Origin of the sequence: endosymbiont DhMRE of Dentiscutata heterogama (genome assembly GCF_002888635.2) — a bacterium.
In the GTDB taxonomy this organism is placed as follows: domain Bacteria; phylum Bacillota_I; class Bacilli_A; order Mycoplasmatales; family CGIF01; genus CGIF01.
Genome location: NZ_LN828718.1, coordinates 57,672 through 115,342 on the forward strand (window position 1 = coordinate 57,672; position 57,671 = coordinate 115,342).

Here is a 57,671-nt window from a genome sequence, read left to right on the forward strand (position 1 = left end):
TTTTCTTTATAATTTGCCGAATGATAAAACGAACAAAAAAATATAAGAGAGTGAAAAACCAGAGAGAAACCACAACAGAAAAACGTCCCAAATTAATTCCTAAAAATTTTCCTAATGAAGTTTCGGCTAATCAGATATCAATAAGAAGCGAAGACAAAAAAATAACCAATAAAAAGAGAACGATAAAAAAAGCCTCAATCTTTCCTTTGGTCTTTCTAGACATATTACTTAATGTTTTACAAATTCTTTTCTAAATAATTACAAAAAAGACCCGTAAAAGTATATTTTGAATGTTTTTTTCTTTTTTTTCACCGCAAACTATCAGGAATATAATCACCCAAAAAAGGAAATTCGCCATGATCTGCATATCTGCACAAATAGAGGTTAATTTTGTTTTTATTTAATTTATTTTTACTCAATTGATAATGAAGTCTAAAAGAGGCTTGTCAGCCGATTACCGCATCCTGTAAGCCGTGTAATAGTAATAATTTGATGGGTAAATTTTGGGGCAAAACTAAGTAGGGATTAATTCTCTCCAACTTCTCCTGTGAAGAATGAAGAGTTTCTTTGACTAATTTTTTCAGAAAAAAATGTTTTCAATAGTAATTTATTCCGCTTCCCAATGCCCTTTCTAATTGAGTAGAAAACTGGTCAAAAGGAGCCTCACAAATGGCAAAAGCCACTTCTGAATTGGCCGCTCCCGCAAAATAACTGGTTCAAAAAATTAAGGTAGCCGCCCCCATTGAAAAACCATAGAGACCAATTTTTTCTGGCCGATATTTTTCTTTTACCCAAGTAATAATATCTTGTAAATCGCAGGCCTCAATTTGGCCCAAAGTAGTAGCAGATTTACCCGAAAGTCCGTGATTACGGACGTCATAAGAGACTACTTGATAACCACGTTGAAGGGCCAAGTGCATCGTATAAAAGAGCGACCAACGATTATTGGTTAAGCCATGACAAAAAATAATTACTTTGTTATTATTTTTATTTATCAACAGGGGACGAATGAGAGTAACGTCCAGCATTAACTCATCATAAGCAGTAATAACCCAAAAATCTTCTCGCAAACCCAATTTTTCCAAAAAATTGAAATATTTTTGGTAAGCAACCACATTAATTTTATTCTTATTAGTCCCTTTAATTAACTTTATTTTGTCATTAATTATTTCGATAGAAGTTTGCACGTCGGTTACATTCGGAGTGGCTGCCGAAGGAGAAAAAACCCTCCTTATATTCTTATAAACTTTTTTCAGCCAAAATCAAAATTTACGTAACATCAGTGACCGATATTAATATTTTTTTTCATATCGTTGTCTACACGAAAATATTTCTATCTATTTTTGGCCTATGACAAAACATCAGGTCTATTTTTAATTCTCCGATAAAGTATTGTGTCTACTTTTCTTTTTTTGTTTTTAGTGTTCGGTCGCTGTCTTTGTTGTGGTCTGATTTTTTACTGATTATTACCCTTGCTGGTCGAAGTACTTGGTCAGCCAACAGATAACCTTTGGCTGCTACTTTGACAACTGTTCCTGCCGGCAAATTATCGTTTTCTACCTCTTCCACTAATTCATAAAGACGACTGCTTCATTTATCCTGACCGACCGCAATTTTTATTTCGGTAATTCCTTCGTTTTCTAAATTCCTTCACAAGATATTCCGCAACATTTCAATTCCAAGTAAATGGTTTTTAACTGGTCCTTGGGGGTCAGCCCGCATAGCGGACAGAGCCTTTTCCTCTAAATCAACCAGAAAATTTAATACTCAACTAAGTAATTTTTTGTTACTGTATTTGTATATTTGCTCCATTTGGCGTTGTCAACTTTGACGCTCATTTTTCAATTCGGCCGCCAATAGTAATTTTTCGTTTTCTAAATTGGCAATTTCAGCGGTCAATTTTTTTAATTCTTGGTTTTTATCTTCTCCGGAAGCAGTTTTTTTTGGCTCTGGGGACGGGGAGGATTCCACACCCTTTTCTTTTTTGTCGGTTGGGGATTTAGTTTTACTTTGTTTTGCTGAATCTTTTGAACCTTTTTCATTCATATAAATTAATTTTACTGCTACTAAATTGGGAAAAGGAGTAGTTTTTTGAGCATTTTTATATTAAAAGTGTCCGGTTGACAGCAATTAGATTAAAAAAAAGTAATTAATGACTGCGGCAGATGGCGTAATTCACGTTCCAGTAATGTTGAAAGAGGTTTTAGACCATCTCAACTTAAAAAAAGGAGGGATTTATGTTGATGGAACTTTCGGTCAGGGCGGTCATTCACAAGCAATATTGAAAAACCTGGAAAAAGGAAGGCTAATTGCTTTCGAATGAGATAAGGAGTTTAGCGATCTGACCCAAAAAGATAAAATTTTCTTCGCTCCTTGCTTTTGTCTCATTAATGACAATTTTGCTAATCTTGAAGAACATTTAAAAAAGATGGGTATCCAAGAAGTAGATGGTTTTTTATTTGATTTAGGGCTTTCTTCAGACCAGTTAACAGTTACAGAAAGAGGATTTAGTTATCGGTCAGATTCGCCGTTGGATATGCGGATAAGCCAGACAACCAAACTATCAGCCACCGATATCATCAATAACTACCCAGAAGCCAAATTAGCCGATATTTTTTATCATTATGGAGAAGAAAAAAAAGCCCGTCCGATTGCCCGCAAAATTTGTTACTGACGAAAAAAAGAAAAAATTGTTAACTCTCAGCAATTGGTGGGAATAGTCGCTTCCTGTTTTTCCCACAAAAGTAATAAACATCCCGCTCGCAAAGTATTTCAAGCCCTACGAATATTCGTCAATAGTGAGTTAGAAAACCTAAGCCAAGCCCTAGAAGTTGCCCTTAAGTATCTAGCCATTGACGGCCGGATTATTGTCATCAGTTATCATTCTCTAGAAGACCGAATTGTCAAGCAAATATTTCGAAAACATTCTGGACTCAACTTCCAAATTATTACTAAAAAACCTTTAACTCCTGCACCTCAAGAAGTCCAGGAAAATCACCGGTCTCGGAGTGCCAAAATGCGGGTTATTAGGCGAAAAGAATAATAAATTTCTTAATAAGCCAAGTAGTAAAATACGCTAACCAACAAAGACAAAATTCTTTTAAAATTAGAGTATATGAATTCTAAATGACTTTTTGCAATAATCCCAGTAGCGATAATAGTTGGCATAGCAATTGGATCGTTTCTAATGTCTTGATATTTTACTAACCAGATAAGAAAGGCATTAGGTTTCAAAAGCATGAAAGCGTTTCTCGTTCACACCAAAAAAGCCCAGACCCTACAAAAAAAAATGGAAAAAGAAGGAATTATGGGGGTAATGAATGACCCTCAATTGCGAAAACAGATGGAAGAATTGCAGAAAAGATTTGGGGGACAGTCTAAATAAATATTTTTGAATTGAAAATTAACAGAGTAAAAAAAGAATAATGAGTTAATATAATGCCAAAAACAAGAAATTTTTCCTCTCGCGTTTATAATTGTTGTTCTCAAATACCTAAGGGTCAAATTTCAACTTACAAATATATCGCGGATTTTCTTCGGATTTCTCCTCGCGAAGTAGGTCAGGTGCTGAAAGTTAATCCCTTTTCTCCGGACGAAGTTCCTTGTCACCGAGTAATTGCGACTAATTTTTTTATTGGAGGATATTGCGGTGAATGAGGAGAAGGAGAAAAAGTAGCAACCAAACGCAAATTGTTGTCGGTCGAAGGCGTATTCTTCGATAAACAAGGTTATTTGCTGAGAAAATTAAGACCCAAAGTTATTTTTAACAATTTTCAGAAGTAGAGCGAAAAGTTTAAGTTCTGATGTTTCAATTAACTAACTTTGTACTTAAAGACATAAGAAGACTTCAAAATCTCGAGAGAGGAGAACAACAATTTCTATCAAAAATTATAAGGTAATTTTCAAAAAATTTAAGTATGGAAAAAATTCTGCTTCCGCACCTCAACACTCAAACTAATTCTAATCTCTCTTTCTCGTTTTTGACTATTCCCCAACTGGTTGATTGAGCCAGTAATAATAAACTAAATTATTTAGCGATTGCTGATTATTATCCTTACGAGATTACGGAATTTTTTAACTTATGCAAAGCGAAAAAAATCAAACCTATTTGGGGAGTGAAAATATTTCTCCAAGAAAAACCGGCCGGCAAAAAATTTTCTGCCACGCTTTACCCCCAAAATAATAAGGGCTACAAGGAAGTTATCCAAAAATTATTTGCTCCGGATTCCCCACCTGACCGAAGTTTTTCTCCCGTTTACATCCTTTCCACTTTTAGCAAAAATTGTCTGATTGTTTTAGAGGCCCAAAAAATAGAGGAAATAAAGTACCTAGCCGCTCAATGAATTCTCACCCGCTCGCCCCAAAAAGAGGTCAACTACGAAAATATTTTTCTCGGGTTTAATTTTTTTCTCCTGTCCCCCTCCCAATCTATTCCGTCCCAGATTATTTCCCGTCTACTTCCTTTCTTTGCCGTGAAATGCCTATCTCCTGAAGAAGTTAAATTGTTAGGATTATGAAAAAAGACTAATTTCCAGCGCTATTTTTTTCTGAATGACACCAGCGGCGAATTTACTCCTTACTTAAATACGGCCGACTATTTTTCTCGTTGCACGGACGACTCAACTTTTTATCAATTACTGCTTATTCAATGACAAACTTTTCTCACCAAAATTAAACTCAATCCCTCTTTCCGGAGCGAAAAATTGAGCGAAGCCAAGAAAGAAAGTGCGCTTCTCCTCCTCAAAAGTAAATGTTGGCAAAAATTAATTGCTCTCAAAAAAGAAAAAGAGACTCAATATCAACAAACTCTGACAGAAGAATTGAAGGTTATCGCTCAACTCAATTATGCTGATTACTTTTTAATTTTCAGTGATGTCGCCCAGCATTTAAGGGCTGAAAATATTATTGTGGGACCTGGACGCGGCAGTGCCGTGGCTTCTTTGGTTGCCTATTTATTAGGGATAACTCAAATTGACCCCTTGGAACATAAATTATTTTTTGCTCGCTTTCTCAATGAAAAAAGAAAATCCTTGCCGGATATCGATTTAGATGTAGAAAATCAAGACGAAGTTTTTAATTACTTACAAAAAAAATATTCAAAAAAACAGGTAGCCCGCATTATTACTCGCAAAAAAACCGGTTGGAAAGTCGCTTTGCGGGAAATAGCCAAGTTATACCGAATAGACGAGATTAAATTAAAGGAAATTACTTCTTTGACTGGTGAAAACCCCGATTTCAGTAAATTGAAATTACAAAAATGACAGACCGCTTATCCTGCTCTTTTCAAATTGGCTGAAAAAATCCAAAACCTATATTATGATACTGGTATCCACCCAGCCGGAGTTGTCATTAGCACCGGTTCGTTGGTAGGATTAGTCCCTTTGAAAGCCGAAAAAGATTATTTGCTGACTCTCTTTGAAGAAAACAAATTAGCCGAATTGGGACTCAAAAAATATGACTTTTTAAGTTTACGAGAGACGCTTGGTTTTATTCGAGAGGCTAGGTCAATTTTGTCAACCTCTTTGCCAGACTACCAAAAAATAAGTTTGACAGATCAAAAAACTTGGGACAATCTGAAAAATTTTCTCTTAACTGGGATTTTTCAACTAGACACCCCCTCTGCCCGGACTCTTTTTAATAGATTTCGTCCGCAAAGTTTTGCCGATCTTGTAATCTTTCTTTCTCTCAACCGACCCGGCACCAGAAAAAAGGCTGAAGAATTATCCCAAAACAAAAACAATAACGCTAAAATTGGTTTCACTTCCCCAGCAATTAGGGAAATATTAACTGAGACTTACGGTCATATCATCTTTGAAGAACAAATTAGCCAAATTTTGGTTCTGGTTTATGACTGCTCGTTCGCCGAAGCCGAAGTAAAAAGGCGAGAATTACCAGAAAAAGGACTGCCGAAAGACTTTCTCACCCAAGCCCAAAGGAAAATGACTTTGACTGAAAGCAAATTAATTTATCAACAAATCAATTCCTCATTGGGCTACACTTTCAATAAGGCTCACGCTGTCGCTTACAGTTATTTAACTTATTATATTGCTTATTTAAAAGCCAATTTTCTCCCCAAGTTAATTACCTATTTCCTTAATAAAAGAAAAGAAAAAGAATTATTCTACTTACAAGAGGCGTTCTTTTGCGGATTTCAAATTAAAGGACCTGACATTAACCACTCAGAATTAGAATGAATTAAAAAGGACAGTGAATTATTAATGGGATTTAGTAATTTAAAAGGATATCAACCTGAGTTTTTCCAAGCCCTAATTACGGAGAGAAAAAAAGGAGGAATTTACAAGAATTGGGAAGATTTAATTGCCCGGACCCTAAATTATTGAGAAAAAGTTGAAGCTGGAGTTTTTGAAATATGAGTAAAAAGTGGCTTATTTAACAGTTTAGGATTGGAGATTGATAATTTATTAAGTAATCAAGCCGCAATTTTTCGTTATCTTTCGATCCGAAAGAGACTGGTTGTGGTTAATAATAGTTTGCCTTTTTTACATTTGGCAACCGAAAAATCGATCGTCAATAAAGCCTTAATTAATCAAAGAGAGTTTGAAAGTTTGGGATTGTATGTTAGTTATTTCTCTCGTTGAAATGAAGTTTCTAAAGGACCAAACGGAGTAGTTGTCGGAGACCCAAACGAAAGTTGTCGTAGGCCAAAAGAACTAGCCACCCAAGATTATAAAATTTACTCTCTGTCTGCGGTTTTACAGAAAATTGAAGAATACGATAACAAAGAGACCTCCCTCAATATATATGCGATTATTTGCGGTCTGGAAAAAAAAAGTGAGAGTAATTATATCCTTTCATTACAAGATATCAGAAATGCTTTTCAATTAAATATAAGTTCCAATTTTTATCAAAAAAATAAAGAAAATCTGGTAATTCATAGTGAGTTATTATTTACTTTGAAAATAGGAGTAAAAAGAGGAAAAATTAATTCTTTGGTTTGTGAAAGTATAAGAACATTTTAAACTCTATCTGTATCAATAAAAAAAAACCACCCTGTCAAAGTTAGTTAACAAACAAAAAAAGAAAAGCAACTATATCAAATAAAATAAATTCCTAAAATGAAACATATATAGAAGATACAATTCCTATAAATAAGGAATTAGGATTTTATATATATAGAGTAAAGTAAGTTAATTAACTCAAAAGAGTTTGATTACACCTAAAAAGTAGAATTAAATTCAAAAGTTTATAAATTGAAAAATCCGTTGATAATAAATTCTATAAAAATAAACAGTTTTAATACGAATACAACATATAAGAAAATTAAATAGAAATATGACTAAAACTCTACAATCATACATAGAAGGTTTATTTAAGAATAAAAAGGTAACTCACATCAATGTTGGCTCTACTACGGCTGAAGGAGCAGCTGACCTTAAGGAATATACTGAATTAGGTAGATTGACTTTGAATGGAGCACATTTAGACAATGAGCGTTATTTAAAAACTATCCAAAGTATACACAAAAAAGATAATATAACTTACCTTATATTTGACCACAATAATATAACTGATCTCAATTGCGATTATTTGGGGGATAATTTTCCTAATTTAATGTGGTTAAAACTTATAGACAACCCCATCAATCCTAATATGTCGGTTAAAGGATTAAGCAAATGCAAGAAATTGACCCACTTATGATTAGGCGAAGAGAAAAAAAGAACTTCTTATAAAGATATGGGATATTTGCCGGATTCTCTGAGATATTATAATCAACTTCCTTTTGAGAGGAACAATTTGGATCCATATCACTATGTTCCGACACCAGAAGTAAAACCAGAACCGGCAAAAGTAGTTCCAAATCCAGCGGAAACAGTAAAACCGGAGCAATCGGTAAACACAATCAAACCAGAACCAACAGTGGTAGAAACAAAGCCAGCAAAGCCTAGTTCAGAGGAAAAACCAAATCAAGACCAACAACCGCAACAAAGTTCAGGTCAAGTTCAACAACTACCCAAACCAGAATCGAAAGAAAGAGAAGTTGATGAAATTCGGCTTCCGCTCAAAGATATACCTAGTTGATATTGAAATTATATAAAGGTAGATAAAGACTGAAAGAAATATAAAATAAAAGAATTGCCTGCCGGAGTATTCGCCAAGGATGACTATGGCCAAACTACTAGCCAAAAAGCCTTTGAATCTTTGCAATCTACAATTGAATCACTAGAAAGCATGGATGCGGTTGTTAAATGAAAGGATTTGAAACAGTGGCTAGAAAAACGAAAGGAATTGGAAGATCAAAACCAGCAATTATCCCAGAGACCGACCTCCGAACAGTTTGAACAATTACAAGAAGAAATTAAAGGACTAAACGAGGAAAATGGTAATCTAAAAAGAGATAAAAGCGATTTTGAAGCACGAGTAAAATCCCAACAGGATACTATTTCCCAACGAGATAAAATTATCAGTAATCAAGAAAAAAAAATGGGAGATAAAGACAAATTTATCACCGGATTAAATGCTGCTATTAAAAATCTAAAAGAAAAAAATAAGCAATTAGAAGAGGCATATAAAAAATATCAAGAGGAGCATCCTCAATTACAGGCTATCCAAGAAGTGGGAAAATAGATCAGAAAGTTTTTGGTGAAACTGATAAACTAAAAATAAAACCCTAAAATGCAATATATATAGAATTAAAATTCCTATAACAAGGAATTAAGGTTATATATATAAATATATAAAGTAAGAGTAATAAATTATTAAGTAATTAGAATAATAATGATTACAATAAGCGAACATCAAATATACACAAATTAATATAATATTAAAAGACATAAAAATAATTAAAATATGGCAACAAAAGCAGAATTGAAAAAAGTAAGGCAAGAGTTAGCCGATAAAACACCCATACTTTATCAAGCATCCTTTTTTAATAATTTTCAATGAGTAAAAGATTACGAACAATTTTTAATAAAACCTAATAATTTATCCGATTTCAAAATCTCTTTAATTAAAGAAGCAATAAATATTTGAGAAAACAAAACTTATAACCTAGAAAACTTAAAAAAAGTAGTTAACAATATAGGAGGGTGGGAAGCCATACTTAAATCATTGGTAGAAATAAGTAAGGAAAAAACAAAAAAATATCCGAGTGATGTGATTAAATATTTTATTGAGGACAAAAACACAGCCCAACCTTATATTTACGACGATTATAACGAAGCATTGACCGAGTTAAAGCAAGAAAAAGCAACAGCCGAAACCGACCTAGACACAGCAAAAATCGATTTAACCAATGCCAATAATAAGATAAAAAACTTGGAGACTGATAAAACCAACCTTAACAGCCAATTAGAAACCACTAATAACACAATAATTTCTTTAAATGATACCATAACTACTTTAACTACTCAATTGGGAGAAAGAAACGACACCATTGCTAATCGTGATAGTACTATTCTTGATTTAACTAACGAGAATACGCAATTAGAAACCGAAAAAGCCAGTTTAGAAACTCAACTCCAAGAATTACAGAAAAATAAAGGATTAGATGAGGAAGTAAAAAAATTAAAAACCCAAGTTTCCCAATTGGAGACTTACAAGCAGGAACTTTTGGAAATAAAACGAGTACAAATCAACCAAGAATTGACCCTGTTTTTCCAAGCAATGGAAATCTCCAGCAGTCTCATTGGTAAAAGATTTAAAAGTGATGAAGTTTGGAAAAAAACATATGGAACCAATTTTGACTATGAAGATATTGTTGATGAAAAATTAACCTTAGAAAATAGAGAAAGTATGAAAATGGCCTTTAAAGTGGTGGCCTGTATTTGTGCTACCGAAAAAGCTGAAGAATTAAAAGCACAATTAAAAAAAATTGACGCTAAATTAAAAAAGAGGATTGACAACATTAATGAGAATTGAAAAGTAGTAGAAAACTACACTCAAATAGATGCTAAAGATAATCCTTTCTATCTAAATGTTATTAACGAACGACAAAAATATAAAACCAAAGCAGAAAACTTAATGAATGAAGCCCTACAAGTCCAACCTGATAAATAATAAATAACGGGATAATCAAAATGATGAAAATTTTTAGCAATTAGAACCTAGACTATAAGACTATAAAAATAATATGAAAAGAACATTAACAGTTTCCATAAAATTTCAGGATTTAGCCAGCGAAAGAACCCTTTTTCAAGTTTTAAGCAAAGAAGGAGGCGGGACTAAAATAAAGATAGAAAAATACTTAGATTGGTTAAAAGAGGAATACCCCAACGCTATAAACGATATAGAAGCGAAATAATTTACGCACCAAAAAAAAGTCTCGGACAAAATTTCCTGTTTGACAAAAATCATCTTCATAAAATAGTTGCCTGTTGTCCTGTCGACGATAAAATAATAATAATCGAAATTGGCAGTGGTTATGGCAATTTAACTAATCTGTTAGCCAAAACTGACTGCCAAAAAGTAATAGGTATTGAAAAAGATTCTCAATTATTTCAGTGGTTAATAGAAAATAACAAAAACGAGAAAATTATCTATCACCATCAGGATGCCTTAAAGATTAATTGACCCGAGTTTTGTTCTCAATTTAAAAATAATTCCTTAATAGTGGTTGGCAATTTGCCGTATTACATTACTAATTCTCTAATAATTAATTTGTTACTCGATTATCAGTTATTTAAATCTTTAATCTTTTTAGTCCAAAAAGAGGTAGGACAAAAATGAGTATCCGGTTCAAACAAATATCCCTCCGAGTATTCGGCTTTGTCGGTTTTTATTAATTATCTGACAGAAACGAAAATCGTTGCAAAAATTCCGGCTGCTGTTTTCACTCCTGCCCCGTCCGTTGATGGGGTGTTGGTATCGATTGAACCTCATCAAAACGTCAACACTTCAAAAGAGCAATTAATTTCTTTTTTGCGTTTTTTGAAAAATTGCTTTCGCTTCCGCCGCAAAACCCTCCTAAATAACCTTTTAAGTTGAGCGAGAAATTACGAAAAAGAATGAAAAAAATACTTACAAGAGAAAGGTTATGAAGAGAAAATTCGCCCCCAAAACCTAAACCCTTCTGAATATTGGCAATTATTTGTTTTTTGACGAGGGCTTGCGTAATTTTTTTATTTTTTTGATTACTACCAGACTAACCACACTTACCACCCCAATCACTCCAACAATAGCAAAGATTTGAATAGGACTAATAGAATAAGGCTCATTTGCTGTTGTTGGTTCATTATTATTATTTTGTTTCTGTTCCAAACTAGATAATTCATTAATAGCCTGTTCTATCCTTTCTTTTAAGAGTTGATAAGTTTCTGTGTTTTGTTCTTTTTCTTTAAGTAGTTTAGATAAAGTTTCAGAGTTAAATTGTTTATCCTTAATTAAGAATTCTGCTTCAATGACTAATTTTAATAATGCTTCGGATTGTTCTTTTTGTTCTGGGGTGGTTGAATTAGGATTATTTTCAATGGTGGATTTGTCTTTGTCGTTATTGTAGTTTTCTTGGATAGTTTCAGGAGAAGGGAGGCGGTTATTGGTTGGTTGTTCCTGGGGTTCTTGATTAGGAGATTGATTGGGTTGGTCTGGGGTGTTGTTGTCAGTGGGAGTGGAGTTGGGGTTTTGATTTTGACTTTCTTGTTCGGCTTGTTTTTTAGTTTTTTTGGATTCTTGGTTTTCTGTTTCTTGTGATGTTTCTACTTTGGGATTGGTTGGGGGTGGGGAGTGGGGAGAACTAGGTTTGGTTTTTTTTCTATTTTCCCAGCCCTGTTTTATGAAAATCCTATCTCTATCATAATCGTCCCAAATCAACACTCCTATCTCGTTTCTCTTACCATTGTGCCACCCCCGGTAGCCAAGTTCTCCAATTAAATATTTACTAACTTCTCCAAATCAACTAGTCGATAATTCTAGGCCCGTTTTTTTGTTTTTAAAATATTTTGGAAAAGGTTCGTCAGTTTCAGAAAAAATTAATTCTCAATCCTCTTTTTCCCTTTCAGTGATTTTTTTTGCCATTTCTCATAATATATCCTTGTAATCCGTAACCTGGTATTTACCAATTCAAAAATAATCTTCTCCGTAAGTATCAGAATCAGTATTAACAAAATCACCCTTAGAATCCGGTCAATAGTTATCCAAATTATCAAGGATATATTGTTGATTTCTTTCTTTTTGTTCTGGGGTTAGATTTGGTTTTTCTTGGTTCATGATTATTGATTCTGGTTTTTATAGTATTTGTAAAGAGCATAAATGGCGGCTCGCCCCAGTCTTAAATATGTTGCGTGTTCAAAAACATCAGGATTGGTATAACCTGTTGGAGAGAAACTTTCCGTCAAAAAATATTGTCGCTGAGGAATTCATTGCTGTCCTGGTAAATCTTGGTCTCTTTCTCCCTGCGTTCTTATAGTTAATCCATATTTAATAGTTCAAGAAGCAAAAGGTTTTTGAAAGTATTCCTGCACCACCGAGGTAATGGCTACTTCTTGGGCTAGTGGACTTCTAAACCATTTATTTCACCAACCTAATTCTCTGTCTAAATCCTCCTTAAGTTTAACTTTTTCCTGTTCAAGTTCCTCATTTTTTCTTGTTAAATCATTTTTTTCAGTAGTTAATTGCTCAATTTGCTCGTTTTGTTGTTCTAATTCTCGCTGTTTGGTATTTTTTTCCTCGTTTAAACCACTAATGATTAGTAATTTACTTTCTAAATCATTTCGGAGTTCTGAGATTAGTTGTAAATAACTCTGACTTATTTGTTCTTTCAATTCCAGTTCCTCAATGGAATTATCTCATTTGGTTTGATAATCATCTCGTTCATTGGTTAAATTACTGTTTCTTCCTTTTTCTTTTAATCATTTGTCCTTTCAAACCCTTTTCATTTTTTCCACCTCGGTTAATCTTTCCTCTAATTCCGCTATTTCTCCTTGGAGATTGATAATAGTTTGTTGGTTTAAATTATCCTCTTGTTGTAATTGGTTAATTTGGTTTAATATTTGTTGACTGGTTAAATCAGTTTGGGTTTCTTGGTCTTTACTAAAAGGCTTATCAATAATTATTTCTTTCTTGTTCTCAATAGTTAGACCACCACAAATGGGTTGTCTTTCTAATATTTGGGGGGAAATATAAACCGAATGGGGAATGTTCTCTTCCAGGGGTAAATCAAGTTCTTTCATTAAAGTGTGGGGGATATCTAATTGAATCCATTCTTCCTCATAAGTAAAAACAAATCTTTCACAAATCGGCTCTTTTCAGCCTTGGGTGGAGCACATATAATTGCGTTCATTACTGGCTAATTTAAGAAAATTGTCTGGAATAGGAGTTTTAGTTTTTAAAATATCCTTACTTTTTAAATCAGTTTGGATTAGTTTTTGTTCTGCGTAGACTGGGATGTTGTTTTTGTTGATGTGGGTGTGTGTCATAGTTTTGTTGTTCTTTATATATTATTGATTACGTATAAGTAGATATAGAGTTTACTCTATATTATAATTTTATAAGTTTGTTTTTGAAAAAACGCAATTTTTTTTTCTTTTTCTAATTCTCGTTCCGCTTTTTTTGTAAGTTTAAAGTTGGGGTTATCGCAATTTTATTATCAATATGAAATTTATTTTTACTGTGGAGGCGGAATGTCAGCAATAATTTTTTCTAGCAACAAGTCAACATTTTTTCCCGTTTTGGCCGAAATTAGACAAATATCATTCTCTTGACAGTTCAGAAGTTCAATAAGTTGATTTTTAGTAGTTTCTAATTGAGCGTGGGGCAAATCAATTTTATTAATTGTTGGCAGAATTTTTAAATTAAGTTTTTTCGCAATTTCATAATAAGCCAGTGTCTGGGCTTGAATGCCTTTGGTAGCGTCTACTAATAAAATCACTCCCTCGCAAGCCGCCAACGAGCGAGATACTTCATACATAAAATCCACATGTCCCGGCGTGTCAATCAAGTTAAAAACATAAGGTTCGGGGCTTTCTGGTGGATAATATAGTTGGACTGCATTTAATTTAATAGTAATCCCTTTTTCCTGCTCCAATGAAAGGCTGTCGAGTACTCTTTCCAAAGACTTATTGCTACCTTTTAAATTAGTCTTTTCGAGCAAACGGTCAGCCAAAGTAGATTTGCCATGGTCGATATGAGCGATAATTGAAAAATTACGGATTTTTTTCTTCTTAATCAGCATATATAATGGTTTTTGGTTCAGTGAACTACCCACCACTTATAGAAGTGGGGGCTTCTAAAAAGAATTATCAGATTTTACCCTGATTGACGAAGTTGGTTCCCAACTCCGTTATTTGGGCTTGGTATAAGATATTTTTAGCAGCATTGATATCTCTATCCTCTTGACGCTGACACCAAGCACAAACAAAAACCCTATCACTTAATTCTAACTTTCGACTGGCTAATTGTTGACAATTACTACATCTCTGGCTAGTATAAGCCGGATTGACTTTTACTAATCTCCCGCCAGTTTCTTCCACTCTGTGGGAGAGGGCTAACAAAAAGAAACTCAAACTAGCATCATGGAGACTTTTGGCTGAATACCAAGGATTTTGCTCTTGGTTTCTTTCCATGATTTTTCTGGTTCTTAATTTCTCTACGGCTAGCAAATCATAATTATCTCTTAATTTCTTAACTGCTTTGAAAACAAAATCTTTTCTCTGATTGCTAACTTTCTCATGTTTCTTACTTAATTCCAATTTTGCTTTTTCTCTCCGCTGACTTCCTTTTTCTTTATTACTGACTTTTCTTTGTAATTCTCCTAATTCTTTTTCAGCCGTTCGATAGAATTGAGGATTGGTTTGTTTTTCTCTATTAGAAAGAGCAAAAAAGTTATCTTTACCTATTCCAACATCAATTCCTATTTGTCTTTCTTTTGGTATTGAACTAACTTCTATTTTTGGTTGGGCTTCAATTTCACAAGAGAAAACAGCGTAATATTTTTGGTTTTTAACCAACAAGGAGCAAGTTTTTATTTCTCCTATTGGTTCTCGGTGCTTTCTGATATTCATTCAGCCTAGTTTGGATAATCATAATTGACTGCGTTTTAACTGAAAGGCTGGGTTTTGAGTATAAGAAAAACTTTCATATTTCTCTAATCATTTTCTCCTAGGTAAACCAACCTTCTCTTTTCTGACTTCAACATAGAACTTTTTTCAACTATAATCTAGTCTCCTCACGACATCTTGGAGAGTTTGGGAGTGAACCAGTTTTAGGTCGGGGTAAGTTTCTTTTAATTGAGGTAAAATATTCTGTTGTTGAGAATAAGTGATAATGGTCTTATTCTCTTTTCAAGCCTTAATTCTCTCTTTTCCCAAGAAGTTATATAACCAAAGGCAAATTTCCCTAATTTGGTTGATTTGATACTGTTTTTCTTGACTAGAATAAAGCCGAAGTTTGATAGCCTTGGTGATTAGCATGCTAAAAGTATCTTATATACTCTATTTTATACCAATTCATCCCCCAGTTATAGAACAAGGGGACTTCTTGCTAGGTTAGGTTAAATACAAAATAAAAGACGTAAGCGATAATTTGCTAAAATAAATTATTATGGATATCATTAGATTTGAACTGAAAGGTAAACAATATCTCTATCTGCCAAAAAAGAAAGAGCAAACTTTTCGCATCGATTACCAGAAAAATGCTAAAAGTGGTGGCAAAATAATTTTTGATAAAATTTTGCAAAAAGATGATGAATTCGGTCAACCCTACTTGCCCATTAAACTGGTTGGAGAAGTAATCAAGCACGGACAAAATAAAAAAATAGTGGGTATGAAATACAAGCCAAAAAAAAGGAATGAAAGAAAGTGAGGATTTCGGGCTCAATACACCGAAGTGAAAATATTAGGAGTGGAAAAATAGATATGATATTTTGTCTGACAAGGTCAAAAATAAACAGGGATAATTTGTCGTAGGTCAAACATGAAATGTTACTACAAGGTAAAAAAAAGTGTTGTCGGAGACCAAATGGGAAGTATTGCTGGAGGACAAAGTAATTAATACTTAAAACTCCCGTGTGGAGTAGTTCACTACTCTCTTCCGAATAAGAACAAACAAAAGCAATTTTTTACTCGGGGGAGGTTTTTTAGGTTTGGGTTATTTTTGTATTTTTTGTTCCCTTCTCCCTTGTTGTTTCCTCCCCCAACTTATAAGCAAATTATCAAAAATAATGGAGTGGAGAAATTACGTTAATGAAAAATTAGCCGGCAAATTCTTTACTCGCTATGCTATTCTTTGCCTTTTGATAACTTTTTGGGTATTTCAACAAGAAGGAAAAAAAATTTGGTATTCACTTCGACAAGAAAAAAAGAAAATATTTTGACAAACCATTAAATTACTTTTCTTTTTTACTCTTATCCATTTTGCTCTCAAATTAGTTTTGGGATGAGTAGCACCTCCTTCTTGGCCTAACCTTAAATCGGAAAAAATTAACACTCACATAAGCGTCATAACTAGTAACAAAAATAATTGAGGGTATTTGGCTCAAATTTTTTTTGGCATGTGCGTGCTGGCTCCTATTGTTGAAGAGTGTATTTTTCGTTATTTCATTTTTCGCATTTTTGGTCGCAAAAATCCCTTTTCTTATCTCCTTTCTTTTTTAACTTTTATTGGGGCTCATTATCATCGCGGAGAAAATCTTTTTCTCCTTTTCTTTCAATATTCAGTAGCCACTTGGGGTTTCATTTATGTCTACAAAAAAAGTGGTTGAAAATTATTGTCCCCCATTTTACTTCATTCATTGACTAATTTACTGTTTATTGTCATAGTACTTATTAACCCCTCTTGCTCCTTGATTTAAAATTAATGATGAGGTTTTTTATTATCTTTGCCTGTTTTAATCAATAAGTTAAAATAATATTTATATATGAACGAAATTGGTATATTAGGCAATAAATGTCGAATGACACAAATACTTTCGGAGGAGGGGTTATTAATACCAGTTACTCCTATTTGGATTGGCGATAATGTGATTTCTCAAGTAAAAACTGAATCCAAAGAAGGATATAATGCTTGTCAAATTGCGTTTGGTGATTGCACGGAAAAAAATCTTAATAAGCCTAAATTGGGGCATTTAAAAAAAAATAATGTTCCGCTAAAAAGGCATTTGCTAGAAATAAGAGATATGATGGGGTTTCCAGTTGGTTCTCCAGTTGATTTATCCCATTTTGAAGTAGGAGATGAGGTTGACGTCATAGGTAATTCACACGGAAAAGGAACCGCCGGAGTCCATAAAAGATTTGGGAACAAACTAGGACCGATGTCCCATGGAGCAGGCTGACCTCACCGTTTAATCGGATCTGGGGGTGGTGGACGAGGTACTAATCAAGGCATGCCTAAAAACAAAAAAATGCCCGGTCGTATGGGAAACAAAAGAGTTACACAAAAATCAAGAATAGAAAAAAAGGATCCGGAAAAACGCATTATTTTCCTTCGCGGAGCGGTCCCTGGTCCTGTCAAGGGGTTAGTGGTTTTGAGAAAAAAAGATACATTATCTAGAAAAAAGACAAAAAAATAATAATCATGCCAATATTCCAGTTAGATTTACAATTTTTCGCCCAAAAAAAAGGGGGAGGTTCGGCGGCTACTAATTGTAGCCACAAATCCTACAACCCCAACAACCTGGGAGTAAAAATATTCGGCGGCCAGTCGGTGAAAAAAGGCAGTATAATTATTCGCCAGCGTGGAACCAAATATAAAGAAGGCCAAGGAGTATTTTTTGGTCGGGATTATACCATTCACGCCCAATATGATGGAGTCGTAAAATTTTATCAAAAAAATATCAGAAGACAGAAAAGAACCTTTGTGTCAGTTTTGCCACTAATTAAGGGGGAGTAATGGGGGTGCGAGAAAAAGTTATATTTTCTTCTGTTTTTATTCTCGTTCCAGTCATTTGCTATTATTGATTAAAAAAATCCGACCAATGAAATTATAGCAGCAAAGATATAATTTGAATAGCCGTTTTTTCCTATTTTTGAAGTTTTTTCAATATTTTTGTTCATGAGTGCGGTCATGCCTTAACGGCTCGTGGTTTCGGCATTATAGCCGACAAAGTGAGTGTAGGAATTGGTTGAAAATTATTTAGTTTCGGCGGAGAAAAATATACCAAAATGACTTTTCGGGCTTTTCCAGTTTATGGCTATACGCGGGTGGAAATGGAAACCCCCCCCCCCCCCCCTCCAAAGAATAATTATTTTGGCTATGGGTGTCATTACTCAGTTTATTTTTTTGGGTCTGGTTTATTGATTGCTAAAAAGGAATAAAAAATGACAAAAAAATATAATCGGTCATTTTTGCTATCATTATGCTATTAAAATTGCTTTTTGATTAACCCTTGTTCTTAATTTTCCTTTTGTTTTGCCTAATTCTGATTGAACCAGAATTACCAAAATATTACTCGGAATTTAATTTCTTCGTTCTAATCAAAATATCAGTTTAGCAAAGAATACCATAAAAAATAAGGCGAAAATATAGAAAAGAACTAGGAATATTAGTCATTTTTTATCTCTTTTATCTCGTTCTTTGTAGCAAGATTTACAAAGGTCATAATAATCCCTTCCATATTTTCAAGAGCGTTCAGAATAAGTTTTGACTTCATGCGGTTCTAATTCTTTGTCACAATCATAACATTTAGTTTTTTTGTCGTTCATGTTTAATATTTTAAAGCCTGTGAAAACAAGATTTTAATTTGTCTTTTTTTACCTCATTTAAGACCAAAATTAAAAAAGATTTATTTGCTATTAAATTTACCCATCATTTTTTCAAAATTGTCCTCTTTTATTCATTCTTGTAAACCAGTCAATAAATCCGGGATAATTTTCTTTATTTCTTCTTTTTCTGCGGATTGAAAATTTTGTAAAACTCAATTTCTAATCAGGAAATTTTTGTCATAGCCAATTCCTATTCTCAATCTTTTGAAATTTTTACTTCCCAACAACCCAATAATATTTTTCACTCCATTGTGTCCGCCAGCTGAACCTTGGCTACGATAACGAAACTTTCCTAATGGCAAGGCAATATCGTCGTAAATTATCAGCAAATTAACTATTGGAATCCGAAAATAATTTAAAAAAGCCCTAATACATTCTCCTGAACTATTCATATAAGTTTGAGGTTGGAGGAGAATATATTCGCTGGTTTGGCAATATAAGCCGTTAAACTTTTTTTTGGTTAATTCAGTATTCAATTTTCGGGCTAAGTGGTTGATAATTATAAAGCCTAAATTATGCCGAGTATTTTCATATTCTTTACCCGGATTACCAAGACCAACAATTAATTTCATTATACAAAATATTTTTTAATTCTTTTTTTTACTTTGAACTCTCCTCATGCATTTTTTGGCCTATGGCAAAATATCCACGCTTATTTTTAGTCTTAAAAAACAAATGTTTTATCTATTTTAACCTCTGGTAAAATATCCATGTCTATTTTTTTCTTTTTTCTAGTCTGTTTTTTTTTTTTTTTTTTTTTGCTTTCTTCCTTCTACTAGTAACCAAATCAGGAAAACCACCAGTAATAAAATTACTAAGAAAATGAATCTCTCTCAACCTGAAGAGGGCGAGGGATTGCCTCCACCTGGATAACGAAACCGGGCAGCAGAGATATTGCCCCTTGCCGAAAAATTATTATTTGGCCATGTCATATCTAATAAGACGATTATACTTTAATTATTTTTGCAAAATAATAATATAGAATCATGAGTTTGCCAATTAATCAACAAAAACAGTTAATCAAAAAATATTACGATTTACTGGTTGAGAAGTTTATCCAAGACCCACTCCACAAAAAAGATATTAGTATAGTTTTTAAAAATCATTTAGGGAGTTCGGAAAACTCTCGAACTTTGGGTCGCACTGAGAGAGAAGGAGGGGGCAGCCAGGACCACACTAACACCACCTGACAAGAAATAAACGGAGTAAAAGTTCCTGGTTCCGAAAAAACCACTACTACCACTACCTACTTTCCCTATAAATACACCATTTCTTTTTTGAATAATTACCAAAACGAGGAGCAATTGCGGGGTGCTGTGGTTCACGAGTTTACTCACCATTATCTCTACTCGACGATAGGAAAGCATAATCATGATGACAACTTTTACTCTACCATGGAGCGTCTGGAAAGTTGGTTGGATAAAAATCAGGGACTCAATCCCCGAACCGACAAGAGCCACGACCGCGACCAGTATGAAAATGATAATAGTAGCAATATTAATGATAAAGAAAATATTTGTCCGGAATGTTTTTCGGTCATCCCGCACCATGCTCCTCAATGTTCTCAAAATCAAAATATACCGCAACAAAAACCAACCCTTGACCCTCAACAAGCAGGCGAGTTTAACCGAATGAGAGAATTATTACAAAATGCCTCTGATTTGGCAACGCTAGAGGCCGCTTATCAAAATGCGAAATCTAAACCTCTTTATCAAGTTAACCACGACAACCGGCGGGAATTTGACAATTTATATCAAAAGAAAAAGCAATCTTTACAAAACCGGCAACACTCTTCACACGATTCTAATAAAGGAGATGGGTCAGAAAAAGGGAATATTTTTTTGATTATGCTGACCGTGTTTGTAGGAATTATCTTTCTCATAATGATTGGTTATCTAGTGTTTAGCAAGAAGAAAAAAAGACCCATGAGGAGAAAAAGATTTTAATGAGTTTGTAAAAATAAATAAAATAATAGTATATATGACGATATCCAACGAGAAAAAAACCCGTCGCAAGATTCGTAAAAGAAGAAGCACCTTAATTAAAGGCTCTGTGGCAAGCCCCCGAGTAGTCTTAAGTGAATCAAACCGCTACTTGCGAGTACAAGCCATTGACGATGCGGCTGGCCATACTCTCCTGGCCTCTTCCACCCAGGATTTCGTGGAAAAAGATAATAATTTTTCCCGCAAGAATAAAGATTATGCCAAAAAACTGGGCGAAGTGTTTGCCGAAAAGTTAAAAAAATCCGGTCAAAAAAAAATCGTTTTTGACCGCAATGGTCGTCCTTATCATGGCAAGATAGAAGCATTTTGCCAAACCCTGCGGGAATCAGGAATTAATTTTTAATTTACATGGAAGTCGAGAAAAGTCACAATAGTTTGGAAAAAGAAAAGGTGGTTGAACTAGTCGAAGGTCAATTAATCGGCACGGAAGAAATTAAGGAAAAGCCGGTTCCAGAAATAACAAATAAATCAGAATCTACCAATGGCGAAAATAATACTGACTTGCCAACAAATCGGAAAAGCAGAGCATTTTCGGATTTCAGAGGCAGAGAAAGAGAAAAAAGAGAATATTTTCGGTCCCATATTCAAAAAACTATCCTGAAAACTTGGCGACCGGTGAAAGTAACCAAAGGGGGTCGTCGCTTTAGTTTCACCTCTTTGACTTTAATCAAGGATGAGGAAAAAAAAAGTGTCGCTTACGCTCATATGGGTGGCAAAGAACCTATGAAAGCCTCCGCTAAAGCTTTTCGCAAAGCCCAAAAAAAATTACTTAATTATTTTTCTACAGCACCCCGCACTATCCCTCGTGACATAACAGTTCACTATAATGCGACTAAATTAATTTTAAAACCTACTCCGCCCGGCAGCGGCATTAAGGCTAGTGAAATGCTCGCTACGTTATGTAAATATTTAGAAATTAAGGATGTCAGCATTAAAATAATCGGTTCGCGTAATAAATTAAATGTTATGCGAGCGGCATTTTTAGCCTTTGATGAACTTACAGGAAAAAAATATGAATATTAGCAATTATTTAACTACTATTGTCAAAAAAAGAAAAACGGTTGGTCGTGGAGACAAGACTGCAGGCCGAGGACAAAAAGGCCAAAAATCCCGCAAAAGTGGTCATGTTCGTTCGGGTTTTGAAGGCGGACAAACCGAAGTAGCACGGCGTTTTCCCAAGCGGGGCGGCGGATTCAGACCCGATCGAATTGTTTATCAAGTAATTAATTTAGCCCAATTAGAGGCAGATGAGAAAATAACCAACGGCCAGACAGTCGACTTCACGCAAGAAAAATCTCCTATAAAAATATTAGGAACCGGAAGTTTCACTAAAAATTTAACCATTCAAGCCGCTGCTTTCTCCCAGCAGGCCCAAACAAAAATCACCCAAGCGGGAGGCAATTTTAAAATAATAGCGAAAAAAAAGTAATATGGCCAGTAATGTCAAAAAAAAAAGAGTTAGCCGCCAATACCAGGTCTTTTTTTGGGCTTGTTTGGCTAGTTTGCTGGGGCTACTGGTTTACATCCTAGGAGCCAAAAAAATTCATTTTCCCAACCAATGAATGCCGAAGGGAGGGGAAGGCAAAGACCCAGTCAAAAGTTTTCTTTTTTTTTCTGGCATTAGCGTCCATTTACAGGTCAATTTTGTTATAAGCATGTTTTACATGTTCCTCAACCCGGACAAAATGGATCAAGTCAAACTTCAAAAATGAAAATTGTGGATTAACCGCACACTCGTTTTTATCTTTTCACTAGGTGCCGGTTTCCTAAAATACTGAGATAATGTCAGCGGAAGTTTGGGTCACATTTTCCTCTTGTGTTTAATTATTACCGTAATTAATTGTTGCTTGCTGGAATTACTTATTCAGTTAATGAACCAGTATGGCATTTGTAATGCTTTTTACTTGATACTTTTTACGGAATTTTTGCCCTATGAATGAATTTCGAACCACTGAAATGAATTAGAGCCAATGCTCTATCTGATATTAATTACTATTGCCTTTATTTGGATAACCAATTTGAAATGAGAGTCCCCGGTGGAAACTAATACTCTTTATAGCCAACACGGAAAACTACTAAAAAAACGCAAATCAAAATTAGGATTTCGTTTTAGTATTGGTTTTATGCCTTTAATTCAACTGTCCCAATTTGTTGGTTTTATATATAATATTGTCTTAATGCGACGAGCCGGAGTGAATTGGGGTAGTTTTAAAAATATACAAAATGAATGAGGGGAAGCAAACAAGACAAGAGCAGGAAGTATGAATAGTTTAGGTGCAAACCTGAATAATCCCCCAGCCGGGGGAAAATTTTGGGGTCCTTTTTTTTTACTTTGTGATACTCGTTATTTATTTGATATCGAAAATCTGAAAGACTGATTTTTGAATAAAAAATGGTGAATAGTGGGGGCATTATTTTTCTTGCTCTTTCTCCGCTATTTAGCCGTATGAATACAAATGCGAAAAGTTGGCATTTGAAAGACCAAAGAAATGAGTAAGGATTTACGAAGTAGAGGCATTTATATAAATTACCTAGCCCCCGGGCACATGACTCGTAATTTATTGCGGAAAATAATCAATAAGATAATATTTTTTTGGTATTTTATCATTTTAATTTTCAATATCATTTTTGACAACCTATTCAAGAGTTCCGGTACTTTGCCTTTTTTCAATTGGTTTGGTAGTGTTAATATTGGGGTGGACCTCGTTCGCCAAATAAGAACTAAATATAAGTATATAAAGACTAATAAATAGCATAAATTTTATATGGAAATAAAAAATAACTCACAAAAAATCATTCTCTTATTGTTTCCGCTTATTGTCAATAAATTTTATTTTTCAACGGAAGAAAAAGGGCGCTTTTTCGAGGTGGGGAAGATTAGAAAAAGAGAATTAAAGGAAAAATTAAATCTGAGTTTTAATTTTGTCGGAGACCAAAAAAATATTGCTTCCTTAACCGAGAAGGAAATAATGGAATTAGCCATCAACGATTATACTCGGGAAGTTAAAGCATTTATTCAGGATAACCCCCACTCAAAACTAACATTAGTTAATTATCCCCACAATGAGCAACAATTGGTCTCATTAAGTGCTGAATTAGCCAAAATCGGCAAGAAAATAAATAATATTATCCTGATAAATACTGCCAATTATGAGTTACTATTGGATTTAAAGAACAAATATTTAATTTGCCCTATTTGCGAAAAAATATATCACCACCAAGAAGTAGTAAAAGAAAATGAGAAATTCATTTGTCCGCAAGATGCTGAATACCATTTTGCTTTATCTACTATCAAAAAATATAACGAGTATATTATTGATTATCATTTGAAAAATACAGAGTCAGTAATTAAAAGATTACTTACGGCAAATAAACTTACACCTTCCTCAATCATTCAATTAACGGTCCAAAAAGAAGAAGAAATTTTGGCAGGTGAGATCCAGAAAAATCTGCTGAAAGTAATAGACAGTTTGTAAAAGCCCCGACCATAGAGCCTTTTGTATAAAATAAAACACTAAATAAGCCTCTAATTGGTGAATACTAATTCTTTATTCTTTTATCCCGACTAACTTTATACTCCAAATTTTTTGTCCGATAGGGTTATTTTGGCAACATTTCTTGGTTTGCCCTCTCTTATTTATCTTTTTTACCTAACGTTTTGCCTCCTTTTACTTTCATGATTACAAAAGTAGTTATCAAGAGATTACCAACGAACAATAACCATAAAGCAATATTTCAATTTCTCATCTGATCTTTTTCTCCTTTGACTTTACCAATTTCATTTTTGGCTGCTTGTTGATAAAAATCGGTTAATTCCGAGAGAGAAGTAATTTTGTCAATTTGGGTCTGATAAGAATTTTTTAGACCTAATTCTTTCAGTACTTTTTCTGCTTGCTGCTTAAATTCCGGAGCTGGAATATTTTCCTTATTTTGTTCTCTCAATTTTTTAATTTCTTTCTCCTGCTCGGTTATTTTCTGACGGAGATTAGCCAGAGTGGTTTCTTGGTTAGTATCAGGATTGACAATTAATTTCTGAATCTCGGCTAATACTTGTTGTCGTTCATATTTATCACCAGTTAAATTCAAGTTTAACTGTTCCACCATGAATTTCAATAAATCCTGCTCTTTTTGCTCGATTTGGGTTTGTAATGCTTCTTTTTCTTTTCGACAATTTTCTTGTTGCTGGCTTAATTTGTTTTGGAAATCGCTCTTTTCAGTTTTTAAACTATTTAAGTCTGCCAGCATGACATTAAAATCGCTATAACCCGCTTGGGTTAGTGGTTTTTTATTCATTAACTCATTTTCTCAAGAGTCGCCCGGTTTTTCCTGACCGACCGCAATTCCTAAACCTTGTAATTTATTTTTATACTTCAATACATCTGCCGCGCTTGCATTGGCTGGAGTAGACAATATGGTCTCAATCGCGTCTAAACGGGCAGTATCAAGTTCATTTTTATTATTCGCATTTAACTTAATTAAAGTTTTTAGATTAGTCTTGGTCTTAATTTTCGCAATTATATCATTATTAATGCGAGTTAATTCGGCTTCATTATCTTTTATTTGGTTCACCCGTACCGCATCAATGGAATTATCGTTTTTAATTACTCCTAAATCGTTTTTCAGAGTGGTGATTTTGGCTTTCTCCGTATCTAAATCGTTCTTTTTAACTAAATCATTCTCTCAATTATTTGGGAGAGTTCCGGTGGGGTTGCCGTTAATTTTAGTTCTCAATTTATCGTAATCATCCTTAACATTATTTTGTCAGCCGTTCGGGATAGCATTATTATAAATAGCATGCTTAATCTCATTTTCCCGAGTTGTTAAATTAGTTTTTGCGGTCTTATAATCGGCCAAATCCGCGACCGTCAATTTATTATTCACCACATCGGCCACGTCTGCTCCTATACTTAATTCACTCCGCACCAATTTTACTTGGTCCTCCAGGTTATTTCTTTCTCCTTTCACTTGATTTAATTCAGTTGTCGTGTCTGCTCCTTTCGATGCCGTAATGCCTCGGGTGAGTAGGGTGATGTATTCGGTTAGTGCTTTTGCGTCGGTTAAAGTGGTGTCATTTTCTTTTAATTTATCGCGCCAGTTAGTATTACCAGCAGGAATACCAGACGAAAATTCCACGATTTTAGCATTGATTTGGTCGTCGGTCAAGCCGCTCGTTTGGATTAAATTTTGTAAAGCGACACGGGTTTGGACTTTGGCTTGCTTTAAGTCGTGGTTCGTGTTGAGTTTACTAATAGCCCGAGTAATAATTTTGACATAGTGGCTTAATTGTTCAGCATTGATAATTATAGCGTTATTGGCTTGTAATTTTTGGGTCCAGACCGCTCCGCTGGTGATATTCGGTTCGATTTCCTCGGCCATGGCCGTAATGTCATTGTCGTTTAATGTTCCTTTAAAAATGTCTAAACGATCCGCAGCGTGTTTTTTGGCATTTTTTATATCAGTCGCCCCTTTCACCTTACTAATAGCATCCGTAATGACATGAACGTATCGAGTTAACTCCTCTGTGCTCTTAATTTCTTTGTTGGTGTCTTTTAATTTGGTTTTTCAATCCCCACTGGTTGGAATAATGTTTTCTTGTAATTTCTCGGCCGCGTCGTTAATATCGCCATCACTCACGTTTTCTTTTAACGCCATTAAATCAATCAAGGCTTGGGCTTTAGCGGCTTTTAAATCTTGATTAATTTTTAATTGGTTGATAACGTGGATAAACCCATTAGAGAAATCAGTTAAACCTTTGAGGTTATTTATTCTGTCGTCCGTATCTTTAAAGAAATTTTTCCAATCGTCGTTTCCTGTAATGTTTAATAACTTATTGATGTCCGTGTCCGTAATGGCTGAACCTTGAAGTAAATTGTTCCTGATTTCAATCAAGATATCACTTTTAACTTCGTTTAATTCCTTTTTTTCTTTCTGCTTTTTTAAAGTTCCAATGGCTTCGCTGACCGCTAGCACATAAGCACTTAATTCTTGGGCGGTGGTGAAGGTGGGGTCGTTGGGTTGTAATTTGTCCGACCAATCGGCTTGCCCGGCTCAATTATTAGTGCTTTTGGTTGTATCGTCGGCTTGGATTTGGTCGTTGATATCGTTGTCGTTTAAATCACCTTTTTGGATTTGTAAAGCCGCCAGGGCATCGGCTTTGGCTGTGGTTAAAGCGTCTTGGTGGGTTTTTATTTTTTGGCGAGTGTTCTTGCTTGCTTCCTTGGCTAACCTTACCCGTTCTTTTCAAATATCACGCTCAACTTCTAGTTTTCCGAGTTCTTCATTCTTATTATTAACCGCATTTTTCCTAATTAAGTCGTTTTCTCAACCCGAATCAGCCGCCACACTGTCCGGACTTTTTCCCTTCTCATCCGCCAAAAGCACTTTTAATTTGTTTTCGTATTTTTCTGCGGCGGCTTTTTTATCTACATAATCTTTTACTTTGTTTTTGTCAACACCGTTTATTAGGTCGAGTTCATTTCTCTCTCAAATATCAAGTTCAGTATTATTTTTAGATAATTCGTCAAAGTTTTTCCGACCTCAAATTAATCTCCGCAAAAAACTAGTACTATTTTTGAGGCTATCCGGTCTAGCCGGTAAATGGTCTAAATCATCCTCACCCAGATAAATTTCAACATCATTAACCACTTTAATTAATCCGGCCAGCGTTCGTTGTAAATTACTTTTATCTTTCGCATCGGCAAAAGTGAAAAGATTATCGGTCTCATGCTCCATCAATAATTCCTTTTCCTCTTTTTCTCCCAATGAACCTGCTATTTGCTTTTTTCAAACAGGAGAGTAAACTTCGGTGTCAAATTCGCTTGTTTTAACCCCAAAAATCTTTTCTAATCATTCCTTAACCTCCAACAAATTATTCATTTGGGCGACTCAATTTTCATCTTGGTAAATGTCAATAGAGAAATCGTTTTTTAATTTTTCTGTCAGTTCGGCCAAAATAGCGGCTCGTTTTTTGTATTCAGCGACGGCTTTCTCCTCTTTTTTTTCTTCGTCTTTCCCATCATCAAAATTAGGAAAATTATCACCAAATTTAGTTAGTTCTAAAATTTCTGTCAATACTTTATTTTCCTTATCCTTTCTTTTAAGTTCTTCTGCGTCACTAATTAAACCTGCAAGAGGATCTAAAAGTTCAATAACTTCAATTTGGTTCATTCGGGTTTTATAGCCCTGTTTTAGTCCTATTACACTATTCAAATTAATTTCCGCTTTTGCTAAATAAATTTTTACTGCTCGTTTTTTTCTTCTCTAGAAATAACATCTTCTATTTCTCTAATTCGCTTATCTAATTTCTTCATTCGAAAAAATTTTACTATCACAATAATTATTAAGATAGGTCAGAGGAGAATTCAAAGTCAGAACCAGCCTTTTCATAATCCATTTCTTTCCTTTTTCAAATTTCAAAGCAATTTGTGCCAGTAACAGATGCGATGGTAATAGCCACCTCCTATAAAACTACCTTCGCCACCTCCAGTTCCTTCGTAAAGAGAAATATAAGAATAACCTCTATCTTGCTCTTTTAGTTCTTCCCCTGCTGGAATTACTTTATGACACCAATTGCACAACATGATTGTTTAGTATTACGATTGATGCCAAACCAACAAGCGGTTTCTTAGTGCTGGGTTCTTTTTGAAATTTATCTCTCTCTCTCTCTCTCTCTCTCTCTCTCTGCTCTTAATGCTATTATTACTATTGCCTACCTGATTATTTTTTTCTACCACTTTCATATAAGTATATTTTTAACTTTTGCAAGTTTTTTCGCGACAATTATTTTTTTAATAGAAAAAGGTTTGGAAATTATTTTATAACCTTTGCTTAGTCGTTAATAAAAAATACTAAAATAAGTAGATATAGGGATTGATGACAAAAAGAGCCATTAGAAGACATGAGATTAAATTCTTTTGGTTTAAAATAATAAATATAGGTGATAAAGTAAAAAAGTTTACACGGTTCCAAAAGTGTAAAATACAATTATAAAGAAAGATGAGTTAATGATAAGCAAAATAACGATAAAAAGTGACAGAGATTAATGTGCTTAGCGTTAGTTAGGTGATTATTTACTGCATACTCTGAACATTAGATATACCTATAACCCAGCTTAGTAAGGATTTTGGAATCTTCCGCATGAGAGACTGGGTTGGGTTATTTTTTAATGTTTGGGGTATGGAGTAAATAATTACTCAATCATGCTAAAGATTCCGTTCACTGCTAGTTATTATCGTTTAAAAAATCTAGAAACGATACAAAAGATAAAAAAAGAGGGGATTATTGTAGCATTTTTTTATTAAAATCCTTGCTCTAATTCTCGTTAAAAATTAGGCTCTAAGTGAGGCTAGCGAAGTTATGAGACTAGTTAAAATTGTCTACCGTTGTGCGGCTAGTTTCTAACTTCCTGGTTTTCAACAATACTAGCCTCACTGAGAGTCTAATTCATTTATTTTCACAAAATATCATTGTTAATTAACTCTTTCATGGGGGGGCTAGTTTATTTAAAAATAGATACTCACCGCTGAGTAACCCCCCCAACAAGGAATTAATTTTCAGTAAAATTCGAAAAATTAATTTCACACTTTCACATAATCAATATAATAATATTTTAAGGGTATAGGGAAGGGGAGATTTTCATTATTTATAGGCACGTATCCCCACAATCATACTTACATAAAATAATAATACTACTTTTTTAATAATTAATTTCCGTTTTTCAAATAAAATCAAAATCTAAACAATTCTTAAAATGCTTTCTCAAATCCTCTTTTTGTAATATACTTATTTTATAGGCAACAACTTTCCTCAACTCCTCTTCTGTTCTTGGTTCTTCACTTTTAACATACTGCTTAATGACATTAAAAACTTCCTCCACTGGATTTAAATAAGGATTGGAAGCAACGATGTATCGTGGTTCGATGTTCTTACTAGTCAACAACTCTTTAACCTTAGCTGATTTATGAAATCGAATATTATCCAGCAAAAGATAATATTTTTCCTCATTAGGAAGTTTAATATTATTAAGAAAATTAGCAAAAACCTCGGCATTTACCGTGTCTTTAACTAATTCTCAATGAATAATGCCACCCTTTTCTATGTTTTGAATAACCAAGATTAAAGAATAGTTGGCACCATAACTGGGTTTAAAGTCAGCAATTTTTGTCCCTTCAAACCCCAACCTCGTCGTGAAGCTAGATTTAAAGGATGCCCACTTTCATCGGTGGATAAAATCTGTCTTGGAGGTAATTTGTTAACTCTTTCCATAAACTCAATAACTTCTGGCAAATTCTGTTTTTGTTGAGGATGACGATAGGGAACTACTTGGTAAGAATATTTAATCTTTTTTAATACTAAGTAAATAGTAGCAACACAAAATCTCTTATCTGTTTTATCAAAAACATAATCTGACATTTCCCTTAATGTTTTTGCCTTTTTGGTGTGAATAGAAGAAAGTAAGTAATGGAGGCATTTTCTATCAAATCTTCTTTTTGCTCCGACCTTTTGAAGAGGCTTGACAATTGGCTTTCTCCAATATCTCAACATTCTATCACTTCTTTTTAATCCAGTAGCAATTTCCTTGTAAGGAACTCCTGATTTCTTTAACCCTTCTACAAATTCAACTAAATCTTGGTGCTTAAATTTGATTGGTCTCCTAGCAAGTTTATCATCTATTTTTTTAGTTCCTTTGCCTAATTCCTCTTCTAACCAGTCTATTCCCTCTTCCTCCTCAAATTCTTCATCTTGCTTGAAATCTTGGTAGAGTTTGTAATTACCATTTTTATCTCATTCAAGTTTTAATTTACCACTTAAACTAGGGATATAACCTATTCGATAATTATTTAAAAACCAATCTTCTTTACCAGTTTGAATATCGATAAAAGTATATTTCCAAAATTGTTTGTTTTTGTTTCTTTCTCCTTTGATAATTTTGGCAAGAAATTCCATGGGGACTATATATATATTTTATATATATAAATCTCTAATTTGTTTAATTTATGTAGTCTTACTAAAAGCCTCTACGGTAGTTTTCTTGTATTCGTCCATGCTTTGTTTGGCTAGTTCATTGTATAAGTGTCCTTGCAAAAGGTAATTCACTCTTTTTTTCTTTTCGGGTGGAAAGTCCCCAACTTCCAAATTTTTTACCAAATTAAACAAAGCAATCTTCCTCTCATAAGGACTTTGATGACTTTGGAGAATTTTCTCTATCTTTTCAGCAATTTGATTTTTATCTAGTTTTTTTACCATGATAGTTTTTGCCTGTTTTATATTTATAATTTTATTCGTATTCAAAATTTTTTTATCCATTTAGGCTTTTAGTATTAGTCTAAAAGAGTAGTTTAAAAAAATTTTAATGCTACCTTGTTGTGTGTTCAAAAATGTAAAAATATAACTATATGTCAGACCTAAATAACAACGAAGAAAAAATTACAGAAGAAAAAGTTCTAGATGGAAAAGGTGGGGGTAAACTTATCTATACTATAAAATGTCGAGAATGTGAAGAAGTCTTTACCAAGGAACAAAGTTGAAACCAAGGAAGTTGCAGTCAACTTTGACCATCAGCAGGTTTTCATCGTGAATTAAGAGCAGAATTACATGACCATAAAAGTAAAGTCCACAAAGTTGGAGCAAATTGCAGTAAATGCCAAGCTCAACTCTATGACAATAGTGGTAAACAATTTACTTGGTTTACTAATGAAAAGCATGGTGATGTTTGCAAAAACTGTTTAGATGAATTAGATAGACAAGGAGAATTATGAGATAATTTTTTTAGAATAGCACATTATACTTATTCTTCAAGTAGTTCTGACCCAGGAATGGAAGGTGGTTTAATTTGTGGTTTTTGTTGTAAACAGATGCTTGACAGACAATTACATCAAAAGGAAAACGGCAAATGGGTTCCCAAACATAATTGCCCAGAGTGAAAAGCAAAATATGGTAAAGGAGGCAATAATCCACAAGAGAGAGAGAGAGAGAGCAATTACAGAGCAGAATTGCTGAGTTAGAGGCAATTACTAACCGAACTCCCCAGCAAGAACAAGAATTGCAAGATAAAAAAGCAGAATTAGCCAAGTTAGAAGCACAAAATACTAACGAGAATAAACCTACCAACTGAACTCCTTGGATAATTGGAGGAGGTATAGCATTATTGGTGATAGGAATAATTGCCTACTTCCTATCTAGAAAGAAAAAAGAATAATATGGTGAAAACTACCTATGTAATTCGAGATGGTAAAAAATACCCTCTTTATGACCAAAGTATTTGAGATAAAAAACCATTAGTTGTTCCTACTATTCCAAATGTTTCAAAATACATTGCTCGAATAAATCAATTAAAAGCAGAGTTAGCAGCAGAAAAGGTCAGTAGAGACAACTGGAAAGATAAATTTGAAAATGCTGAAATAAAACCAGTTGACCTTCCTGCTAATTGGAGAACTGAATTAGCTCGTATCACTGAGTTGGAAAAAAGACCTGATATTCCTATTTCTAAAAGTGATTGGGAGAACGATTGAAGTAAACGACCGACTTTAACTGATTATAACAATTTATTGGCTAATCAAAAACCCAATGACTTGCCAGACAATTGAAAAGAATTAAGCAATAAAATAACTAAACTTCAAGGAGAAAAACAACAAATCATCAAAGAAAGAGATAATCTCAAACTCCAACTCACCCAAAAAGAAAATCAACTAGAAAAAACTATCCAAGCCTTTACGGAAAAAGAACAGACTAAACACCAAGAATACTTAAATATTCTAACTAAAAAAGACCAAGATTGAGAAACTAAATTAGAACAGGCTCTAAAAAAGCCTCCTACTGCTACTATTGGAACTCAAACCGATATCACCATCCCCCCAACTGACCAATGGGAGACTGATTTAGAAAAATATAAGCAAGATATCCAAAAAAAACAACAAAAAGTCTCTAAATTACAAACTAAACTAGCAAATTTACGACAAGAAATCAAAGATTTACAAGAGCAAGCAAAAGAAGGGGATTTGAATGAGGTAGAAAAGGAATTATTAGAAACAGCAGAAATGCCCATTGGAACTGACCGTTCTTTTTTTGGTGATAGTAAAAAAATGATTGAACCAAAAGAATTAAAAAAAATGCTTCAAGGTGATAAATGAAATCAATTGCGAGCAGATTATCAAGCCATCAAAAAAAGATTAATTGATTTAGCCGACAAAGAATTAGAAGTCCAACAAAATCAGCAAACTATAACTGAACTAACCCAAAAAAAAGACCAATTACAAAAAGATTTAGACTTAGCCACAAAAACCAAGGAAGAATTGGCTGAAGAATTACAGAAAGAAAAAGGTTGGTGGGATAAGTGGAAGGGGTTGTATCATCTATCAATAGTAAATGGAGATTTAAAAAATATTGTTAAAATAGCAAATGAAAAATTAGTTTCTCCACATAATTTACTTAATCTTGATAAAATTGTTAAAAAAGAAATTCTTGAAGAAAAAATTAAGTTTTTTTAATTTATGATAAAGAGTTGGGTTTTATTCCTTCTAACAAATTCATCAAAATAATCTACGAATATTATAAAAATCAGTAAAATTAAATATTATGGTAAATGCCCAAGAGTGGTTAGAAAAATATTATCCTGATAAGAAAACAAAGAATATATACCTCAACCAACAATTAGAGGGAGTTTTAGATTGTAGTGAGTATAAAAACTTATACACAATATTCATTTCTACCTCAGTAGATAGGAGTAAGTTAGAGATAAAAGGAGGTTCTTATTATGGAAGAGAAACCAAAATAATCCCCTGTATTCTTGCCCAAGAATATATAAACCAAGAATATCCCAAAAATGGAACTTGTGTGAGAAAAAATGAAAGTTATGATACTGACAACTTTGGTAAAACTAGGAAAGAAATAACAAAGTTATGAATAAGTGAAAAAGCCTTAGAAGGAGAATTAGACCTGGCTGATTTTAAGAATTTAGAGGTATTATGATGCTCTGATAATTGCCTCACTAATCTAAATGTAAATGATTGTAAGAAATTAGGGAGAATTGAATGCTTTAATAACCAACTTACTACTCTCAATCTGAGTAATTTAAAAGAGTTAGAGAAACTTAAATGTTTTAATAATTACCTTACTCAGATACCTTATCTTCCTTATCCTGAAAAAATAACTAGTTTAAATATAAGCAACAACAATATAAATCCCTCTGACCTTTCTATTTTTAATCAGTTGAGGAATTTAAGAAGTTTAGTTATTGGTAATCATAATAAAAACAAAATTAACCAAGGAATATATAATCATTTTCAAGGAGGTTTAAAACCTGTGCAGGATTTGAATAATTTAAAGAAATTAAATATTTCTAATACCGATATAGATAGTGGTTGAGAATATTTACCTGATAGTTTAGAAAGAATTGATTATGACACAGAACTAAGACCTAACTGTAAATTATCCTTAGTAAAAGCAGAGTTAGAAAAAGAGTTGTGAATGGATATTCATAAGGATTTTGTTCCTAAATATAAAAAAGCCTGATTAGAAGCAGGATATAGTAAAGAACAAACAAAAGAATGAATAGTAGCAGGAGCCAAACCAGACAGCCTTAAATTCCTCAACTGATTTCTGAACTTCAAAAAACTAGACCTAACCTGAGCCTTAGAAAATGAGGAAGAGTTTAAAGAGTGAAGAGGTTATTATAGTTCTTTTGGAACCTGTTATGAATGTCAACAGCCTAATACCAGCCAAGACTGATGCCAATCTTGTAATGCTAAACATTTTGAAGATGAATTTGATACCTGGACTAGTGATAATAAACAAATAGATGCTTTTATCCAAAAATGCCAATCAGAAGCAACTAGCAATTGAAATGTCTTGGAATGAATTCCTTATGAGAAGTTTAAGAATATAGAACACATTGCTGATGGGGGATTTGGTAAGATATATAAAGCAGAGTGAGAAGGGGGTTCTATTGAAAAATGGATTGGAAAATGGAATAATTGGAAGGGAGAATGAGAAAGAAGGGGAGATAATTATAAAACTAACTATAAAACAGTTGCCCTAAAAACCCTCTCCAATTCCCAAAATCTAAAAGAAGACTTCCTCCAAGAACTAACTCTTTATAAAATGTTTAGAAGTTCAGTTAGTCAGATGGTGCCTTGTTATGGGATTTCCAGAGACAAGGAGGGCAATTATATTATGGTTATGGAGTATATGAAAGAAGGAAATTTAAGAGAGTATTTAAAGAAGAATAGGAAATTAGGTTTAGCAAGCAAACTTAATTTCCTAATACAAATCATTCAAGGTCTAAAAGATATTCACCGTAAGCATTTAGTTCACCGAGATTTCCATAGTGGGAATATTATTGTTGAGGATGAATATAGTTGTCGTATCACCGATTTAGGTTTATCTAAACCAGTTAATGAAACCGATAACAATCAAATTTATGGAATAATGCCTTATGTAGCACCCGAAGTCTTACAAGGAGAAACTTATACCCAAAAATTAGATATCTATTCCCTGGGTATGGTTATGTATGAAATAATTACTGGAATACCTCCTTTTGCTGAACAGGCTCGTAATACTAAATTAGCCTTAAAAATCTGTCGTGGAGAAAGACCTGAATTTCCTGCTCAGATTAAATATCCCCAATTGCTGATAGATTTAATTAAACAATGCTGAGACCAGGAACCCAACAATAGACCTAGTGCTAGGGAAGTAAGTGGAATAGTGGGAGAGTGGTTTGATGCAGACACCCAATTCTACCACCAATATGAAGAAGCCGAAGAATATAATCAAACTTTACCAGATGAAATCAAATATCCTACTTACCATTCCCAAGAAGTATGGCATAGTAAACCCATAAATACTAAACAAATCACCCAATTATTACAAGTTTCTCAGGGAATGCCCACAATAGATATCCCCACTGAAACAACAGAAATCTCAGCACTAGGAGAACAATTACAAGAGACTAATTTAGAGGAAAAAGGAGAAACTTCTCTCCAAGCCCAAATAGAAATCCCTCCTAAAAATAACTAAAACAATAAACATAGTAAAGCCAGTTGTTGATAAATTTATTAAGTTATATGCCAACAGAAGTAATAAAATGTTTTGGTTGTGGAAGAAGAAAGACATCAGAAAATAAATTTGGTTTCGTGAAATGAAGAAACAGAGATTTCTGTGCTTCTTGCTACTTGGATGTTAAAATCTTTTAAAAGAAGTTGTTTTATAATGAGAAGAAAATAAATAACAAAAGGAAATTAATTATTAAAAAAGTAGTATATATGCTAAAATCACGATTAAAAGAAAATAAAAAAACTAATTGCTTCCAATGCCAAGGAGAAATAATAGTCAAATATAATTATCCTCGCAAGGATTATTCTCTGATTAACAATTGATGATATTGAACCGAGCAAGAAGAGAACAAAGATAAATACATTTGCAACTCATGCTTAAAAAAACTCTACTATGAAAACAAAAAAGAATACTGAAAAACCATTACTAGCCCAGCCAAAAGAATGCGAATGAGAAATCACATTTACTCATTGACCAAATAACTATCTAAATATACTTACATAAATATAAATACATATGAGATTAATACAGCAAACCACTAAAATAAAAAAACCTACTCAAAAACAAACTGCTATTTCCTTTGGAGTAAGTGAAAGAACAATAAGAAATTGAGATAAACGAAGAAGAACACGTATATTCAATAAAGGATTAGGTAGAAAACCAAAAACCCAAGACCCAGTCTTAGCACGTCTCTTAAGACATTACACTTTTCAACTTAAAAAAGGAGATATTTCAAATCAACAAGAAGTAGCAAATCTTATCTTTCAAGAAACAGGGCAAAAAATTAGTCAACCTACTATCTCTCGATTTTTGAAAAGAAAAAAAGTTACTCATAAGAAAATCAATTACCATTATACTGAACAGTTAGACCATCCTGAGAAAATTGCAAAGTTTGTTGAGCAAATTCCAACCTTGTCTAAATCTCCTGTCTTAGCAATAGATGAATGTAGTTTTCATCTCAATGAGGTTCCTAGATATTCCTATGCTGAAAGAGGCAAACGGGCTAATCGTCGAAGACCAGGTAAAAAAGGAGACAACCACACTTTGATTCTTTGTGTTCAAAATATAAAAGGAAGAGGAGTAGTTAAATGGAAACTAATCCCAAAAGGGATGAAGAGTAAAGATTTTCACGAATTTATTTCTAATCTTAATCTTCCAACCGACCAAACGATTTATCTCTTGTTAGATAATCTCAAAGTTCACCATGCCACTAAATCTTGTCAGAAGTTAGGGTTAACAACTATTAAAGAGTTATTAGTGAGCAAGAATATTATCCCTGTTTATTTACCTCCTTACACTCCAGAATTAAATCCAGTGGAGTTATGCTTTAACTTTTTAAGGCAGAATACTGAGAAAAAGAAACCAAGAACTTTTGAAGAGTTAAAAGCCTCTATTAATAAAGCAACAAAAGTATTAGAACAACAGGATTTAGTTAAATACTTTCAGCATTGTTGAGAATATTTTGGAAGGAATAAAGAAGAAGAGATTGATTTTAATAAAAGAACTAAAAAGGCTAATCATAACAACTGGATTTATAAGCAATGGTCTAAACTACATATACCATGATGAGACCAGCCAGTGGCACCCAGTAGAAAGTGGAAGAAATTGGGAGATAATCCAACCCCTCAAGAAATGTTGTCATCTTGAAAAAGAATAAAAAGGTGTGCCATGAGAAGTTTGGAGTTGGCTAACCCTAAAATTAAGTTATAAAAAAGCGGAAATTAATTTGAATAGTGTAATAATACTGTTTCACTGGTATTAACATCCCAATAATCAATCATGTAGTCCTCTCATTTTCTTTTTAAATCGTCTCAATTAAGAGTATCCAAAATGTCGGCTAAGATTTCTCAATCCTTTTCTCACGAGAATTTGATTTCGCCTGTTTCGGATTCTTTTTCTAAAATCTTGGGATTTTCTAAATCTATATCCAGCAATCTCAAATTATTAATGGCTTTTCGTAAACTAGTTGCTGTTTCTATAAATTCATTTACTTTATTGCCTTCGCTATCTTTGACGCCACTAGCACCATTTCCTATCACTTTTTCGAGAAAATCATTTTTTCAAATGCTATCATTGACTCCCCCGCTTCCTCCACCGTTTGCACTTTCAATTTGGACTGGTAATGGCAAATTTACACCTTCCTCTCCCCCCTCGCCGTTATAAAGAAACAAGTTGGGTAATTTTTCTAAGCCGCGAATTTTGGTTTGACGGTTATTATTACCAACCACAAGTGATTGGAGAGCGACATTCTTACTTACATCAACTTCCTCAATTTCGTTAGCACAAATATTCAGCATTTTTAATTTCGGGCAATTTTCCAGACCAACTATTTGTTTGATTTTATTACCGGCCACATTTAGCGTTTCTAAATTAGGGCAATTTGCAATAGTTAATTTAGTTATTCCCCCCGTTCTGAATAAACTAATTGTTTTCAAATTAGGATAATTCTCTATTTTTAATTCCCCTTCTAAAGTATAATCACCGGTAATTGTGGGTTCTCGGCCCGGAAATACCGGAGTAATGGGAGTGAAAGGTTCAAGTGTTCCCTTTTCTATATCCAGAGTGGCTGTGATTTCTGTTTTTTTCTCTCTATGTTTTTTATCTTTTTTGTTATAATCATTTACACCTTTTCTTTTTCCTTTATTGTAACTATAATTACTTTGAAGTCATTCTTGTGCGTTTACCATTTTTATTTTTATATTGATTTGTTAATTATTTTGTAGTAGTAGCATTTCTTATATCATTATCATCCATTTAAATAATCAGAGAGAGAGAGAGAGAGAGAGAGAGAATTTTTAGCCTGCGACAATGCTGGCAGCATTTCTAATTCTTGCCCGAAAGGACAGAAAAAGGAAAACCCTCTCTCAAAACACAATCTATTACATTTATGATTCAAACTCTTTCTCCAATATATATAATTTTACTTTTTTGTATAAAAAAGGGTGGTTAATTTTGTCTCAATTTCCTCCTTATGCTCTTCCAAGTGGGCTATTTTTTTCAATCTTTTTTCTAAATTGCTGTTTTTTTCTTCAAACTGCCGACATTTACTTTCTTTTTCTTCCAATTCTTTTTTTAAATTTTCAATCTCCTTAACGAGAAAACTTTCTTGCACTGGGGTTTTTGTAATCCCTGATTGATTGGCTTGTTGGGCTAATTGTTGCTGAAAGTTTTGGATTATTCTAGTCACTAATTTGGACTGGTCTGAAAATTGATATTCTTTTAGTTTCTCTAAATATTTTAATTGACTAATCGGATCCAGAATAACCAAAGCGGCGGCTCTCCCAATTTCCTTGCCAGCAGGACCATTAAGAAGTGGCAAGATATCAGTAATTAGAGATTTTTTTTCTTGAATAACCTCTTCATTCTCTTTGGTTTTTAATCTCTTGATTAATTCCTCGTCGGACAAATCTTCCAATTTCTCCTCTTGGTTTTTTGCTTCTTCTTGTAAACTTTTTATTTCCTTTTCGCTTATTTCAACAGAAAGAGAAAGCGTTCGCTGTGGAGTAATTTTACCTTTTCGTTTCTGCTGATTTTCTATTTGTTTTAGCCGAGCCACTTCATCCTCCCATTGTTTTGCTATATCAATTAAATCCTGTAAATCTTTCACTCCGGATATTTCTCTAATATCTTTGAGAGTAGTAGCCTCACCGGTATTCTTTTTTCCCAATAGTTCTGTCAAAAATCCTGCAACATCTTCACCCATTTCCTCCTCCGAGAATCCCAAACTAATTAATATTGTTTGATATTTTTGTTGGATTTGGTTTCAACTGGCAATTAATTGCTCCGTTTGGGCGTTCATCATTTCTCTTTGTTTTTCTAATTCGTTATTAAGATTATTCAGAGCCTCTTGGGCGGCTTTCATTTGTTCCAGAACTCGCCTTTTTTCTGCTTCGGCCCGTTCTTTTAACCTTTCGGCTTCTGCTAATTGATTAGTCAAGTCCTCAATTTGCTTCTCTAATTCCTTATTTTCTTTCTTGTTTTGGTTTAATTCCCCAATTCTTTTTCGTAATTTTTCAATTTTCTCGTTTTTTTCGGTTATTTCTCCCTCCAATCTTTCTCGGTCAGTTTGCAGACTGGCAATTTCTTTTTCTTTCGCCGCTGCCTCTTTTCGTAAACCAGTCATTTTTTCTTTATTTTCCGCTAATTGTGATAAGGCTTCGGTGGTTCTCTGGTTGGCCTCCTTAAGATTTTTTTCATGGTCTTTTTCTCATTTAGAAAGTTGTCTTTCTTGCCGTTTAGCATCCCTTTCTATTCCTGCTTCCGCTTTTCTCAATGATTCTTTTAATCATGAATTTTCTCCTTCCAATATTTCTAGCCTATTTTGTTTGTCCTGTAGGTTTTCAAGTTGAGAACGCAAATTATCGTTTTCCTCTCAGAGTTTTTCTACTTCTTCAGCATCGATGTCGGTGGAGGAATCGGTCTTGTTTTCTCTCGACTGTTTAACTAATTTCATTATTCTCTCACGAGAACCTTTGTTTGATATATTCAATATTATGAGTTCGTCCTCTAATTGTTGGATAGAGTTATCAATTGTTGCTGATTTTTCTTGGTAAACCTCCCTTATTACCTCAACTAAATCACTATCGCTTTCTTTTTTGGGAGCCGAATGAAATTCTTTTAATTTTTGATGATTGTCTAATAGTGTCTTAATAACAGCAATTTTTTTGTCATTTTCGTTTGCAAAAAAACTACCAATACCACTCATTTCTGGAGAAAATTAATCATAATTTAAACTACTAACCTTTTGACAATAATTAGCAATGATTTCTTTCATTAAATAACGTTTCGCGTCTTGCGCACTCTCTCCTTTTCAATTTTTAATTATTTCTCCATCGTTTCTTTCGTCCTGCAACTCCTCCTTTAACTGTTCTATTTCTTTCATTATCTCCTCTTGTTGTTCGGTATACTTACTATATTTTTCAAATACTATTTTTTTTACCATATTTACTAATTTGCTTATATCATATATTAGTTTTAAATCTTAAACTACACATTTGTTTTTAATCTCACCTTCTTTAATTTATTTTATATATTTTTGTATATTATTAATTGTATAGTGCTTATGTGAACGATATTCTTTAAAACACAACCTTGCAATCAGCATTGTTTTATCAAGTAGTCTTATTTTTCTTATCTATGGATGGAGTTGGAACTGTGGGCTTCTCATCTCTGCTGGCAAAGAATTGTTTTATTATGGTTTTTGTTGGTAATTTGTAAATAAGGGTCAAATTAAGGCCGGCATGAACACAAATAACTTAATTTAACATTCTAACCTAACTTTCCATTGTGAATACCTACAAAAATTATGACGGGCTAGTACCACAAAATTAATTATAGCCAAAAATGAATTCCACCCACACTATTAAATCCACCATCACTAACCGCAAAGAATTATTGGATAAAAACCGAAATAATTATCTCATTTTAGAATTAGAAAATGGAGAATCTATTCTGGTTTTTCCTGGGAAAGTTAACTCAGAAAAATGACCGTGATTACAAGCAGGAAGAGAAATTAACTTCACCGTAGAGGAAGGCAAACAAGGAGTTAATTTATTGGTGGATTTTGTGATAGAGACTTAATTAGCAAAGTAATTTGTATAATAAATAATATATAAGGCGTACAAAACGCCTATATTAAGCATAAAGTACAATTAAAGACGAAAGAAGTATAAAACAAAAAAACCATGACAAACAAACACATTCATTCACTAAAAATAGTAATCGCCTCCATTTGAAAAGAGGATTATATAACGCCATTATGGCGCTTAAAATAGTAAAGAGTTAGGCTAAAAAAATAATAATTAAAAAGAACGACGACTAGTACCGTTAGAATTAAAATTAGTAAGACGTAAAAACATCAAATAATTTAAAAGTAATATGCCAAAATGGATAACAGTTTAATAATTACTGTAATAGTCGCGATTGTTTTCCCCCTTGCTCTTTTTATCATAATTTACACTTATTATGGCATGTATAAAATATTGACTGATAGGTGTCGTTTTTGTGGTAGTAAGGAAGTAGAGAATAAGTTTCGAAAAGCAATAATATTTGGGTTTACTCCGTGAAGGAGACCAAAGTTAGTTTGTCAAGATTGTCAAAAAAAAAAAAAAAAAACATTAGTAAGCCCCAATTACAATATTTCATTTTAATAAATGAATCTGCTCTAAACTACAAAAAAGCCTCCCCTTGTGGCTGTTAGTTTGATAAAAATAATCTATGATTACCTGTCGCCAATTCATAAGAGGTGGGGCAACCATTAAGAGCCAAGATTTAAGTTTCCTGGTCGGTTCTTTTTTACTCTTTTTGGCTCTCCATTTTTTTCAATTCGGCTTCTAATCGGGCTTTTTCTTGTCGGGTTTGGACTAATTTTTTTTCTAGCGCTGGTAATTTTTCACCGTCAATCCATTCCCTAAACCACTTTTCTTCATTAAAACCAGAATTGAGTTTTTTGCGTAATTTCAAGTGCTCTCGGTAAAATATTTCGGCGGTTTGCTGGGACAAAGTATTAATCGTACCAATCCGATAAACTGATTTTTCTCCAAGCAATTGCCGCACATAATTATGTGCAATTTTTTGATATTCACCAGAAAAATTAAGGTCAATATCAGGAGTTTTTTCTCCTTCCCAGCCAAAAAAGGTTTCAAACGGTAAATTATGGCCCTCTATGGTTAACAAGGAGGAACAAGTGGGACAATTTTCCTTTTCCTGGTAATCATAGCACGAATAGACCCGACTTTTGGTTTCATAAAGTTTGGCATAACGGCAGTTTCAACAAAACTTATAAAAAGGCAACGGATTTAAGTCGGTAATCCTGCATAAGTAGGCAATGAAAGAGGAACCAATTGAGCCACGAGAACCAACCAAAGACCCATCCTGATGAGTCTTGTGGACCACCTTGTAAGCCAACCAGTAAATAAAAACGTAGCGCCCCTGTATAATTCGCCATTCGCGGGTTATTCTTTCCTTAACAAAATCCGGTAAATAAGAACCGAAGATTTCATTAGCCCGTTGAGTATAGGCCGTAACTAAGTCATTTTCTTCTTGGCCGCTGCTAGAAGCAGAGTAGTTAAGAGGCGGTTGCTTTATATTAACCTCTCCGATCTGGCTGGCTACTTCTTGCGGACACTTAAAAATAAGTTTTTCGATTAATTGTTTGTCATTTAATCAGAGTCAGTTGTCAATCATCTCTTGTAAGTTAAGCAAATGTTGTGGGGGGAGATAGGCAAAGCGGTCTTCCTTGTCCTCTAAAGTGGCTTGGTTATAGAGATAATGTCGGCTACCATTCATTCCTTTGTTGGCGACAACAATTTCTTTGAGTAATCGTTCTTTGTTCTGGCAGTAGTAGACATGGTGGGAAGCCACCACTGGAATTTTTAATTCTTCGGCGGCACTAATGATCTTTTTTGTCATTTCTTTTAATTCAACTTCGCTGATTTGCCCGTTCAACCATAAATAACGAAAAGTTTGGAGGCTATTTACTTCCACATAATCATAAAAAAGCAATTTTTCTCGTTTTTTGGCGGCAAAATTGAAAGAACTAAACAAGGCAAAAGTCTCCCCTTCCCGACCGCCAGCAGCACCAACTAAAAGCCCCGTGCGATATTTTGCTAAATCGGAGCGGAAAACACAAGGTTTTTTGAATAATCTTTCGGTGTGAGAAAGGGTTACTAGACGATAGAGGTTGTGTAATCCTTCTTGGCTGGCAGCCAAAACTTTCACTTTGCAGCCCCGATTAGGAAAAAAGTCGTCCTTAATTAATTCTTGAACTTGTCCTCATTGATTAATTTTATTTTCTTTGAGAGTTTTCAGTAATTTTTCTAGCAACTCAGTCAACAATTTACTATCGTCAAGAGCCCGGTGGGTTTGGATCACTTTGGCTCGACCGGGTACGTGGCTCAATCTTTCTAGGCTGTACGATTTTCGATCCGGAAATAATATTCAAGACAAAGGCAGAGTATCCAGTACCGGATAGGGCAGTTCGTTCCCCAAATGTTCTTTTCAGACTTTGTTGAGAAAACCATAGTCGAACTTTCCGGCATTATGGGCCACTAAAACGCAACCTTCTCATTCGCGGCTCAGAGTTGGCAAAATCTCTTGGATGAGAGGGGCTTTTTTTAATTCTTGGGGGTCAATGCTCGTATATCAGGCCGCCAAAACTTCAGCCGGAATTTCTTTTTTGGGGCGGATTAAATATTCTTTTTCTCGAATAATTTCTCCTTGATGATAAATAACGTAACCTATTTCAATAATCTCATTGTATTCCGAAAAAAATCCAGTGGTTTCTAAATCGAAAACGCAATAAGTCAAATTATTTATTTTTTGGTCTAAAATTGCTGTTGAATGGTTAAAAAGATAAGGTGGCAATTTGTCCTCCAACATTTCCATTTCGCAACCGTAAATGATTTTCAAATCTGGGCTTTGATGCTGGCTGAACTCCGGAAAGGCTTGAACATTGTAATGGTCGGTTACTGCCAAAGCCGCATAATTTTTTTGTCGTGCGCTGGCTGCGTAATCGGCTGGACTGCTTATTCCATCCAGAGTACTAAATTTGGTATGGACTCCTAATTCCCATAATTTTCGCTCTTTTCATTCCTGTAATAAAGCGGATTTATTTATTTTTTTGTTCTGGCTTATAGTTGGACCATTCGGTAAGTTAAAATTATTTCTTTTTTCTTTTTTGTCTACGACAAAATGTCTAGTTCGTTTTTCACTATTTCCCTGACTCGCGCCATCATTATTTTTAATCGTGTTTTCTTTTGGTTGAGAAGCAAAACGGAGGTCAGACAGACCTAATTTTTTCAATATTTCTTTCAGGTTAATTAATCTCGGTTTCCATTCGGCAAGCGTTTTTGGGTTCGAAAAAGGTAGATAAACCACACTTCGCCGCCAGGAAAAATTTGTTAAAAGTTCTTTTTGTTCGCAAAAGAAAATTAGGTCTTTTTTGTCTTTTCAAAGAAAAGGGGCAGAACAAAGGAAAACAAAATACTCTTTAAGTTCATTTTTATCAATGGCTGCACCCTCCCGAATTGCCACCTGAAAATCCAGATAATCAAAGAGATAATTCAATTTATTATATATTAAATATAATAATTGGCTAATTTTTGTGGCAGAAAGTAAATGCGGAGTAACAATTTCTAAACGACCAGGTGCTGAGAAATTAATTTCCAACCCGGACCAGTCATTAGTAGCGATTTCTTTTTCTATTCCGAGTTTTTTGAAAAATTCAAGGGACATTAGGGGGGAATTGGCAGGTGTAATATTATAGAATTTTTACAATTTTCTCACCCTCAATGAAGTCTCGATTTTGTCGCCGGATATCCATAGAAAACTCGTTTTTTGTCTGACAATAACAAAGTCAAAATTGGTGTGTTATCCTTTCTTTTGGGTCTTGGGGTATTTTCTCTTAATAAAAATTATATATTATTAATTACTAACACTAACAATTATTAATGGCAAGTGGGTACGCTTTTGGTCGTCATATCAGAGAAGAACATTGAAAAGAAAAAAAGAAATGAACAAGTTGCTGAAAATGCTGGTCAATGTATTCTTTATGCGTTTCCTTTAGCGCCTTAACTCATTGAGCGTTAAAGGTAAAAAAAAATAAATTATTAAGCCCTATGAACGAAGTAGTTGTGTGAATTTTAGTCATCGTTGGAATATCAATTCCCCCGGTAGTTGCGGTTCTCCTCGAACACTATTTTAACAGAAAAAAAAGAGCGGCTGAAACCGAAAAAATTAGACTCCAAAACAAAATCACCAAAGAAATAACCTACGACCAATTAAAAACTGAAAGTAAACAAAAAGATATTAAAGGCAAAATTGATATTTTTCAACGTTTAATCAAGTTAGAGGAAGAAATAAAAAGTAAAAAAACTATAACCGCTGGCGACCAAAAAAAGTTGGAATCTTTGGAAATGATTAAAAAGGAATTTAAACAATCTTTCGGAACAGAGGAAAATCCGAAATTAGTTGAGGTAGAAAAGAAATTGGAAGCCAAGAAAGAAAATAATAAAGAAATTAAGAACAAAACTTTAAATAAAAAAGTTGAATCTGCTAAAACTAATTTCCGGAGCAAAAACCAGAAAAAAAGAAAATCGAAGTAAAGTTGCCATACTATTTTTATTGGCGATTCGGACTTCAAAATGTTCTGTTCATTTGTTCCTGTTGATGGCGTTTTTGTTAATAGTCTCTAAAAAGTAATTTATTTTGCCTAATGGCAATAAAACAATTAAAAATTGTCTATTTCTTTCGCTTAAAATGTGGATAACGGCCTTTTTTGCTTTTTTTAACTGTTAAATAAGTCGCAATTACCCCCACAACAATTACTCCACCAATAGTTCCTGATACTATGAGGGGAGCTGGGGCAGTTTTTTTGGTTGGGGCAGCAGTTTTATTCGGTTCACCTGGTGGTGGGAGGTTCCGCGGGCTCGCGTCCTTGTTGCTCTCTCTCTCTCTCTCTCTCCTCTGTATTGTCATTATTGTCATCAGTTGGCGAAAAAAAATTATCTTTTTTATCAGAACTTTCTGGTGAATTATTTTCATTGTTTGAGGAGGGGGATTTATTACTGTCATTAACCGGTGACTGGTAATCGCTATTATTGTCTTTTTGTTGTTTTTGTCTCACACACTCTTTACACCAACCCTCACAGCCAATCGGTCAAGTTGAAGGTTGCTCTCGTCGTAATTGGCATTTTTTACATTCGGGGATGTTTTCTTGCTGAGCCTGTTCTTCTTTTGCCTGGTATTTTTTAGCCAAGGAAACTAAGAAATTTCTCTCCTTTTGACAAATATTAATCAAATCTTTTCAGGAGTAGACTTCTCCATATATTTGCTCCCATTGCTCTTTTTCAACCGATTCTAGTAAACTGTGGGCCTCAATGGCCGAACCACATTTAGCCCGAAATTGAAAAGGTTGTATCTGCTCTCTCAATAATTCTTTCCGCAATTCATTCATTCTAACTTCCTTAATGACCTCATAAAAAGGAGCAAAAATGTTTTTGATTTGCTTAATTGTCTCATCATCAAATTCGTTCATGTTTTCCATCACTTTTTTCTTGGCTTCGGTTTCTGATTTGGCTCCTTTTTTTCATTTCTCTTTCTCGGCTTCATTTTTACATTCAAGCGAACAAACTTCTTCTCCAAAATTAGTTTTGAAATTCTTTGGGGGGTCTTGATATTGGCCTTTTAGTTGAGAATATTCGCAAACTCGACAACCGTGCTCCGGACAATATTCGCTGTAAAATTGTTTGCCGTTTTTTAGAGTGATAGAATTTTTTATTTCCTTTTGGCAAACTTTATTTCAAATTAGACCTTTTTTGATAATAAAGGGGCACGTTCTAGCCATAATGTTAATTTTATTGTAATTTGGTGGATCCTGAAGGACTTGAACCTCCAACCACCCGGTTATGAGCCGGGCGCTCTAACCAGTTGAGCTAAGGATCCCTCTAACGACGTTTTTTTAATTTAACTGACCAGCATTTCGCAATTCACCAACCAGTTTTTTGTTGTTCGAAAATAAACTATAATAATTCTCTTTTACAAAGGGCTATTTCATTTAAAAATGAAAGTTGGCTTAGAACCTCCAGAAATTAACTTTTGCAATTCTTTGCTTAGTTCCTCAGAAATTATGCGACATTTTCTTCTTTTGTCATTTATTTCTACTAGTTCTAAATCGCCAAACGAGAAAGCAAATGTACTGCCTTCTTGATTGTTTTTTTTCAATTGGTCCTGAAATTCTTTTTTAAACCCTTTAAACATATCATATAAATTAATTAAGTCAATAATACTATATTATAATTTTAAATCTGCTCGGCTAACCTTCCGCAATTCACCAGCCGGTATTTTACTCATTATTAAATTGCCGATACTTCATAATTTTTGACAAAAACGCCAACTACCAATAATTTTACTTTCTTCGTAAATTAGATCAGAGCCCCAAATATTATTTTCCAGCAAAAAAAGTCTCAAACTATCACAACCATATTTTTCAATAAGTTCGTCGGGTTCGACTCCATTTCCCAACGATTTTGACATTTTTTTTCCGTATTTGTCTCTAATTAGACCATGTAATAATACCTGTTTAAAAGGCACTCGGCCGGTGAAATAAGTTCCCAGCAGTATCATTTTTAACACTCAAAAAAAAAGAATGTCATAGCCGGTTATGAGGGTGGTTATAGGATAGCAATTTGGTGGTGGAGAAGGAAATTTTTTTCCCTCTTTGGCAAGGGCAATTAACGGCCATAAACCACTGGAAAACCAAGTATCTAAAACATCTTTTTCAGGTTCTCATTCTCGTAAAGCACAAAAATACTCGTGTCCGCACACAATCATAGTAGGAATAGACTCTTTTTTTCTTTCTGCACACCACGAACATTTATCAAGTTTCTCACCCACATAAATTTCCCCCGTTTTTTTATGATATCAAGCCGGAATCTGGTGTCCCCACCATAATTGTCGAGAAATACACCATTCCCTAGTTTTGTTTTTTCACTCCTCTATTTTTTTTTGAAATTGATTGGGCAAAAAGTCTATCTCTTTCAGAAAATTAGGGTTTTTTTGTTCTATTTTTTTAATTAAGTTTGGTAAATCAAGAAATCATTGGCGTGAAAGCAAAGGTTCAATGGCTACTCCTGATTTAGTAGAACAAGCGAGATTAGTTTCATATTCTTCAATTTTTACGCAAATGCCTTTTTTTTCTAATTCTTTGACAAACTCTTCGCGAATACTGTTGATTTCTTGTCCTTGCCAAGAGCCGGCTAATTCATTCAAAATGCCTTTTTCATCGCAACAACTAATTATTGACAAATGGTGTTTTTTTCCCAACTCGTAATCAGTAAAATCATGAGCGGGCGTGCATTTTAGAACACCCGTGCCAAAATCAGTTTTAATACTTTCGTCAGCCAAAATGGGGATATTTTTTTCCGTGAATGGGTGTTTTACGGACTGGTTGAGATATTTTTGATAGCGGTGGTCGTTAGGATTAACAAATAGAGCCACGTCAGCAAAAATGGTTTCGGGCCGACTGGTGGCTACTAATAAGTATTCGTCGCTTTTTTGGAGTGGATATTTTAAATAATATAATTTACTTTTGCTAGGTTTATGTTCTACTTCAATGTCGGAAATTACACTTTTTAATTTAGGGTCCCAATTCACTAGTCTTTGCCCGCGATAAATTAACCCGTCTTGATAAAGTTTGATAAAGGCTTCTCGTGCCTGTTTTTGGATAACTGGGTCAAGAGTGAAGCTGGCTCTTTCGGAATAGATTAATAAACCCATTTTTTCTCATTGTTGATAGAAATTTTGGCGAGTTTGGGGATATCAAGTTTGAAAAGTATATTCTCTTTTTTTTTGGTCAGTATCAAGTTCTGGAAGTTGTAATTTTTCAATCTTGCTCTGGGTCGAGATTCCGGCATGGTCTATGCCAGCAATTCAATAAATTGGTTGCTGGTTAAGGTAAGACCAACGCACCAAAAAATCTTGAATAGCCAACTCAAATGCGTGTCCTAAATGCAAATTACCAGTAATGTTTGGGGGCGGAAGCAGCAAAGTGCCAGCAAAATTATTGGTAGTATTGGTGGCTACTTGCTTTCAATAATTCGCTTTTGGGTTTTTTTTTTCGGTTAAATTAAAATCGTATTTAGGGGCAAAAGACATGTTGTTACATTTTTTCTGTACTTTTACTTCGTTGAAACTTTTCCCGCTCTTTAAATCCTGTCCCTACAGGGGCTAATTGACCCGCAATTAAATTTTCTTTACATCCTTTCAATTCATCAACCGGCTGATATAATGAATAATTAACTAAACTCTTTAAAGCATTTTGGAAAGAAATCCCGGCCAAGAAAGAATCGGGATGAGAAGCTAAATCTTTCAAACTTAAAATGATATTTTTATAGGTGGCAGGTTTTTTTTGTTGGACTAATAATTCCCGATTAATTTTTTCTAATTTCTGATAATTTACTAAGTCCCCCACCAGATAATCACTGTCCCCACTGTTAATTATTTCGACCTTGGAGAGCATTTGCCGAGCGAATATTTCAATGTGTTTTTCATTGATGTCTATTCCCTGGTTATCATAGACTTTTCGCACGCCTTCTCTAATGTAATCTTGACATTTTTCTCGACCCATAATTTCTAAATATTCTTCTAAATCTATCTTTCCGCCGGTCAATCTTTCTCCTTTTTTTACCAAATCCCCAAGGCTGACTCGGGCAACTATTTTCTTTCCTAGAGAATAAGGTTTAACTTCCCCACTTTCCGCATTTTTTTGTTTGATTTTTTTGTCCTCCACGCTTACTATTTCTCCGGAAAACTGTGCTAAAATGGCTTTCTCGTCTTTTTCTGGTTTAATGTTATCAAATATTTGTTTGACCTTTGGCAAACCTTGAGTAATATCTTCGTCACCAGCTATTCCCCCCCGGTGGAAAGTCCGCATAGTCAATTGAGTTCCGGGTTCTCCTAATGATTGGGCCGCAATTATTCCGACGGCTGTCCCCAGAGCCACTGGCTCACCAGGTCGGCTCAAGTCCAGACCATAGCACTTTTGACAAATGCCGTCTACTGATTGACAAGTCAGAGGAGAAAAAACTCCCACTTCCATAACTTTATGGATTTGAAGCGTCTTGATTTCTTTTTCTAGTAAAAGAGTATTGCGCATTAAAATAACCTTCCCTTTTTTGTCCGAAACATCTTGGGCTAAATAGCGGCCATAAATCCTTTTTTCAAGGGACAGATCGTTTTCAGTCAAGAACATAACGGAATTGGTTCCACAATCGGGAGAAAGAATAATCAAACTTTGGGCTGATTCTACCAAGCGGCGGGTTAAATAGCCTGCTTCGGCCGTTTTTAAGGCAATATCAATCATTCCTTTGGTTGCTCCAAGAGTTGAAATTTGGAACTCGAACGGGTTCAATCCTTCTCATAAGGAAGAAACGATTGACGTTTCAATAATCCGTCCTGAATAATCGGTAATATTACCTCGCATGCCGAAAATTTGGGTGATACTTTCATCACTAGCCCGAGCTCCTGAATCCCAAATGTGGTAAAAAGAAGTCTGTTTTTTTTTGGCTAAATTAATTATTAATTGCTCTTTCAAGCTCTCCTTACACTCTTCTCAAACGGTAATCATTCTTTGTTTTCTTTCTTCTTCACTATAGAAACCCTGGGCAAAATGGTCGTTAATTTGGGTCGCTTTTTTTTCAGTTGCTGCTAAAATTTTTTCTTTGTTGGGAACAATTTTCTCTACTTCAAAGGGGGAAATACTAATTCCCGAGCAGGTGGCATAATCAAAACCAATTTTTTTTAGTTGGTCGAGAAATTCCACCATTTCCGAGCGTGGCGTTATTCGGGACAATTTATTCAGAAAAGCAGTCAGATCCTTTTTTTTTCAGCCTCCAAGCGGTTGATATTCTTCTCATTTTTTGGCAATTTGGTCTACTTCAACTAGACTAGTTTCTTGGTTACTTTCCTCATTATAAACTTTTAATTCATTAATGTAGTAGGGGAAACTAGACGGCAAAATTCGGTTGAAAATAATTTTTCCCAAAGTGGTAAAGAGGAACTGGTTCTGTGCTGTGGCTAAGTGACGGCCAGCAAGAGGAGCGGGGATGGCAACTAAATCGTGAAGGCTTATTTTTCCTTTTTCTTGACTTTTGTAAATGTTGCCTATTTCGTTGAAAAAAATTACTTTTGGCTTTTTTTCCTCTTTGGTTAAATAATGAACACCCAAAATCATGTCTTGGCTGGGTGTTGCTAGCAATTGACCGTTCTTTCGGTCAATAATGAGATGAGAAGAAAGAAAAAGTTCCTCAGCCTCTTTGCGTGCTTTTTCGGTTAGAATCATATAAATAGCCACTTGGTCGCCGTCAAAGTCGGCATTTAGGGCCGTAGTTATTAGTGGGTGAAGTTCGATTGAATGTCCTAAAGTCAACACTATACGGACGGCTTGGAGACTTGGTCCATGCAGGCTGGGCGCGCGGTTAACTATAACCAGACGCTCCTGGACGATCTCGGCTAGCAAAGGAAAAATACGCGGGTCCTCCTGCTGCAACATTTGTTCGGCTTCCTTAATAGTAAAAGCGACTTTTTCTTTTAATACCCGGCGGATAACGAAAGGTTTGCAAAGAGTCAGAGCCATTTTGACCGGCAATCCTATTTGATCCAGGAACAAACTAGGATTAGGGACAATTACCGAACGAGCCGAGTAATCCACTCTTTTTCCCAATGAGTAACGACGAAGTATGCCCTCTTTGCCACTTAAACCTTGCAGCAGACTTTTAACATCGCTTTGCTTATAAGTTGAGCCGTATATTATTTGATCGATTGCTTTTTGCAATCCTCTTTTTTCGTTGTGGACAATATCACGAAAGAGAATGCCGGAAATTTTATTTAGTCCTAAATAATAGCTTAACCTTTCACACCGCAAAATTATGCGATATAGCAGGTTGTTGTGTTGATTGGTAGCAATAATATCTTCTTCTTTTAATTTAGTTATTGGCCGCAGACCACAAGGGATAACCAGCAAATTATTCATAATCATTCACTCTAATTTTGTTCCCGATTTTTGTAAACCTTGTAGGAATTTTATTTTCTCCTGATTAACTTTTTGAGGTGTTTCTTTTGCGATTTTCTTGACCTTGGCTAATTCTGCTTCTACATCAATTCCCGCCAATAATTCTTGAAAAGCCTCCGTGCCGGTGCTAATTTTTACTCCGCAGTATTTTTCTAAGAAATCCAAATAATCCTCAAAAAAAACGGTATAGGTAGCTTTCTCCTCTTTTTTGTTTTTCTTGGTGGTGATTTTTTCTTTTAATTCTCTGGCTTTAGCAAGAATATCTTCTGCTAACTTTTGCTCCTGGATAATCTCCTGAAAAATATTGCTAGTTTTGAGTTCGTCGATTTTTTTTTCTAAAATTTCTCCTTTTTTTAGTGAACTGATTGAACCATTATCAATAACCACATAGGCGTGAAAATAAATGATATCTTCTAATTTTTTGGCAGGAATGCCTAATAATTTACTCAAATTAGTGGCCAGCATTTTAAAAATGGCAATATTGGTTACTGGCACCGGCAATTCAATGTGTCCGGGTCGTCATCTTTGGAGATTTTTTTCGCCGATTAAGACCTCACAACGTTCACATTTTTGCCCTCTGTTTTCTTTTCCTTTATACTTACCACAATAACATTCATAGTTCAAAAAAGGACCGAAAATTCGGGGGTCGAGAGGACCACCTGGCTCTGGTTTGAGAGTGCGATTATTAATTACTTTGTGACTAGTAATTTTTCCGAAAGAAAGTTTGATAATTCTTGAGGGTTTAAGTAAACTGATTTTTAATGATTTTATTAAGGACATAAGGGAAATTATTTTTTGGAGGATTTGCGGCTGAACGCTTCGTAAAAGTCAATTTCGCGACCTTGATAATCAAAGGCTTGTATGTCAAAACCGGAGCCCCGTAAACCTTGGAGAGAAAGGTTGAAGGACTCGTAATTATTGCTGCGCAAGTCAATTTGACGGTCGTCAAATAGTAGAGAGGTTTGAAGTAAATTTCGCTTGGCAATATCGTCTGATTTGGCACCACTCGATTCGCTAATATTAAAGGCCGCTCCGTGGGATAATAAGCAATCAAATTCCATTCCTCCTAATCTTTGACCGCCATTTTGGGACCGCCCCTTGACGGGTTGCTGATAGATGAGTGAATAAGGACCCACATTCCGAGCGTGGAATTTATCAGCAACCATGTGATTTAATTTAATAGTATATATGTAGCCGTTGTAAATGTTTTTTTCAAAAGGTAAGCCGTTTTGGCCGTTAAATAATTTTGTGGCTCCATAATTTTCCAAGCCGGCTTCTTGGATGATTTCTTTGATGGCAGACAGAGAAGGAGAATTGAAAGGTCGGCAAAGTAATTTACTGTTAAGTTTATGGGCTGCTGCGGCTAAAATAGTTTCTAATAATTGACCGATATTCATACGAGTGGGAATGCCGAGGGGATTGAAAATTATGTCGATAGGTTTTCCTTGCTCGTCAAAAGGCATGTCGGCTTCCGACACAATTTTAGCTACTACTCCTTTGTTACCAAAACGAGTGGTCAACTTATCACCCACTTCGATTTTCCTTTTTTGGGCGACATAAACTTCGACTAATTCTAAATCCCTTCTATTAGTTTTGGGAAATTTTTTTCTTTTGATATCATAAACTATACCGGCTTCTTCGGCTGGCAAACGGAGAGAGGAATCGACAAAACGCTGGGCTTTTTCCCCGAAAATACTCATTAGCAACGATTCCTCTTCGGACTCCTTATGAGGGCTAGGTTCAGGAGTTATTTTTCCTACTAAGACCTCATTACCTTTTACTCGGCTGCCAATTTTTACCATGCCATTTTTTCCTAAGTGAGGATATTGTTTTTTCCCAGCGCGAGGGACCGTAAATATTTCTGGACCATATTTGGTGTTGTGAAGTGTAATAGTATGTACTTTGACAAAAAAGGAAGTTAAAATATCCTCTTTGACTAATCTTTCGCTCAAGATAATGGCATCCTCATAATTATAACCATTTCAGCACAAATAAGCCACTCGCAAATTATATCCCAAAGATAATTCGCCATTATTAGCCTGATTTCCGCAAGCCAGCATTTGCCCCTTGGAGACCGATTCACCTTTTTTTACTAGCGGTAAAGAAAATCCCAAAGTATTTTTGCTGGAAACTACTAATTGTTCTAAAGGATAAATTTTTTTTTTCTTGTTTTTTTCTTTAAGAATAATTTGCTGACTATCCACATATTCTACCGTTCCTTTTTCCTCAGCCTTGACTGTCAAGGGGGAATTTTCTAACAGGTTAGCCTCGATTCCGCTAGCAATTAATGGCTCTTGACTTTTCAAGCAAGTTATGGCTTGCCGCTGCATATTGGTTGCCATAAGCATACGAGTAGCGTCGTTGTGGTTAAAAAAAGGAATAGTGGCACCAGTTACGGAGTTTAAGTGATAAAAAGAACTGTAAATGAGATTTATTTTCTCTTTAGGTACGCGGACGAAATTCTCTTGGTGAATAGCCATTACCGTTTCTTCAACAATCCTATTTTTTTCGTCAATTTTAGTATTAAAATGGGCGATATATTTGTCTTTTTCTTCTTCGCTGGTTAAGTGAACTGGTTTAGGAATAATTACACCGTTCTGGACAGGAAAATAAGGAGTTGTTAATTGCCCGTCCTCATTTATTTCGGCACCGATAGTTATACGACGTACCAAGCCCGTATTGCGACCTTCAGGGGTTTCATTCGGGTCATAACGACCGATAAAAGAGGCGTCTACATTACGAGCAGACAAGGTGGCATTAACCGCATTACGACCTCCTAATCCCATTACGCTGGAAACTAGCCCATCGGAAATAACCGACAAGAAATTGCTTTGATTTTGTAATCGAACCAAAGACGAAGTGTTGAAAAAGTGTCTGACAAGAGCATCAAAATCTTTTAAATTAGGTATTTTCGCGAAGTCAACCTTTTTTAATTGAGAAAGATAATTGGTTAAGTATTTGTCACCAATTTCTTGTAAAAACCCCCCCAATTTATTATCAAAAATGTTGTAAACTAGGTCACCGACCCGCCGAATAACCTGATTTTCTAGTTTGTCCTCATCCTCTTTTTTTTCGGTTTTGCCTAAACCATGATGCAAATTGACGTAATAAGAAACGGCACAAATCAGATCAGCCAAGTCAAAATAGGTTTTTGCCTCCGACAATTTTTCGCCAATTCCTACCACTGGGATAATTTTTTCCGGTTGACGTGGCGATTTTACTTTAACGACATATAAGTCATTGGTCGAACGTGGAACAGAAAAACTATTAATTTTTTTCTTTTGGAGAGCACTCGCTAATTTTGCTAGATTTTTTTCGTTGAAAACAGCATTTTTTTTCAGGATTACTTGACCGCTTTTATCCAGTAGGTCCTCGGCTAATTTTTGGTCCCTTAATTGCTGAAAAAGGTCTATTTTTTGGTTGTATCTTCGTCGTCCTAATTTTCCAATATTAAAATAAGAAGTGCCTTTGCTTTCAGTAAATAAAAAATTTGGTAGACTGGCTCGACCTGCTCCAGTTTCTAATGCTTGGACTTCAGAATAATTGGCTATGTTTAGATCCTCCTCATTAAATAAGGCCTGAAGAAGTTCAGAAGAGACTGCAAAAGTTTTTAAAACAGCCAACCAGTCGACCACAAGACCCGAGTTAAGAAATTTTAATTCAATGGAGTGAGGCTTTTTAGCACTGTAAGAAACATTAATTCAAGGTCCTTTGAAAGGAATAATTTCTCCCCAGAACTTTTCTTCTTCCTCTTCCCTAAAATAGTAAACTGAGGGGGCGCGGACAGACTGAAAAACCACCACTTTGTCGTGGCCGTTAATAATGAAATTTCCTCGCGGATTCATTTTTGGCAAGTGGCAAAAATCAATTTTTTGCTCATGTTCGCAGTGAAAACTGATGGCTATCTGTTCTGCTTCCAATTCCAAGATTTCTAACCACAATTTTAATTTTTTTTCGACTTTTTTGGTCTTGTTTTCTTTTATTTCCCAGACCTGATATTGGTTCTCCGACAACATTTTTATTTTTTTGGTTAGGTGCCAAATAATGGTTTCGGAGGCTTTGGTTGGCTCCTGTTTTTCTAATTCTTGTAATTTTTTTTGGGTTTGAACTAACAGAGATTTTAACTCTTTAGCAGAAAAAGATTTTTTTTCACAAGAGAATTTTCCGATTTTGAAACTCTCTCCGATCCACTGGATAATGCTTTTTTTTAAATCATTTTCGAGTAAAGGAACCTGTTTTTTATGAAAATCTCAAGTGACTTTTCAGTCCGCAGAAACCAAGTAATTTCAAGTTTTGTCCTCGGCCCGGGCCATTTCCTCGGTCTCGGGAATTACTTTACCATTTTTTTTAATTTCTGGTTCTTGAAAGACCAAATTTTCCACACTTATTTTGAGGCTATTATTATAGTCGCTGAGTTCAGCCGGAAAATAAAAAGTTAATAATTTTGGCAATCTCTCATGCCGAAAATTATCATAAGATTTTTTTTGTTCTTGGGCGTAATCCCTTTCTGGCAAGCCTTGAAAAAGGGGCGAACGATTGACAGTTAAATATTCCCGACGCGTATTTTTTCCCGAATTAATTAGGCGATATGACATTAATTAAAATTATTTAATTTCAACTACAGCCCCTTTTTCTTTCATTTTCTTTTGAAATTCCTCAGCTTTGTCCCGCGGAATATCCGCTAGAATAATTTGTTCTCCCCCTTCGGCGAGTTTTTTGGCTTGAAGTTTAGTAATTTCTTCCCCTTTTAATTCCTTAACGGCTGCGACGATATCTCCTAGAACTGGCACTATGCTGGCCCCTTCTTTTTCCATTTTTACTCATTTAACAGCCACTTTACCACTTTTTTCCTCAACTTTTTCGGTGGATTGGGTTCCGGCTGTTGGTTGAATTACGGCTGTCTCTTGGATATTATAATCCTCTTTTAAACTTTCGACCAACTCGCTAACTTGACCAATATTTAAACTTTTTATTTTTTCTTTGATTTCGTTTACTTCTGAACTAATTTTTATTTCTGACATATTATTTATTTTCGGTTTGGGATGGTTGAATTTTTTCTAAAATATTAACAAGTCTTCGGGTCTGATAATTGAGATAATAACATAAAGTATTTATTAATATTTCTTTGCTAGGTAAATTGGCTCATTTTTCAAGAAGTGTATGAGCGACTAATTTTTGTTCGTAAATGCCGCCTTGAAAACGTTTGATACCGGAATGACGCTTAGCGAACTGATTAAGAATGTTTAAGGGTTCATATTCGTCCCCTTGGCAAAAAATGAACGCATTAGCCTGCTTTAATTCCAAAGAATAATCGGAAAGGGCTTTTTCTACTAAACTATTTTTATAAACTTTTCAATAGCCACCCACCTTTTTTAATTCTTTTTTTAATTTGAAGAGTTCGCG

General features: G+C 34.5%; 54 protein-coding genes and 1 tRNA gene (1 of these 55 only partly in view). 28 read left to right on the top strand and 27 right to left on the bottom strand.

Going from position 1 to position 57,671, the window contains the following annotated elements; translation table 4 throughout:
* Positions 1-20: 20 nt before the first annotated feature.
* Positions 21-254: a hypothetical protein gene (locus DHMRE_RS00620; RefSeq protein WP_322632465.1), complete on the top strand. Its 234-nt coding sequence runs from the start codon at positions 21-23 to the stop codon at positions 252-254.
* Here DHMRE_RS00620 and DHMRE_RS00625 read toward each other — a convergent pair.
* The gene (locus tag DHMRE_RS00625; RefSeq protein ID WP_322632466.1) at positions 237-1,280 is read right to left on the bottom strand and encodes an alpha/beta hydrolase family protein; all 1,044 of its coding nucleotides are present in this window, start codon (positions 1,278-1,280) and stop codon (positions 237-239) included. The two genes, DHMRE_RS00620 and DHMRE_RS00625, sit on opposite strands and share 18 nt — an antisense overlap.
* Positions 1,281-1,398: 118 nt before the next feature.
* A complete protein-coding gene (locus DHMRE_RS00630) occupies positions 1,399-2,046 on the bottom strand; it encodes a nucleotide exchange factor GrpE (RefSeq protein ID WP_322632467.1) in 648 nt (215 codons plus the stop codon).
* 106 nt (positions 2,047-2,152) lie between these two features.
* Here DHMRE_RS00630 and rsmH point away from each other — a divergent pair, with 106 nt between their 5' ends.
* The 8 genes from rsmH (at position 2,153) to rsmA (ending at position 11,073) form a co-directional block, all read left to right on the top strand.
* Positions 2,153-3,043, top strand: coding sequence for a 16S rRNA (cytosine(1402)-N(4))-methyltransferase RsmH (gene rsmH / locus DHMRE_RS00635; protein ID WP_322632468.1), 891 nt, complete (start codon positions 2,153-2,155; stop codon positions 3,041-3,043).
* Between the two features lie 72 nt (positions 3,044-3,115).
* Complete coding sequence (locus DHMRE_RS00640) at positions 3,116-3,385, top strand: hypothetical protein (protein WP_322632469.1); 270 nt, start codon at positions 3,116-3,118, stop codon at positions 3,383-3,385.
* Positions 3,386-3,438: 53 nt separating this feature from the next.
* Positions 3,439-3,783 (top strand): MGMT family protein, encoded by a 345-nt coding sequence (locus tag DHMRE_RS00645; RefSeq protein ID WP_322632470.1) that lies wholly within the window; start codon positions 3,439-3,441, stop codon positions 3,781-3,783.
* Between the two features lie 134 nt (positions 3,784-3,917).
* Positions 3,918-6,980, top strand: coding sequence for a PHP domain-containing protein (locus DHMRE_RS00650; RefSeq protein WP_322632471.1), 3,063 nt, complete (start codon positions 3,918-3,920; stop codon positions 6,978-6,980).
* Positions 6,981-7,293: 313 nt separating this feature from the next.
* On the top strand, positions 7,294-8,586 hold the full coding sequence (locus DHMRE_RS00655) for a hypothetical protein (RefSeq protein ID WP_322632472.1): 1,293 nt from the start codon (positions 7,294-7,296) through the stop codon (positions 8,584-8,586).
* A gap of 222 nt (positions 8,587-8,808) precedes the next feature.
* Positions 8,809-10,017, top strand: coding sequence for a hypothetical protein (locus tag DHMRE_RS00660; protein ID WP_322632473.1), 1,209 nt, complete (start codon positions 8,809-8,811; stop codon positions 10,015-10,017).
* Positions 10,018-10,090: 73 nt separating this feature from the next.
* Positions 10,091-10,261: a hypothetical protein gene (locus DHMRE_RS00665; protein ID WP_322632474.1), complete on the top strand. Its 171-nt coding sequence runs from the start codon at positions 10,091-10,093 to the stop codon at positions 10,259-10,261.
* Entirely contained in the window at positions 10,210-11,073 is an 864-nt protein-coding gene (gene rsmA, locus DHMRE_RS00670; protein ID WP_322632475.1) for a 16S rRNA (adenine(1518)-N(6)/adenine(1519)-N(6))-dimethyltransferase RsmA, read from the top strand. The genes DHMRE_RS00665 and rsmA overlap by 52 nt, the downstream gene beginning before the upstream one ends.
* Here rsmA and DHMRE_RS00675 read toward each other — a convergent pair.
* From DHMRE_RS00675 to DHMRE_RS00690, 4 genes are all read right to left on the bottom strand, one after another.
* Complete coding sequence (locus DHMRE_RS00675) at positions 11,044-12,162, bottom strand: hypothetical protein (RefSeq protein WP_322632476.1); 1,119 nt, start codon at positions 12,160-12,162, stop codon at positions 11,044-11,046. The genes rsmA and DHMRE_RS00675 overlap by 30 nt on opposite strands.
* 2 nt (positions 12,163-12,164) lie before the next feature.
* Positions 12,165-13,370 (bottom strand): hypothetical protein, encoded by a 1,206-nt coding sequence (locus DHMRE_RS00680; protein ID WP_322632477.1) that lies wholly within the window; start codon positions 13,368-13,370, stop codon positions 12,165-12,167.
* Between the two features lie 188 nt (positions 13,371-13,558).
* Positions 13,559-14,125 (bottom strand): GTP-binding protein, encoded by a 567-nt coding sequence (locus DHMRE_RS00685; protein ID WP_322632478.1) that lies wholly within the window; start codon positions 14,123-14,125, stop codon positions 13,559-13,561.
* A gap of 64 nt (positions 14,126-14,189) precedes the next feature.
* Positions 14,190-15,362, bottom strand: a complete 1,173-nt coding sequence (locus DHMRE_RS00690; RefSeq protein ID WP_322632479.1) for a transposase — start codon at positions 15,360-15,362, stop codon at positions 14,190-14,192.
* A 130-nt stretch (positions 15,363-15,492) separates the two neighbouring features.
* On the opposite strand from DHMRE_RS00690, the gene rplU reads away from it, so the two are divergent.
* The 5 genes from rplU (at position 15,493) to DHMRE_RS00715 (ending at position 18,203) form a co-directional block, all read left to right on the top strand.
* Complete coding sequence (gene rplU / locus DHMRE_RS00695; RefSeq protein WP_322632480.1) at positions 15,493-15,804, top strand: 50S ribosomal protein L21; 312 nt, start codon at positions 15,493-15,495, stop codon at positions 15,802-15,804.
* Positions 15,805-16,111: 307 nt separating this feature from the next.
* Positions 16,112-16,741: a CPBP family intramembrane glutamic endopeptidase gene (locus DHMRE_RS00700; RefSeq protein ID WP_322632481.1), complete on the top strand. Its 630-nt coding sequence runs from the start codon at positions 16,112-16,114 to the stop codon at positions 16,739-16,741.
* Between the two features lie 66 nt (positions 16,742-16,807).
* On the top strand, positions 16,808-17,458 hold the full coding sequence (rplC, locus tag DHMRE_RS00705) for a 50S ribosomal protein L3 (RefSeq protein ID WP_322632482.1): 651 nt from the start codon (positions 16,808-16,810) through the stop codon (positions 17,456-17,458).
* A gap of 5 nt (positions 17,459-17,463) precedes the next feature.
* Positions 17,464-17,778: a 50S ribosomal protein L27 gene (locus tag DHMRE_RS00710; RefSeq protein WP_322632483.1), complete on the top strand. Its 315-nt coding sequence runs from the start codon at positions 17,464-17,466 to the stop codon at positions 17,776-17,778.
* Positions 17,778-18,203: a site-2 protease family protein gene (locus tag DHMRE_RS00715; protein ID WP_322632484.1), complete on the top strand. Its 426-nt coding sequence runs from the start codon at positions 17,778-17,780 to the stop codon at positions 18,201-18,203. The genes DHMRE_RS00710 and DHMRE_RS00715 overlap by 1 nt, the downstream gene beginning before the upstream one ends.
* A 141-nt stretch (positions 18,204-18,344) precedes the next feature.
* On the opposite strand, the gene DHMRE_RS00720 is transcribed toward DHMRE_RS00715, so the two are convergent.
* The 3 genes from DHMRE_RS00720 to DHMRE_RS00730 form a co-directional block, all read right to left on the bottom strand.
* Positions 18,345-18,590, bottom strand: a complete 246-nt coding sequence (locus DHMRE_RS00720) for a hypothetical protein (protein ID WP_322632485.1) — start codon at positions 18,588-18,590, stop codon at positions 18,345-18,347.
* An 80-nt stretch (positions 18,591-18,670) separates the two neighbouring features.
* Positions 18,671-19,222: an aminoacyl-tRNA hydrolase gene (pth, locus tag DHMRE_RS00725; protein ID WP_322632486.1), complete on the bottom strand. Its 552-nt coding sequence runs from the start codon at positions 19,220-19,222 to the stop codon at positions 18,671-18,673.
* A gap of 159 nt (positions 19,223-19,381) precedes the next feature.
* A complete protein-coding gene (locus DHMRE_RS00730; protein WP_322632487.1) occupies positions 19,382-19,582 on the bottom strand; it encodes a hypothetical protein in 201 nt (66 codons plus the stop codon).
* Positions 19,583-19,636: 54 nt separating this feature from the next.
* Between DHMRE_RS00730 and DHMRE_RS00735 the strand changes: the two genes are divergently transcribed.
* Genes DHMRE_RS00735 through DHMRE_RS00760 form a run of 6 tightly spaced genes read left to right on the top strand, consistent with a single transcriptional unit; the run spans position 19,637 to position 24,129 of the window.
* Complete coding sequence (locus DHMRE_RS00735) at positions 19,637-20,596, top strand: hypothetical protein (protein WP_322632488.1); 960 nt, start codon at positions 19,637-19,639, stop codon at positions 20,594-20,596.
* A gap of 34 nt (positions 20,597-20,630) precedes the next feature.
* Entirely contained in the window at positions 20,631-20,996 is a 366-nt protein-coding gene (gene rplR, locus DHMRE_RS00740; protein WP_322632489.1) for a 50S ribosomal protein L18, read from the top strand.
* Positions 20,997-21,001: 5 nt separating this feature from the next.
* Positions 21,002-21,676, top strand: a complete 675-nt coding sequence (locus DHMRE_RS00745) for a hypothetical protein (RefSeq protein ID WP_322632490.1) — start codon at positions 21,002-21,004, stop codon at positions 21,674-21,676.
* Complete coding sequence (rplO, locus tag DHMRE_RS00750) at positions 21,666-22,082, top strand: 50S ribosomal protein L15 (RefSeq protein WP_322632491.1); 417 nt, start codon at positions 21,666-21,668, stop codon at positions 22,080-22,082. Before DHMRE_RS00745 ends, rplO begins: the two co-directional genes overlap by 11 nt.
* 1 nt (position 22,083) lies before the next feature.
* On the top strand, positions 22,084-23,406 hold the full coding sequence (locus DHMRE_RS00755) for a hypothetical protein (RefSeq protein ID WP_322632492.1): 1,323 nt from the start codon (positions 22,084-22,086) through the stop codon (positions 23,404-23,406).
* A 12-nt stretch (positions 23,407-23,418) separates the two neighbouring features.
* Entirely contained in the window at positions 23,419-24,129 is a 711-nt protein-coding gene (locus DHMRE_RS00760; RefSeq protein ID WP_322632493.1) for a hypothetical protein, read from the top strand.
* Positions 24,130-24,286: 157 nt separating this feature from the next.
* Here the strand turns inward: DHMRE_RS00760 and DHMRE_RS00765 are convergent, their stop codons facing one another.
* The 6 genes from DHMRE_RS00765 to DHMRE_RS00790 form a co-directional block, all read right to left on the bottom strand.
* Positions 24,287-27,820, bottom strand: coding sequence for a hypothetical protein (locus tag DHMRE_RS00765; RefSeq protein WP_322632494.1), 3,534 nt, complete (start codon positions 27,818-27,820; stop codon positions 24,287-24,289).
* 71 nt (positions 27,821-27,891) lie between these two features.
* On the bottom strand, positions 27,892-28,233 hold the full coding sequence (locus DHMRE_RS00770; RefSeq protein ID WP_322632495.1) for a hypothetical protein: 342 nt from the start codon (positions 28,231-28,233) through the stop codon (positions 27,892-27,894).
* Positions 28,234-28,245: 12 nt separating this feature from the next.
* Positions 28,246-28,392: a hypothetical protein gene (locus DHMRE_RS00775; RefSeq protein WP_322632496.1), complete on the bottom strand. Its 147-nt coding sequence runs from the start codon at positions 28,390-28,392 to the stop codon at positions 28,246-28,248.
* Positions 28,393-29,348: 956 nt separating this feature from the next.
* A complete protein-coding gene (locus DHMRE_RS00780) occupies positions 29,349-29,765 on the bottom strand; it encodes a transposase (protein ID WP_322632407.1) in 417 nt (138 codons plus the stop codon).
* 2 nt (positions 29,766-29,767) lie between these two features.
* Positions 29,768-30,598, bottom strand: coding sequence for a hypothetical protein (locus DHMRE_RS00785; protein WP_322632406.1), 831 nt, complete (start codon positions 30,596-30,598; stop codon positions 29,768-29,770).
* A 48-nt stretch (positions 30,599-30,646) separates the two neighbouring features.
* Positions 30,647-30,898, bottom strand: a complete 252-nt coding sequence (locus DHMRE_RS00790) for a hypothetical protein (RefSeq protein ID WP_322632405.1) — start codon at positions 30,896-30,898, stop codon at positions 30,647-30,649.
* Between the two features lie 149 nt (positions 30,899-31,047).
* On the opposite strand from DHMRE_RS00790, the gene DHMRE_RS00795 reads away from it, so the two are divergent.
* The 6 genes from DHMRE_RS00795 (at position 31,048) to DHMRE_RS00820 (ending at position 37,411) form a co-directional block, all read left to right on the top strand.
* Entirely contained in the window at positions 31,048-31,656 is a 609-nt protein-coding gene (locus DHMRE_RS00795) for a hypothetical protein (protein ID WP_322632404.1), read from the top strand.
* Between the two features lie 38 nt (positions 31,657-31,694).
* A complete protein-coding gene (locus DHMRE_RS00800) occupies positions 31,695-31,850 on the top strand; it encodes a GGIII-like transmembrane region-containing protein (protein ID WP_322632403.1) in 156 nt (51 codons plus the stop codon).
* A 1-nt stretch (position 31,851) separates the two neighbouring features.
* Positions 31,852-33,138: a hypothetical protein gene (locus tag DHMRE_RS00805; protein WP_322632402.1), complete on the top strand. Its 1,287-nt coding sequence runs from the start codon at positions 31,852-31,854 to the stop codon at positions 33,136-33,138.
* Positions 33,139-33,226: 88 nt separating this feature from the next.
* Positions 33,227-35,665, top strand: coding sequence for a leucine-rich repeat-containing protein kinase family protein (locus tag DHMRE_RS00810; RefSeq protein ID WP_322632401.1), 2,439 nt, complete (start codon positions 33,227-33,229; stop codon positions 35,663-35,665).
* Positions 35,666-35,910: 245 nt separating this feature from the next.
* Positions 35,911-36,183, top strand: a complete 273-nt coding sequence (locus DHMRE_RS00815; RefSeq protein WP_322632497.1) for a hypothetical protein — start codon at positions 35,911-35,913, stop codon at positions 36,181-36,183.
* A 34-nt stretch (positions 36,184-36,217) separates the two neighbouring features.
* Positions 36,218-37,411, top strand: coding sequence for an IS630 family transposase (locus tag DHMRE_RS00820; RefSeq protein ID WP_322632498.1), 1,194 nt, complete (start codon positions 36,218-36,220; stop codon positions 37,409-37,411).
* A gap of 11 nt (positions 37,412-37,422) precedes the next feature.
* On the opposite strand, the gene DHMRE_RS00825 is transcribed toward DHMRE_RS00820, so the two are convergent.
* The 3 genes from DHMRE_RS00825 to DHMRE_RS00835 form a co-directional block, all read right to left on the bottom strand.
* Positions 37,423-38,388, bottom strand: a complete 966-nt coding sequence (locus DHMRE_RS00825) for a leucine-rich repeat domain-containing protein (RefSeq protein WP_322632499.1) — start codon at positions 38,386-38,388, stop codon at positions 37,423-37,425.
* Between the two features lie 233 nt (positions 38,389-38,621).
* On the bottom strand, positions 38,622-40,406 hold the full coding sequence (locus tag DHMRE_RS00830) for a hypothetical protein (protein WP_322632500.1): 1,785 nt from the start codon (positions 40,404-40,406) through the stop codon (positions 38,622-38,624).
* Between the two features lie 12 nt (positions 40,407-40,418).
* Positions 40,419-40,643, bottom strand: coding sequence for a hypothetical protein (locus DHMRE_RS00835; protein ID WP_322632501.1), 225 nt, complete (start codon positions 40,641-40,643; stop codon positions 40,419-40,421).
* 401 nt (positions 40,644-41,044) lie between these two features.
* On the opposite strand from DHMRE_RS00835, the gene DHMRE_RS00840 reads away from it, so the two are divergent.
* Positions 41,045-41,281, top strand: coding sequence for a hypothetical protein (locus DHMRE_RS00840; protein WP_322632502.1), 237 nt, complete (start codon positions 41,045-41,047; stop codon positions 41,279-41,281).
* A gap of 714 nt (positions 41,282-41,995) precedes the next feature.
* On the opposite strand, the gene DHMRE_RS00845 is transcribed toward DHMRE_RS00840, so the two are convergent.
* On the bottom strand, positions 41,996-44,935 hold the full coding sequence (locus DHMRE_RS00845; RefSeq protein ID WP_322632503.1) for an exonuclease domain-containing protein: 2,940 nt from the start codon (positions 44,933-44,935) through the stop codon (positions 41,996-41,998).
* A gap of 215 nt (positions 44,936-45,150) precedes the next feature.
* Between DHMRE_RS00845 and DHMRE_RS00850 the strand changes: the two genes are divergently transcribed.
* On the top strand, positions 45,151-45,804 hold the full coding sequence (locus DHMRE_RS00850; protein WP_322632504.1) for a hypothetical protein: 654 nt from the start codon (positions 45,151-45,153) through the stop codon (positions 45,802-45,804).
* A 287-nt stretch (positions 45,805-46,091) separates the two neighbouring features.
* Here the strand turns inward: DHMRE_RS00850 and DHMRE_RS00855 are convergent, their stop codons facing one another.
* The 8 genes from DHMRE_RS00855 to rplJ all read right to left on the bottom strand — a co-directional run.
* On the bottom strand, positions 46,092-47,045 hold the full coding sequence (locus DHMRE_RS00855; RefSeq protein ID WP_322632505.1) for a hypothetical protein: 954 nt from the start codon (positions 47,043-47,045) through the stop codon (positions 46,092-46,094).
* Between the two features lie 21 nt (positions 47,046-47,066).
* Positions 47,067-47,143, bottom strand: a tRNA-Ile gene (locus DHMRE_RS00860).
* 93 nt (positions 47,144-47,236) lie between these two features.
* On the bottom strand, positions 47,237-47,458 hold the full coding sequence (locus DHMRE_RS00865; protein ID WP_322632506.1) for a hypothetical protein: 222 nt from the start codon (positions 47,456-47,458) through the stop codon (positions 47,237-47,239).
* Positions 47,459-47,491: 33 nt separating this feature from the next.
* The gene (valS, locus tag DHMRE_RS00870) at positions 47,492-49,354 is read right to left on the bottom strand and encodes a valine--tRNA ligase (protein ID WP_322632507.1); all 1,863 of its coding nucleotides are present in this window, start codon (positions 49,352-49,354) and stop codon (positions 47,492-47,494) included.
* A gap of 4 nt (positions 49,355-49,358) precedes the next feature.
* Positions 49,359-53,048, bottom strand: a complete 3,690-nt coding sequence (rpoC, locus tag DHMRE_RS00875; protein ID WP_322632508.1) for a DNA-directed RNA polymerase subunit beta' — start codon at positions 53,046-53,048, stop codon at positions 49,359-49,361.
* A gap of 8 nt (positions 53,049-53,056) precedes the next feature.
* Positions 53,057-56,863, bottom strand: a complete 3,807-nt coding sequence (locus DHMRE_RS00880; RefSeq protein WP_322632509.1) for a hypothetical protein — start codon at positions 56,861-56,863, stop codon at positions 53,057-53,059.
* 9 nt (positions 56,864-56,872) lie between these two features.
* A complete protein-coding gene (locus tag DHMRE_RS00885) occupies positions 56,873-57,289 on the bottom strand; it encodes a hypothetical protein (RefSeq protein WP_322632510.1) in 417 nt (138 codons plus the stop codon).
* A gap of 1 nt (position 57,290) precedes the next feature.
* A protein-coding gene (rplJ, locus tag DHMRE_RS00890) for a 50S ribosomal protein L10 (RefSeq protein ID WP_322632511.1) crosses the window boundary here: on the bottom strand, positions 57,291-57,671 show its 3' portion. Its footprint extends 102 nt past the window's final position; 381 of the gene's 483 nt are visible here — the last part of the coding sequence; its start codon lies beyond the right edge, outside the window; its stop codon occupies positions 57,291-57,293.